This window comes from Paenibacillus phyllosphaerae (assembly GCF_014192105.1).
Lineage (GTDB): Bacteria > Bacillota > Bacilli > Paenibacillales > Paenibacillaceae > Paenibacillus_Z > Paenibacillus_Z phyllosphaerae.
The window spans coordinates 115,344-173,014 of the sequence record NZ_JACHXK010000004.1 but is presented as its reverse complement, the minus strand read 5'-3'; the positions used below and the strand labels follow the sequence as shown (position 1 = coordinate 173,014).

Here is a 57,671-nt window from a genome sequence, read left to right as displayed (position 1 = left end):
GACCTGCAGCCAAGCTTTCATGGTCCGCAGTGGACGGAATACGGCGCATTGTTCGCAGGGGAACTGATGGATTGGCGCGAATTCGAAGCCAATGACGAAGCGGAACAGGTGATGTTGTGGTGTCGGGAATCGGATATCGGGCCGATTGCTGAGATTGAGCGGAAGCTGATCGAGTTCGCATGAAGGGGGGCAGAACGATGACGAATATTTATGCACTGCCGGATCTTGAGCCGCGGCTTATCGAACATGGGGAGCTCAAGTTGATCGGAATACCATGTATCGGTCTGGACCAAATGGGAGCGAAATTCGAACTTGCCAAGCGAAGCTTGCTTGACCTGCACGACCATCTCACGCAGATCATACATCCCCGTATTCATTACGGAGTCTGGCCGCAGGCGGCCGGACAAGAACTTCCCGCTTCACACGCCTATTTGCTATGCGTGGAAGTGTCGACCTTTGACCAAGTGCCGGAGTGGTTCGTGCGAATCACGCTCCCGCCCCAACACTGCGTAGCGGCTGCCAGCATGGAAGGTGATTTCGACGCTGCGAGCCGGGTCATCGATGCTTACTTAAGCGAGCATGGCATTCGCACAGAGGGGCAAGATCGGCCGTATGTCATTTGCGAACGTTATCGCTACGATGCGGAAGGATTTGCGCGGTATTCGCTTCCGTTGCAAGATTCCGTGTAACAAGGCTTGTATCTGACCGCCCATGAACGCACCTGCCTAGCAAGCAGGTGTGTTTTTTTTTCTCCAGAAAACCCGGCACGATTCCTCATGTCAGGTTATGGAACATCATTTTTTAGAAAAATCGAAATGACCTCTTGCAATCTTTGAATTATATGTTATATTAACTAACATGAATATTTAACCAGTTCACACGCTTGCGAGAAAGCTTCACATACCAACTGCATAATCATTGTTTTCTAGGGTTCCGCAGCATCATTGATGCCGGTCAGGTCCGAGAGAAGACGCACGGTCAAGCGGCCGTGTCCACGGAGGGATAAAAGCCCGGGAGGATATGTTACATATCTTCCCGCGGCTTTTATTTTTTTGTCGACATTCCATAAAAAGCCGCTTGTTAGAGAGAGGGAGGAGAGTATGGGGATGAAACAAGAGGTAACGCTTCGCCAGTCGTTAACGCTAGTACAGGTGGTCGCGCTAGGTTTAGCCTGGATGACGCCAATGATCTATTTCTCGGTATTCGGCATAGCTTACGACGCTTCGCAAGGGATGATTACCGAGGCCTATTCGCTGTCGGTCGTCGCGATTTTCTTCACGGCTTACAGCTACAGCGTAATGGCCAAGATATTCCCGGGATCCGGTTCTTCCTACACGTATGTCAAACGCTCCATGCATCCGATCCCCGGATTTACGGTCGGATGGGCGATTCTGCTCGATTATCTGTTCTCGCCGATCATCGCATGCCTGACGTTCGGCATTTATCTGAATGCCCAATTCCCGTCCGTTCCCGCCTATGTCTGGATCATCCTGCTGAACATCGTGCTGGCGGTCGTCAATATTGCAGGCATCAAATTCTCCGCGAGCTTGAGCAAATTCTTCGTGCTTTTCCAAATTATCTTCATCGCGCTGTTCTGTACGTATTTGGTCAGAGGCTTCTCCGGCTTCGAAGGGATCGTGCAGCCATTCACGAATATGGGCGTCGGACTCCCGACGATACTTGCCGGCGCTTCGATCATCTGCTTCTCTTTCCTTGGTTTCGATACGGTATCCACCTTATCGGAGGAGACGATCAACGCGAAGAAAACGATTCCCCGTGCGATTATGCTGATTATCCTGATCGCCAGCATCCTGTACGTGGTGACGTCCTACCTCATTCAAATCACGTATCCGTCGCTTGTGTTCGTTAACCTGGATTCGGCAGGCTTTGAGCTGATGAAAATGGCGGGAGGCGCAACGTTAGGCGCGATCTTCACGACCGTCCTTATTTTTGCAATATTCACGCAAGGATTGACCTCGGTTACGAGCGTCTCGCGTCTGCTCTACGTACTGGGCCGCGATTCGATCTTGCCGAAGCGATTCTTCGGCTCGCTTCATCCGAAGTACCGCACGCCGGTGAACAATATCGTATTGGTCAGTATTATCTCGCTGCTTGCTTTAGTGATCAGCCTGGATATGGCGGTGAAATTCGTCAGCTTCGGCGCGCTGACCGCCTTTGCTTTCGTGAATCTGTCCGTCATCGCGGAATGTTACATCAAGCGCAGACAGCGGTCGTTCAAACAAACGTTCCAGTTCCTGATCTTCCCGCTGATCGGCGCTTCGTTCATCGTGTGGCTCATCACGCTGATGGACACCAGCGCCTTGCTGCTAGGCTGCATCTGGTTGGCGGCCGGCCTTGCTTATTACCTGTTCCGCACGAAGGTGTCCAAGGCGCTGCAAGGCGGGGCGAATCTGTTCGAGGGATCGGCAAGAGCGATCGAACCGGAATAAAAAATCATTTGTTAAGTATATTGACATCATGTGGGAATAAACTTATACTGAATGAAATGTTAGAAAATCTGACAATTGAATCAAGGTTCTTGCTCGAAAGATGCGTCAAGAACGACAATGCTGTCTAGGGTTCCGTTGATTCCTTGCCTGAATCAAGCCTGGTCCAAGAGACGGCGTATGGATGAGGACTCTGCTTGCAGCGAGCGGCAGCGGCCGTCCATAGACACGGAAGGATAAAAGCCTGGGAGATTACACTCCCACGGCTTTTTTTTTATTACCTGGAAGGGATGGGGATGAAAGATGATCTGGAATACCGTTATTGGCGCAGGGGGCAAATGGTCCGGTCGGATCAGCCGAGGGAAATTGCTGCGATTCACCGCACTGGAAGCGGGGGCCAATGTATCGCTGATGCTGTACAATGCGCTGGACTTGACCGAGCGCTACAATATGCCGGATTCGCTGAAAGCGCAGTACACGTCGCATCTGACCACCGGCCACACGCTTATGAGCGACAATGGCCGCGTCCTGGCCAGCATCGTGCAGGATGACCTTGGCTGGCACGATACGATCAGCGGCTATACGTCGCGTAAGCTAACCGATGCGAAGTACGGAAACACGACCTACCAGGAGCTGCGCAACGAATGGCTGCGGAGCGGCCAAGAGAATTTTGCCGTCGAGCTGACGCGTAACGGATTAAGCCTGCGGGATATGATGCCGAACGTCAATTTGTTCGCCAAAGTCTTCTGCGAAGAGAACGGAACGATGCATTACGCTCAGGATCATTGCCCGGCTGGGGCGACGGTTACGGTCCGCACCGAGATGGATGTGCTGCTCGTGCTCTCCAATACGCCGAATCCGCTTGATCCGCGTACCGATTATCCTTCGGTCCCCGTCCGCATCGAAGTGCTGCAAGCCGAGCCTGTCGACGAACAGGATATCTGTCTGAACCATCGCCCGGAGAACCGCCGAGCGTTCGAGAATACATGGAGCTACTACGCACTGATCTAATGAGGAGGAATAACGATGAGTGATTTCAATCGAGTCGAAAGCAGCCGCAAGCCGGAGGACGCGATCTATGACGCGATCATCCTGGCCGGTGACGGTTGGATGCATGATCTTGAGCCGGGCCAAGTGCTCCGCATTGTCGATCTGGAGGGCAATCAGGCGGCCGATACGTTATTCTACGATGCCGACCATCCGGAAGATCATTACTCCGCAGCGGCGACGGTGGCCGGGCAAGGCAATATCTATTTGACGACAGGGTCGGTGCTGCTGGCCGAATCCGGCAAAGAGCTGCTTACGATCGTAGCCGACACTTGCGGCCGGCATGATACGCTCGGCGGCTCCTGCTCGGCGCAGAGCAACACGGTCCGCTATGCGCACGAGAAGCTGCATATGCACAATTGCCGGGATACTTTCATGCTGCAATTAGCGCAGCGGGGCGGAGCCTACGGCAAGCGCGATCTGGCTCCGAACATTAACTTCTTCATGAATGTTCCGGTTACGCCGGAAGGCGGATTGAAATTCGATGACGGCGTATCTTCGCCGGGCGCATACGTTGAGCTGCAGTCGCATGGCCGCACGACCGCGCTGATCAGCAACTGTCCGCAGTTGAACAATCCGTGCAACGCCTACAATCCGACGCCGGTGCGCGTCTTGATCTGGAATCGCTAATTCATCATACGAACCACGGGATAGAGAAGGGGAGATCGCCATGTTTAAGAAAGTGCTAATTGCCAACCGGGGCGCCATTGCCGTCCGAATCGAACGTACCTTGCGCAAACTGGGGATTGCGTCGGTTGCGGTCTATACCAAAGCGGATCAAGACAGTCTTCATGTGGATCTGGCGGATGAAGCGGTGCTGATCGGCGAAGGACCGGCCAAGGAGAGCTATCTAGACGGAGAGCGGATTCTCAGCATCGCCCGTGAGCTTGGCGTCGAAGCGATCCATCCCGGATATGGCTTCCTGAGCGAGAACGCCGAATTCGCGAGAGCCTGCCAAGCGAGCGGCATTGCCTTCATCGGACCCGCTCCCGAGCAGATGGAGGCATTCGGCCTGAAGCATTCCGCTCGCGAACTGGCGATGCGTGCTCAGGTGCCGCTTCTGCCCGGAACGCCGCTCATCACGGAACTTGATGAAGCTGCCGCCCATGCAGCCGAGATCGGTTATCCCGTCATCTTGAAGAGTACCGCAGGCGGCGGGGGCATCGGGATGCGGGTATGCGACGATGAAGAAACTTTGCGCGCGGCGTTCGACAGCGTGCGGCATTTGGCCGAGGCGAACTTCAAGAACGGCGGCGTGTTCCTCGAGAAATACATTGCCAAAGCGCGTCATGTCGAGGTTCAAATCTTCGGCAACAAGTTCGGCGAAGTCATCGCGCTCGGAGAGCGGGATTGCTCGGTTCAGCGCCGCAATCAGAAGGTCGTCGAAGAAAGTCCGGCGCCGAGCTTCCCTGCGGAGGTTCGTGCTGAGATGCTGGCCAGCGCCAAACGGCTGGCTGCGGAGGCAGGTTACCGCAGCGCGGGCACCGTCGAATTTCTGTACGATCCGGACAGCCAGGCCTTCTACTTCCTAGAGGTGAATACGCGTCTTCAGGTGGAACATGGCGTGACGGAAGAGGTGCTGGGCATCGATCTGGTCGAATGGATGGTCCGTGAAGCGAGCGACGAACTGCGCGATCTGGATTCGCTTGTCAAGGCGCCTCAAGGCCACAGCATTCAGGCCCGCGTCTATGCGGAGGATTGCCTGATGCAATTCCGTCCGAGCGCCGGCCAGATCGACCGCGTTCAACTGTCCGATCAGGCGAGGAACGAGACTTGGGTGCGGGATGGCCTTACAGTCACGACGCTATACGATCCGATGCTGGCCAAAGTCATCGTGCACGGCGAGACCCGCGAAGAAGCGATCGGGAAGCTGAAGGAGGCGCTCGCGAACACGCGCTTCTATGGCCTCACGACGAATCTTCAATATGTGCAGGCGCTTCTGCAAGAGCCGGCTTTCCACAATGGAGACGTCTATACCCGGATGCTGAATGACTTCTCGCCTGCCGAATCGGCGCTTGAAGTCATCGACAGCGGCGTGCAGACGACGGTTCAGGATTGGCCGGGCCGCGTCGGGTATTGGGACGTTGGCGTGCCGCCTTGCGGACCGATGGACCCGCTTGCATTCCGTACCGGCAACAAGCTGCTCGGCAATCCCGATGATGCGAGCGGTCTGGAGCTTACGCTGCGGGGCGGCGCCTACAAATTCCGCGACAGCATGTGGTTCTGCGTCACCGGCGCGGACATGAAGCCGGATCTTGACGGTGAGCCGGTGGCCCTGTATCAGCCGATGCTGGCGGAGCGTGGTCAAGTGCTCTCGTTCGGAGAAGCGGCGGAAGGTCTGCGCACGTATCTGCTTATTGCCGGCGGATTCGATATGCCGCTGACGCTGGGCAGCGCGGCTACCTTCACGCTGGGCGGCTTCGGCGGACATGGCGGCCGGGCGCTTCGCCCTGGCGATGTGCTGGGCGTTAAGCCGAGCGAGGCACCTGTTCAATTGACTGGACTCGCAGCGGACGATCGCCCCGGCTTCCGGCGCGAATGGGAGATCGGCGTTATCCCGGGTCCGCATTGCACGGGCGAATTCCTTCAGCCGCAATACTTGCAGGAACTGGCATCAACGACTTTCGAGGTGCATTTCAACAGCTCCCGTACGGGGGTTCGTCTCATCGGTCCGGCACCGCTATGGGCGCGCGAAGACGGCGGCGAAGCAGGGCTGCATCCTTCCAACATTCACGATAACGCTTATGCCGTAGGGACGCTCGACTTGACTGGCGATATGCCGATTCTGCTCGGTCCGGACGGTCCGAGTCTAGGCGGCTTCGTATGCCCGGTGACGACAGCATCCGCGGAGTTCTGGAAGCTCGGTCAGCTGCATCCCGGGGACAAGGTGAATTTCAAGCTGCTCACGCTTGAGCAGGCGGAAGCGCTGAGGAGCGAACAAGAAGCTTGGCTTGAAGTTGTCGGTCAAGGCGAACGACAAGATCTGCCGAAGCCGGTTATCGTCCCGAACGCAAATGCGCAGCTTACTCCGGATTATCCAGTCTTGCACAGCGAATCGGGGAACCGCAATTTCCCGATTACGATCCGGTGCAGCGGCGATCAGAATTTGCTCGTGGAGTACGGCTCCCTGGAGCTGGATCTCTTGCTCCGCTTCCAGGTGCATGCGCTGATCGAAGCGATACGTTCCAGCAGCGTCATTCCGATACAAGATTTGACGCCGGGCGTTCGTTCGGTACAAGTGCATATCGATCCGAAGTTAATCACGGTGAAGCAGGCAGCGAAGCTGCTGCTTGAACTCGATGCCAGCCTGCCGCCGCTCGAATCGATTCAAGTTCCGTCCCGGATCGTGCGTCTGCCGCTCTCCTGGGATGATCCGGCGACGCAACTTGCGATCGAACGTTATCAGCAGAATGTGCGTCCGGATGCGCCATGGTGCCCGAGCAATCTGGAGTTTATCCGCCGCGTCAATGGACTCGATAGCATTGACGATGTTCAGCGGATTGTGTTCGATGCGAGTTATCTGGTGCTTGGACTCGGCGACGTATACTTGGGCGCGCCGCTCGCGACGCCGATCGATCCGCGCCATCGCCTCGTGACGACCAAATACAATCCGGCCCGGACGTGGACTCCTGAGAATGCGGTCGGCATCGGCGGCGCCTACATGTGCGTGTACGGCATGGAAGGGCCGGGAGGCTATCAATTCGTCGGCCGAACGATTCAGATGTGGAACAAATTGCGCTCGACCGCAAGCTTCGCGGCCGGCAAGCCATGGCTGCTGCGGTTCTTCGACCAAATTCAATTCTATCCGGTAAGCGCCGAAGAACTGCTCGTCATGCGCGAAGATTTCCTGCGCGGACGTTACGAGGCCGACATTACGGAGACGACCTTCGATCTTGGCGAATACTTGCGATTCTTGGAGTCGATCGAAGAAAGCGCCGATGAGTTCCGCAGCCGGCAGCAACAAGCGTTCCATGAGGAGCGTGAAGAATGGAAGCGCCTTGGCCTTGCCGAATACGTTTCCGAGCAGGAATCCGGCAAAGCGGCGAGCGATGAAGAGCTGCCGTCCGAGATCGATGCCATTCGTTGCTCCATGCCGGGAAGTATCTGGAAGGTGTTGGTGTCGCCAGGCGACCGGATCAAGAAGGGCGAGACGCTTATCATCGTCGAATCGATGAAGATGGAGTTCTCGCAAAATGCGCCGTTCGACGGAATTATCCATTCCGTCCATGTAACGCCGGGAGATGCCGTCAACGCGGGACAATTGATTATCGGAATTGCCAAAACGACGGAAAAGGAGCTGACCGCCGTATGAGCACGCCTAACTTCCCGACCAAGCTGACCATCGATTGGCTTACGGGTCAGTATGCCGAAGGCGCATTGACGCCGGAACAAGTGATAGAAGAAATTATCCGCCGAGCGGAAGCGGACGCGGCCATGAATATATGGATCGCGCCGCCGCAGCTGGAGCAGATACGCCCTTATCTGTCTCGTCTTCTGACACTCGATCCAGCGGTTGCTCCGTTATGGGGCATTCCATTCGCGGTGAAAGACAATATCGATGTAGCGGGTCTGCCTACTACATCAGGCTGTCCGGATTATGCTTACTCGCCGTCGGAGCATGCGACAGCGGTGCGGCGTTTGATCGAAGCAGGCGCGATTCCGGTCGGCAAAACGAATCTGGACCAGTTCGCGACCGGGCTTGTCGGCACAAGAAGTCCCTATGGGGAGACGCATAACGCACTGCGTCCGGAGCTAATCAGCGGCGGTTCCAGTTCGGGATCAGCGGTTGCCGTTGCCCGCGGGCAAGCAACGTTTGCGCTCGGCACGGATACGGCCGGCTCGGGCCGTGTGCCGGCAGCGCTCAACAATCTGGTCGGGTGGAAGGCTAGCCTTGGCGCTTGGCCGGTGAAGGGCGTCGTGCCTGCATGCGAAAGCCTGGATTGCGTAACGGTATTCGCAAGTGAAATGGCAGAAGTTCAGGCTGTGGATCAAGCGGTTCGCGGCGTTGATCTTAGCGACCCTTGGTCGCGCGATATTCCGTACCGGAACGAGTCGCGACTGCCTTCGAAGATCTATTTGCCGCAGGAGCCGCTTGAATTCTATGGCCCGTTCGCGGACGGATACCGACTGGCGTGGGAGAAGGCGCAGGGCTATGCGAAGCAGCTGGGAATCCCGGTAACTTATATCGAAACGGAGTTGTTCGCGGCGGCCGCGTCCCTGCTCTACGAAGGGCCGTGGGTCGCGGAACGATGGGCGGAGTTCGGCGAATTCGTCGAGTCGCATCCGGGCAGCGCATTCCCGGTGACGGAGCAGATTCTGCGTTCCGGCGCAGCACCGGTTCACCATGCCGCCGCCGTATTCCAGGCGATGCACAAGCTTCAAGGATATAAACTGCAAGCACGCCAATTGCTGCAAGATGGCGTGCTGATCATGCCGACGGCAGGCGGCACGTGGACGCGCGATCAGGTGCGCGAGGAGCCGATCGCCGCGAATCGCGCGATGGGATTGTACACGAATCATTGCAATCTGCTCGATCTGTGCGCCGTTGCGATTCCATCCGGTGAAGTTGATACGAACGTGCCATTCGGTATTACCTTGTTCGCGTTAGCAGGCTCAGAGGGGTTGATTGTAGAGGCTGCCGAACGTTACAAAGCCGTGCAGTCGAGGCCGACAACCCTTGTCGCGGTGTGCGGCTTGCATATGCGGGGCTTCCCGCTCGAGGCGCAGATGAAGTCGCATGAAGCAACGTTTATCCGTGAGGATGCGAGCGCTCCGAGTTACAAGCTGATCAAGCTGCCGACGGAACCGGCTAAACCGGGCATGATCAAATGCGCTTCCGGAGGCGCGTCTATCGCGGTCGAAGTGTGGGAGATGCCGCTTGAACGATTCGGATCCTTTGCTTCTCTGATCCCGGCGCCGCTGGGCATGGGCAAAGTGGAGTTGATCGATGGCAGCGTTGTGCCGGGCTTCATCTGCGAAGGCTACGCAGCCGAATCGGCCGAAGATATTACTTCGTTCGGCGGTTGGCGAGCGAGCGTGGCGGCAGCTGGCGCGGTTCGATAAAGCGTTATCCACCACTTGCGGCTAACTGACGCATGACCAAAAACCTCTTATTCGCCTAAACAGCGTGCTCACGCTGCTGGGCAGTAAGAGGTTTTTGGCTTGCGGTTTCAGTTCAGTTTTATTTTGAAGATGAGAAGAAGCCCCCACACGATCGGGACCGACAAGGCGTAGGCAACCAACGGCCGTTTGTGGTGGAGCACCAGCATCGGGAACATCATGAGATCGAACAACAAAGAGTGTAAGAGCCCCCAGTCATTCTTGTACGATATTCTGCCGGTTATCATCATGACCCACTCCATCCCCCCGTAGATGGCGATCCAGATGGCAAAGTGGCGCAATTGCTTGCCTAAAGTTGGAGGGAATGTCGAGAGAAAGAGAAGGACATTGAGCGGCATCGTCAAGACGGCATAGACCACGACGGTTACGGTGTGATTGTAGAGGAAGTCCGGATGGAACATCCACATCGTCTGATCTTTGGTCAGATATTCGTATAAGAATCCGCCGCACGTGATATACAGCATCGTAGGGTGATAAAGTTTCCAGTTCCGCCAGTCCGCCCAACGCCATGCGCAAAATATACTGAAAAGAGCCAATGCAACGTGCATAACGGTAGCCTCAATTCCTAGGTGGTTATCGCTTACTATTTCCTTGGATTTACCAGAATACTCTCGCCTTGCATGCGAGACGGGGAACTTTTCAATGTGCGGAAGGAAGTCTATACTGATTTTGATGCGCACGGACAAGGACGTAACTAAGCATCATGGTCAGGGGGGAGCCGGTTCATGGAATCCCGGTTATCGGAAGTACAGATATCGAGCGTTTGCAAATTAATCCATCACAACTTCGATCTGCCGGTGCACATGCTGGATGAACATGGACAGCTCAAAGTGTCGTTGCCGGCTGCAGGTACGATCGTTCATGACGAAATGCTCCGTACCATGCTGCGGTCTGAAGGTCCGTCAGACGTTCCGCTGCTGCATCTGACGAACAGGCTCGAAAGTTATATCGAGGTTCGGCTCGCTGATCAAGAAAACGGCTATTATTATGGCAGTATCGTCGTCGGGCCTTCGCTGTATGCGCGACTGAGCGACGAAGTATTCGAAGGGCTCGTCCAAGATAACGGCTGGCCGGATCGTCAAGGGTGGCGCACGTATTACGATGGATTGCCGGTAATCAGCAAGACGAAGCAGCTGCACCAGTGCCAGCTCATCTATTTTCTTCTCTATCGAAAGAACGTCGATCTGGCCGATATCTTGCGCGTCAATCAGGCGCTGGACCAACCGTTGCATGCCCAGGGGCATATCGATCTGGATATCTCTAACAGGCTGCATGACGTGAATCTTCACCAGGACACGATCCATGAGAAAAGGCTGCTCCAGATGATTCGGGAGGGGCGGCGCGATGAACTCGCCCGCGAATTCTCGATGTCGCTCCCGGCTGAAGGCGTCGGAACGCTGGCCAAGCGGAGCCTGCTGCGCAACCAGAAGAATCTCACCATCGTCGTCATTGCGCTTGCGACGCGGGCGGCGGTCGATGGAGGCTTGCATCCGGAGATCGCTTATACGATGAGCGATCTGTTCATCCAGCAGGCCGAGGAACTGACGGATGTGAGAGAAGTATCGAAGCTGATGCATGACGCCTTGTTCGAGTACGCGGACCGCGTCCGCGCGAGCCAGGCGGATCAAGTGTCGAACGTAATCGCCAAGTGCAAGCAGCATATGTTCAACCGTCTCTATGAAGGCGTGACGCTGGACGAGCTTGCCGAACTGACGAAGATGAATGCCAGCTATCTATCGCGGTTGTTCAAGAAGGAAGTCGGTTTGAACGTCAGCGAATATATGCAGCTCAAACGGATCGATGAAGCGAAGAAGCTGCTGACGCTCACGGACTACAGCTTGTCCGACATTTGCGCCAGGCTGAACTTTAATGACCAGAGCTATTTTACGAAAGTGTTCAAGAAGGTAACGGGCGTTACGCCAAGACAATACCGCAATGGAGAACGCTCGGATCAGTAGACGAACCGCTCTGTCGATCTTGGCGGCCAGAGGGTCAAAACAATACCGAAAAAGTAAAATGAACACAATAATTCGAAGGTGAACCTCCTTATAATGAGGGTAATGAAAGCGTTTTACATAACCCTACTTATGATGGAGGTTTTCTTATATGAGCCGTGATATCAACAACATTATTGCGCAGATGACGGTAGAGGAGAAGGCGGGGCTTTGCTCTGGGCTGGATTTCTGGCATCTGAAGGGCGTCGAGCGTCTCGGCATTCCTTCCATTATGGTGACGGATGGTCCGCATGGCCTGCGGAAGCAGAAGATGGGCGCCGATCATCTCGGGCTGTTCGATAGCGTGCCGGCTACTTGTTTTCCTTCGGCAGCGGGTCTTGCCAGCTCATGGGATACGGATCTGATCGGACAAGTCGGCGTCGCGCTCGGCGAAGAATGCCAAGCGGAAGATGTGGCGGTGCTGCTCGGACCGGGAGCTAACATCAAGCGTTCGCCGCTATGCGGAAGAAACTTCGAATATTTCTCCGAGGATCCGTATCTCTCCTCCGAGATGGCAGCGAGCCATATTGCGGGCGTGCAGAGCCAAGGGATCGGTACATCGCTGAAACATTTTGCGGTGAACAATCAGGAGCACCGCCGGATGTCGATCGATGCGATCGTCGACGAGCGGACGCTGCGCGAAATTTATTTGTCCAGCTTCGAAGGCGCGGTGAAGAAGGCGCAGCCGTGGACGGTCATGTGCTCGTACAATCAAGTGAACGGCGCGTTCGCCTCGGAGAATGTTAAGCTGTTGACCGATATTCTGAAGGACGAATGGGGCCACGAAGGCTTCGTCGTATCGGACTGGGGCGCGGTCAATGAGCGCGACGCGGCGCTTGCGGCAGGCCTTGAGCTCGAGATGCCGGCCAGCAACGGGCTTGGCGAGAAGAAGGTGCTCGATGCGCTGAAGAGCGGACGGTTGACGATCGAGGCGCTTGACCGCGCGGTCGCTAGACTGCTCCGCATCATCTTCATGGCCGTGGATCAGAAGAAGGAGAATGCAACGTACGACCAAGACGCTCACCATGCATTGGCGAGAAAAGTGGCCGGCGAGTGCATGGTACTGCTGAAGAATGACGGTCAGGTCCTTCCGATTGCCAAAGGCAGCCGCATCGCCGTTATCGGCGCCTTCGCGGAAGCGCCTCGTTACCAAGGCGGCGGCAGTTCGCACATCGTACCGACCCAGTTAGACAATCCGGTCGAAGAGCTGCGGAAGCTCGGCGGCGCAGACTCGATTACGTATGCGAAAGGTTTCGCGATTGAGACGGACGCGTCTGACGACGCGCTAACGGCAGCAGCCGTTGAAGCGGCGCGGAATGCCGAATTCGCCGTTATCTATGCGGGATTGCCGGATCGGATCGAGTCCGAAGCCTACGACCGTTCCCATCTCAGCCTGCCGGCGAATCAGAACGAGCTGATTGCGGCAGTCGCAGCGGTCCAGCCGAACACGATCGTCGTGCTGATGAACGGATCAGCGGTCGTCATGCCATGGATCGGCCAAGTCAAAGCGGTGCTCGAAGGCTATCTTGGCGGCCAGGCGACAGGCGGCGCGATCGCGGATCTGCTCTACGGCGATGCGAACCCATCCGGCAAGCTGGCCGAGACGTTCCCGCTGAAACTGAGCGACAACCCGTCGTTCCTGAATTTCCCGGGCGAAGGCGACCGCGTGGAATACCGCGAAGGCATCTTCGTCGGCTACCGTTATTACGACAAGAAAGAGCTGGCGACGTTGTTCCCGTTCGGCCACGGTCTGAGCTATACGACGTTCGAATATAGCAATCTGACGGTCAGCGCGCCATCCATCCAAGATACCGACACGGTGGAAGTTCAGGCAACCGTGACGAACACGGGCAGCCGTGCCGGCAAGGAGATCGTGCAGCTCTATGTCCAGGATGTGGAGAGCACCGTGATCCGTCCGCTTAAGGAGCTGAAGGGATTCGCCAAAGTCGAACTTGCGCCTGGAGAATCGAAGACGGTTACCTTCGTGCTGGATAAGCGTTCCTTCGCCTATTACAACGTGGACCTGAAGGACTGGCATGTCGAGACAGGCCTGTTCAAAGTACTAGTCGGGAAATCGTCAACCGAGATTATCCTCGAAGGGGAAGTCCAAGTCGAGTCGACCGTCCGTATCCGCTCAACGTACACGCTCAACTCGACGCTCGGCGATCTGCTGCGCGATCCGGACAGTGCGGCCGTCATCGGGCCGATCCTTCAGCAATTCCAGCAATCGAGCGGCTTCTCGAGCCTCGGCGAGGATGACTCGCACGCCGATATGATGCTCGCGATGATGCAATACATGCCGCTGCGCAGCCTGCTTGCCTTTGGCGGCGGGGCGTTAACCGACGAGATGCTGCGGGGCATGCTCGATCAGATCAATCGCGCTGAACAGTTGGCGTAACCTTACGGCGTCACGGGAGTTGTTCCCGTGGCGCCTATTTGGCATCGTTCATCGCTTTCTCCTCGTACAGAATGATTATAAACAGTAATTACCAAATGAAATGTGATATGCTTCTTCTGTAGGAAAGCGTTTACCAAAGCTTAACTAGGGGGAAGCATTGTGATGTTGAAATTGGCTGTCAATCACGCCGTCATATCCTCGCAGTCATTGATAACGGTATTAAATGAGCTGTACGCGATCGGAGAAGTGAAGGAATGCCGGTTTCTGGAGAACGGCCTGAATGATACTTACCTCGTCAAGACCGCGTCCGATCGCTACATTTTGCGCATCTACAAATTTCTTTGGCGCAGCCAAGCGGACGTTCAATTCGAAATCGAGCTTCTGAATTATTTGGCAGCACGCGGGATCTCGGTCTCTACGCCGCTGCGCGCGAACAACGACGACTATTTCTTCGTCATCGACGCGCCCGAAGGACCGCGCTACGCCGCACTGTTCACCTACGCGGAAGGCGTTGGCAGCGAAGAAGACCAGCATTGCGCGATCTTCGGCGAAGAGGTAGCCAACATGCATCTTGCGATGGATGATTTCCGGAGCACGCAAGCAAGGTTCGAGATCGATGCCGTTCATTTGTTGGATGAGCCGTTGCGGAAGATTCGTCCTTTTTTGTCGCATCGGCCGGACGACTTCGAGTATTTGACTACCTTGGCGGCGCAACTGCTGGGACGGATCGAGCAGGTGGCGTCAGAGCTCGATTGGGGGTGCTGTCATGGAGATCTCCATGGCTGGAACGTGCATTTCGACGGCAATCAACCCACGCAATTCGATTTTGACTGCGGAGGGCTTGGATGGAGGTCCTATGATGTCTCGGTCTTCTTATGGAGCAAGGTGTCGGGGAAGAAGCGCGATGAATTCGACGTGAAGAAGTGGACGATATTCATCGACGCGTATCAGAAGGTCAAGCCGCTAGCAGCAGCGGACCTGCAAGCGATCCCCGTGTTCGTCGCCATCCGCGATATATGGCTGATGGGCCTCCATACCGGCAATGCGCCGATATGGGGACATTGGCAGAATGACGCTTACTTTGACCGGCACCTTGCTTTCCTGCGGGATTGGTGCGCGCATCAGGGGATCGTGGACAAAGGTTAAAGTTAATCAGGTTAGACAACGAGGGCAGCCAAATCGGCTGCCCTTTCGACGTTTCGATGTCTTCTATAATCGCTTCTCTCGCTCCTGGAGCAGTTCTTCTAATAACCTGTCTTGCCGATTGCGGTGCAGCGCGTCAATCTCGTGGTCGATCTCGTGCAGGGTCGGCGGCGCTTCAAAATCGGTATAAGGCTCGTAGACGATTCGCGAGCCTCGCTTGCTTCGACTGTAGACGACGATTCTGCCGCTGAGCAGCAGTTTCATAATGAGCACGAGCAATAATGCCGAGAGCAGCATCGATAGGCCGGGCTGCCACGTCTCGGTAAAGCCGAGCACCAGGACGGAGAAGACGAAGGCAGGGCCGATGAAACAGATGGTGAACAGGATCAGGAATGTCCGGCTGATGATTTTCTGGATCGTTCGCATGCGTACAAGCTCCTTTCCCACCGAGCGAGTTAACATCATTTTATGCGCGGAGAGGTTATCCCTATTGTGAACAAATCGCAACGACGACAACGTGCGGACGGCATCCAAGCTGCGATGTGTAAGATACATAAGACTAACAAATATCTAACATTAATTGGAAAACAAGTTATGAAAGGCGGATTTCGCTAATATACATGCTCCAATACGTGAAAGAAGACAACCGGCTGGTGAATGAAGGAGGGATAATTGTGATTACCTTTCATCAGGTACATAAACATTTTGGCCGATTGCACGTATTGAAGGACATTAATCTGACGATCGGGCAAGGCGAGGTCGTCGTAGTCGTTGGTCCATCCGGTTCGGGCAAAAGCACGCTCTTGCGCTGCATCAACAAGCTGGAGACGATCTCGGAAGGCGAGCTGACCGCCTTGGGCGTCCGCTTAAGCGACAAGAAGGCCGATATCAACAAGCTGCGCCGGGATATCGGGATGGTGTTCCAGCATTTTCACCTGTATCCGCATATGACCGTTCTGGACAACATTACGCTTGCCCCGATCCAAGTGCTCGGCATGAAGAAGGCGGATGCGCAGGATGCCGCCCGCTATCTGCTGGCGAAGGTGGGCATTCCCGAGAAAGCCGAATCCTATCCGTCCCAGTTATCCGGCGGGCAGCAGCAACGGGTTGCGATAGCGCGCGGGCTTGCGATGAAGCCCAAGGTCATGCTGTTCGACGAACCGACGTCCGCGCTGGATCCCGAGATGATCGGCGAGGTGCTCGATGTCATGAAGACGCTAGCCCGCGAGGGGATGACGATGGTTGTCGTGACGCATGAGATGGGATTCGCCCGGGAGGTGGCCCATCGGATCATATTCATGGATGAGGGTCGGATCATCGAGGAGTCCGAGCCGGAGGCGTTCTTCACGAATCCGCGCGAGGCGCGGGCGAAGCTTTTCTTGAGCAGAGTTATTCAACATTAATGGAAGGCAACGTTTGCCACAAAGGGGGAGAACGGAACGATGAGAAGAACGAAAGCTTGGGCGGCTTGTACGGCATTGATCGCGCTTATGCTGGTGCTTGCCGGATGTGCCGGTAATAACGGCAACGGGAATAGCGGCGGCACGAACACGAACACCAACGCGGCCAGCGAGAGTTCCAATTCCGGTGGCGGCAGCAATACGGCGGTTGACGAAGGCGTGCTGGCCGACATTAAGGAGCGCGGCAAGCTGGTCGTCGGCGTCAAATTCGATACGAAGCTGTTCGGATTGAAGGATCCGGGCACGGGGAACGTGGAAGGGTTCGACGTGGACATTGCCAAGCAGATCGCGAAGGCCATTCTCGGCGACGAATCGAAGATCGAGCTGAAGGAGGTCACGTCCAAGACGCGTATTCCGATGCTGAACAACGGGGAGATCGATCTCATTGTCGCGACGATGACGATTACGGAAGAACGCCGGAAGGAAGTCGATTTCTCCGACGTGTATTTCAATGCCGGACAATCGCTCCTCGTGAAGAAAGGCAGCCCGATTACGGGGCTGGCAGACGTGACGAAGGATACGAAGGTGCTCGGCGTAAAAGGGGCGACCTCGATCAAAAATATCGAAGACAAAGTTCCGGGACTGAAGGTGCTGCAGTTCGAGAACTATCAAGAGGCGTTCACCGCGCTGCGCGCGGGCAAGGGCGATGCCTTGACGACGGACAACGCCATCTTGTACGGCATGACCAAGCAGGATGAGAGCTATGCGGTCGTAGGCGGCACGTTCACCGATGAACCTTACGGCATTGCGATCAAGAAGGGAGAGTCGGCGCTCGTGACGCAGGTGAACGAGACGCTTAAAGGACTCAAAGACAGCGGAGAGTACGACGCCCTGTACGAAAAGTGGATCGGCGAGAAGCCGGCTGCTGAATAAGGCAGGCGCCTATGCCCGATTTTACGATTATTACCGACCACTGGGAATCGTATCTGCTTGGGCTTCGCAACACGGTATTGGCCAGTCTGCTCGCCCTTGTCGGCAGCTTCGTTCTGGGCACGCTGATCGCGGTGTTCCGGATTGCCCCATGGCGTCTCACGCAGTTCGTGGGCGCAGCTTACGTCGAGGTGTTCCGGAACATCCCGCTTCTGCTCGTCGTATACGGCTTCTACCTGGGGCTTCCGGCATTCGGTATTCCGCTGAACGGCTTCGTCTCGGGGACGCTCGGCCTTATGGTCTATACGAGCGCCTTCATTGCTGAGGCGATCCGCGCGGGGATCATGGCGGTGCCGCAAGGGCAGACGGAGGCGGCTCGTTCCTCGGGCCTTACTTATGCGCAGACGATGCGGCTGATCATTCTGCCGCAGGCGATCAAGATCGTCATTCCGCCCATCACGAACCAGTTCTTGAATCTGGTCAAAAACTCATCGGTGCTCGGCGTCGTCGCCGGCCTCGACCTGATGTACTACGGCGATATCGTCAACTTGGAGACGTACAATACGACGGATACGTATTTCTTCGTCGCGCTGCTCTATCTTCTGCTGACGCTGCCGCTCGCTTACGCCTCACGGGTACTCGAGCGCAGATTGGCGCGCAGCGGATAAGGGGGGGAATCGGATGGATTTCGGCAAAGCCTATACGTCCGATAATTTGCAGTTTCTTATGGAAGGCTTCTTATATACGCTCAAGCTGGCCGCGGTTTCAATCCTGCTCAGCTTTATCTTCGGCGTATTGATCGGCACGCTCCGTTACGCGAGAATTCCCGTGCTGTCGCCGGCGCTTGGCTGGCTGGTCGAGATCATCCGGAACTTGCCGCTTCTGTTGATCATCTTCTTCATCCGGTTCGCCTTGCCTGAGCTCGGCATCCGATTCAGCCTGTTCGGCTCGGCCGTATTCGCGCTTACGCTGTTCGAGACGGCGATGATTGCGGAGGTCGTCCGAAGCGGGCTGCGTTCGGTCGACAAAGGGCTGGTGGAAGCCGCCCGGTCATCCGGCCTGAGCGCTTTTCGGACGCTGCGCCACATCGTGCTGCCGATCGGTCTTAAGCGAATGGTGCCGCCGCTCGTTAGCCAGTTCATCTCCCTCTTGAAAGATACGTCGTTAATGGTTATCATCAGTTTGCCAGAGCTAACGCACAACGCCAACATTGTCATGGGCCAACATATTGAGATCGTGTTCCCGACATTGCTGCTGGTTGCAGGACTCTACTTTGCCGTCAATTATGCGTTGTCGCTCGTCGCGCGGAGGCTGGAGTCCAGGCAAAGCTAAACGGCTATACTTCCATGCAGGCTGAAGGTGAACATCAAGGTGGACTTATCGATTGAAATGATTGTACTTATCGTGGCGGGCGGCTTCTTGGCCGCCTTCGTCGATTCTGTTGTGGGAGGGGGCGGTCTCATTGCCGTTCCCGTCCTGCTGGCGGCGGGTTTGCCGCCGCATCTAGCGCTTGGGACGAACAAGCTGGCCGGGACGATGTCGTCCTTGACCAGCATGATTACGTTCGCGCGCTCAGGCCATATCGATACTAAGCTCGTTAAGCGCCTATTCCCGATCACGGTCGTCGGCGCGTGCGGTGGCACGCTGCTGCTGCAGACGATTCCGTCGGATTTTCTGCGTCCGCTTATTACTGCGCTGCTGGTCGTAATTACCGCTTATACGCTGCTGCGCAAGAGCTGGGGCGAGCGCCAAACGTACAGCAAGCTGACACGCCGCACGGGGCTTGCGATGGCGATCGCCGCGCTTGGTTTAGGCGCCTATGACGGTTTCTTCGGACCGGGTACCGGTTCGTTCCTGATCTTCGTCTTCCTGCTGCTGGGATTCGACTTCGTGCGTGCGGCTGGCAATGCGAAGGTGCTGAACTTCGGCAGCAATATCGCCAGCCTTGTGACGTTCATGCTGTTAGGCAGCGTGGATTACCGGTTCGGCTTGCTCATGGGAGTCAGCATGGTGATCGGTTCGCTGGTCGGTTCACGCATGGCTATTCGCAAAGGCGCCAGCTATGTGCGTCCGCTGTTCCTGGTCGTCAGCTTGCTGCTGATTGGCAAGCAGGTATGGACGATGCTGTTCTAATGGAGCGCCCTAGCGGCGCTCTTTGACGTTTATGGGGTTGTTACGATAATCGGATGTATGATTTGGTCGCAACGTGAAAGTACATGTCGGTTGGCAGCGTGACGGGTTGGGACAAAAGGCGGTTTGTCTCTCATCCTTATTCTGGTAGACTAGCAGTAAGACTGGAGGAGGTGTGAGAATTGTCATATACGGTTGAACGCGTAACCGATCATGTCTACGCTTTGCTGCGATGGGATGAAACGTGGCAATCGTATAACAATAGCTATCTGATCCAGGATCGGGAGCAGTTCATCCTGATCGATGCCGGCAAGGCGGAGCATGCGCAGGAGCTGGGGGAGGCCTTGGCTCAAGTAGGCTGTCCGCTCGAGGCGATCGGCTTGTTTATCGCTACGCATGGGCATCGCGATCATATCGGCGGCGCGCTCGGGCTGCCGAATGCGGACAAATTCATTCACCCACTGGACTTAGATCTTCTTCAAGATGACTGGCGTGCGCAATTCCGCACGGACCTTACGGCTTCTTCGGTTACCAGGCATTTTGATGTGCACCATCTTGGCGACCACACATGGGGATCGATTGCGCTGTATCATCGCGCGAGCCGGATTCTATTCGTTGGCGACCATTACTGTTTCTTCGGCGATGAACTGCCTGACGAGCAAGTCGTCGCTTGCGCGGTGAGGATGGGGGATCTGCTGGAACCCTATCGGCCAGAAATGTCAGGCGAAGAGCAACGAACGACACGTTATGAATTAGCGGCGTTTAATCAGGAACTATCGGATATCGCGCGTATTCCAGCTGCATTCTTATGCACCGGCCATGGCGTCGTGCTGCACGGGGATATCCAATCTTTTCTTCAGCGAGGCGCATCCATGGACGACAATGAAGTTCTCTCATACGTTATGCGTTAAGGTCTATCGGAAGGTTACTATCATGGTATAGAATGGTGATATCTCTCCTTATATCGACGTATAATCGATGTACAGAGAAGGAGATATCATTATTTCGTTTATACAGGTAAGCGCTTACTTCTGCTGCCGCAGGAAACTAGTTCCGCCCATTAGGATAGAAAAGGATGTCATGGATAAGCGAGGAATCGATGATGAAGGCGACGATTTATGATATTGCAAGGGAAGCAGGCGTATCCATAGCAACCGTGTCGAAGGTGATCAACGGCAAAGGGAAGATTAGCGAGGAACGACGCAGGGAAGTGATGGCCATTATGGAGCGGTTGCAATATCAACCTAGCGTGATCGCATCCGCGCTGACGGGCAAGCATACCTATACGATCGGTCTGCTCCTGCCGGACCTGTCGAATCCGTTCTTCGCGGAAGTGGCGCGAGCCGTCGAAGACCGAGGGCACCAGCTGGGCTATAGCGTTGTCATGTGCAGCACGGACAATAAAGATGAACGGATCGAACGCTATCTGTCCCTGCTGAAGCAGCAAAGAGTGGACGGCATCATTCTCGCGACGGGGATCGGAAGTGCCGAACAGCTGAAGAAACTGAATCATGCGATGCCGGTTGTCGTCATTGGGCGCGAAGTACCGGAGTCGAACTTGCCGACCGTCGTCGCCGACGATTGGGGAGGCGGCAAAGCCGCTGCCGAGCATCTGCTCGCGCTCGGCCATCGGAGAATGGCGGTATTCGCAGAGAGACTGTCGATAACGAGCAGCCGGGAACGGCTGCGCGGGTTTCGCCAAGCGATTGAAGAAGCGGGCTTCACGCTAACCGATGAGGCTATCGTCATCTGCGATGACCGGATCGATGACGGCCGACGACAAGCATCCGCGCTGCTGCGCGGTTCCGACCGGCCGACGGCCGTATTCTGTTTCAACGACTTGCTTGCTGTCGGCGTGCTTCAGGCAGCCAAAGAAGCGGGGCTGTCAGTGCCCGCGCAATTGTCTATCGTAAGTTTCGATAACACGATTCTTGCTGAGGTCACGGATCCGCCGCTTACGGCCGTAGCGCAGCCGATGACCCATATCGGCGCCTCGGCAGTCGACTTGTTGTTGGAGGAGATAGGCAGCAAGCCTAAGATAAAAGCCAGAATCGCGCTGCCTACCGAGCTAGTGATCCGGCGGTCGACGGGCCGAATAGTAGAATAATTATAGTTTTTAATTATTATTTAGTATAAAATACCAAAACAAAGAGGCGTTTCAGATTTGGAGCGTCTCTTTTGTCTATTATCGACCCATTATTCTAGCAATCTCTGAAAAGAAATTGTCCACACTTCCATTTATTTCATGTAAAATAGTGGTGGTTGGAACATTAACTATGGAGGGTGAGATCGATCCATGACATTCAATGAGTTCCGTTATGAACGGCCGGATGTGAAGGCGCTGGAGCAGCAGTTCAAGGCCTATATCGCTGCATTCAATGAAGCAGCTACAGTAGAAGCCCAGCAAGAAGCGATGGAAGCTATCAATAAGCTTCGCATCGAATTCGTGACACAGAGCCAGTTGGTGGAGATCCGACACTCCATTGATACGAACGATGAATTTTATAAAGCCGAGCAAGACTATATGGACGAAGTGAAGCCGGTCGTGCAGGAGTTCGAGACCGATTACTACCGCGCGATCGTCGAGTCTCCTTTCCGCGAGCAACTGGAGGAGGTTTACGGCAGCCAGCTCTTCCGATTGGCGGAGTTGTCGCTCAAGACGTTCAAACCTGAGATTATCGAAGATCTGCAGAAGGAGAACAAGCTGGTGTCCGCATACGCCCAGCTGATCGCTTCGGCCAAAATCCCGTTCGAAGGCGAGGAACGGACGCTGCCGCAGCTTATTCCGTTCGAGCAGTCGCCTGACCGCGACATACGCCGCAGCGCTTCGGCTGCCCGCTATCAATTCATGGCCGAGCACGAGCAAGAGCTGGACCGCATCTTCGACGAGCTGGTGCAAGTTCGCACTCGCATCGCGCATGCGCTAGGTTACGATAACTTCATCCCGGTCGGTTACGCGCGCATGAGCCGCACCGACTATAATGAGGCCATGGTGGTCAACTTCCGGGAGCAAGTATTGGACTACATCGTTCCTGCCGCTACGCGTCTGAAGGAACGCCAGCGTGCCCGCATCGGCGTCGAGCAGCTGAACTTCTACGATGACAACTTCAGCTTCCCGTCCGGCAATCCGACGCCGAAGGGAGACCCCGAATGGATCGTTGAGGGCGGCTCTGAGATGTACAAGGAGATGTCGCCGGAGACCGATGCTTTCTTCACCTACATGCGCGAGAACGGCCTTATGGACCTGGTGAGCAAAAAAGGCAAGCAAGGCGGCGGCTATTGCACGTTCCTGCCGCAGTATCAGGCGCCGTTCATTTTCTCGAACTTTAACGGCACCTCGGACGATATCGACGTCTTGACGCACGAGGTCGGCCATGCGTTCCAAGTGTACGAGAGCCGTAATCTGGGCATTCCCGAGTATTTCTTCCCGACTTCCGAGGCGTGCGAGATCCATTCGATGAGCATGGAGTTTTTTGCCTGGCCGTGGATGGACCGGTTCTTCAAGGAGGATGCGGAGAAATACCGCTTTAACCACTTGGCCTCTTCCTTGCAGATCGTTGCCTATATCGTGGCCGTTGACGAATTCCAGCATTACGTCTACGGGAACCCGGGCGCGACGCCGGCGGAGCGCAAGACCGCTTGGCGCAGCATCGAGCGCAAGTACTTGCCGCATCGCAATTATGACGAGAACGAATACTTGGAGCGCGGCGGTTACTGGCAGCGCCAACTGCATATTTATCATTATCCGTTCTATTATATCGATTATGCGCTAGCGCAAATTTGCGCGTTCCAGTTCTGGAATCGGCTCCATGCGGATTACGGGACCGCCTGGACGGATTACGTGAAGCTGTGCCGCGAAGGCGGAAGCAAGTCGTTCCTCTCGCTCGTCGAAGCCGCCGGCCTTACGTCGCCGTTCGAAGACGGATGTGTCGAGTCCATCATCGGCGGGATTGAAGGATGGCTGAACAACGTGGACGATACGAAGCTGTAGGCGCGCAAGGATGATGATGGGCAGCGAGGCAGAGGTTATCGCGATTTCCGGCTACTGATCGAAAGCGCTACTATATAGGTACAGCTGTATTTTTTCAAATGTGAAAAAATTATATATTTACCTGGCTACATTTATTTGATAATATAATCCCAATATCAAATGCGACGACGAGACGAGTAAATAGATGAATTCTTTAACAGAGAGCTCCGGCAGCTGGGAAGGAGCAAAGAATCGTTTATTGAAGAAAGACTCCGAGCAGCGCATCGGAACCGCAATCAGCCGGGGATGGTGCGACAGGAGCTCCTGTTACAGAGCTAGAGTATAAGCTTGCATGCGCAATGCCGTACTCGAAGAGGTTAGCCGGGCGACCGGTTAGCGAATTTAGGGTGGTACCACGAGGATTATAATCTCGTCCCTGAGACCGTTAGAAGTCTTGGGGGTGGGATTTTTTTATTGCATAAATAGCGAACATCAAGCAGTTGCAACATACGATACAGCATCATCCCACACATTTTACCATACGGAAAGGGTTGAACACGTCATGTCAGATAAGTTGAAAGTCGGTATTGTTGGTGGTACAGGAATGGTGGGCCAGCGCTTCGTGCAGCTGCTGGATCAGCACCCTTGGTTTCAAGTAACAGCGATTGCGGCGAGCAGCAGCTCCGCGGGCAAGACCTATGAGGAATCCGTTAAAAACCGCTGGAAACTGGACACTCCGATTCCGGATGAAGTCAAGCATATCGTCGTTCAAGACGCTTCGAAGGTAGAAGAGGTCGCTGCAGGCGTTGATTTCGTATTCTGCGCGGTAGATATGAAGAAGGAAGAGATCAAAGCGCTGGAAGAAGCTTATGCGAAGACGGGCACGCCGGTCGTATCGAATAACTCCGCGCACCGCTGGACGGCTGACGTGCCGATGGTTATCCCTGAGATTAACCCGCAGCATCTGGAAGTGATCGCGGCACAGCGCAAACGCCTGGGCACTGAGACGGGTTTCATTGCGGTGAAGCCGAACTGCTCGATTCAAAGCTATGTGCCGGCGCTTCATGCCCTACAGGACTTCAAGCCGAAGCAAGTGGTCGCTTCGACGTATCAAGCGATCTCCGGTGCAGGCAAGAACTTCACCGACTGGCCGGATATGCTCGACAACGTAATTCCTTACATTGGCGGCGAAGAAGAGAAGAGCGAGCAAGAGCCGCTTCGTATCTGGGGCACGGTGTCTGGCGACGAGATCGTGAAGGCGAGCACGCCGCACATTACGACGCAATGTATCCGAGTTCCGGTAACGGACGGCCACCTGGCGACGGTATTCGTCTCGTTCGAGAACAAGCCATCGAAGGAAGAAATTCTCGAGCGTTGGGCACAGTATAAAGGACGTCCGCAAGAGCTCGGATTGCCAAGCGCGCCGAAACAATTCATCACGTACTTCGAAGAAGAGAACCGTCCGCAGACCAAGCTTGACCGCGACATCGAAGGCGGCATGGGCGTATCTGCAGGCCGTCTGCGCGAAGACTCGCTCTACGATTTCAAATTCGTCGGTCTGTCGCATAACACGCTGCGCGGCGCTGCCGGCGGCGCGGTTCTGATCGCGGAACTGCTTAAGGCAGAAGGCTATATTCAAGCGAAATAAGCCAATCAACATGCAATCGTCGGCCAGCCGACGATTGCAGTCAGAAGAGGTTCCGTAAGTCAAAGAACAGCCATAAAGAAGAGCCGTAGATGAACGTTACGTTCATTTACGGCTCTTTTCTTTGCGTTTTTTCTATACGCTTCGCACGCGTTCCAAGCACGCTCGGATCGTATCGATGACAAGCTTGGGCTCCGTCAATTGAGGGAAATGTCCGCTCTGCTCGGCAGCGATATGCGTACTGTCCGTGGACAAGGCGAGCAGCTCCAATTGATGGGATAGCCGCTCTTGCCGCACTTCTGGCGGTATCATTTTGTTTTCTTTGCCGCCGGTCAAGACAAATACGGGAACGTTCGGGAAGCGGCCGCTCGCTTCGATCTGTGCGATGGTCTGTTTTACGAAGCGGACTTCATCATACTGTTTGTGCGGGAAGAAGGTATCCGTTGCGGTAAGCAGCTTGTTCAGCAGTTTGACGAACGAACCTTGATGACGGTCGAGCGTAATATCTTTTGGCGTGCTCGCCTCCAGGAAGACGACCCCGGCGATTTCATCCGGGAACAACCGCGCATACAGATTGGCGTATAGCCCGCCTAACGAATGGCCGACAAGCAAGTAAGGGGGCTTCAGGTCTAGTCGGCCAAGCATTTCGTGCAGCATATTCACAATCGCCATTCCATCCTGAGGCAGTGAGGGCTTGTCGCTTGCACCGACGCCTAGCCGGTTATAGCCCATCACGGTTGACAGCTGAGTAAGTTCTGGAAGGACGCGCATCCAGCCTTCAATCGGACCCGAGCCGCCGTTGATGAGGACAATGGCAGGAGAGCCGCTGCCGCTGCAATGGTACTGCAAATTGCCTTGAGAAGTTTGCATCATTTGTTTGTCGATCCGCATTGCGGAAGCACCTCGCTCTATTCAACATCCACATAGCTGTGTTACGTTAGGGTTAGATCTGTAGTTCCAATTTTAGACAACTTGGTATTCAATTGATGATTGTTGTATTTACAACAAAATAATCGTCCGATATAATACGTGTAGACCTTGATGTTCATGATTGCGCGGACTTTGCTACATTGTTGTTGTGATCGTGGAAGAACCATGTTATTTTGAAACACAAAGGTCGAACTAAGCGGAGGATCGAGGATTATGTCAGGCGAAGCAAACCTATGGATAGAGGTACATAAATTTCGATGCTGCTGAGAAAACGCGTTGTCATTCGAGTGCTGCTGGCCGTCGTTATCCTCATGGCTGCTTATGTTTGTTACTCCGCCTACAACATCTGGTCTTTCAGCAGCCGCAATGAGCTGGTGAAATCGGACGCCGCGCTTGTATTAGGCGCCTCGGCATGGGGCGACGAGCCTTCGCCGGTCCTTCGGGAGCGCATCAATCATGCGATAGAACTGTATAAGCAAGGGGTTGTCGATAAGATCATCTTCACCGGCGGCAAAGGAAACGAGCATCAGATGTCCGAAGCCGAAGTATCCCGCAATTATGCGATTAAACAGCAGGTGCCGGCAGATGATATTTATATCGAGGAGAGTTCCAGAATTACGGAAGAGAATATGAGGTACGCAAAGGAAATCGCGCTGTCACACGGATTGAGCACCTTCCTTCTCGTGAGCGACCCGCTTCATATGAAGCGTGCCACGGAGATGGCGGACGACTTCGGATTGACGGTGCATTCCTCACCTACGCAGACCTCCGCCTACAAGTCGATCCGCAGCAAACTGCCTTTTTTCTTGCGCGAGCTGTTCTTCTATGTCGGGTATAAAGTTACGCTGCCGTTCCGTTATCCGTTCATGGAAGGCGTGGAATAGTTAGCGGAACGGCATGGATTTCAGATCGTCGACAAGCAGGCAGATGAGTTCTACGGGCATCGTACGACATTGTTGAAGTATCAGTTACAAGGTGAAGGGCATTCTATGAAGAGCGGAGAGATAGAGATGAAGATTCGAGTGGACGACCTTACCGGAAAGGCCATACAAGCGCTGATCCAAGAGCATATGCAAGGGATGCATGAGGATTCCCCGCCGGAGAGCGTTCACGCGCTTGACCTCGAAGGGCTGAAGAAGCCGGAGATTACATTCTGGAGCGCTTGGGAAGGCGACGAGCTGCTCGGTTGCGGCGCGATCAAAGAACTCGATAAGACGCACGGCGAGATCAAGTCGATGCGGACGGCCAAAGTCCACTTGCGTAAAGGCGTCGCCCGCAGCATTCTGGAGCATATGATCGCCGTTGCCAAGGAACGCGGGTATACGCGTCTAAGCCTGGAGACCGGATCGCCGGAATCATTCATCCCGGCGGTAAAGCTCTATGAAAGATTGGGATTCGCGCATTGCGGACCGTTCGCGGATTATACCGAGGATCCGTACAGCATTTTTATGACGAAAGAACTGTAGCATCATATACCGTGAGAGAAAGTCGCATGAAGATGCGGCTTTTTTGGCGATGGAAGGAGAGCGTTATCGGATGACAACTAAATTAATTCTCGTTGAAGGGCTTCCCGGATCAGGCAAATCGACTACGGCCCAGCTCGTGATGGACTGCGTGAAGGAGCTAGGCCGGGAGGGGCGATTGTTCATGGAGGGCGATGTCCTGCATCCCGCGGATTATGAGGGAACGGCATGTCTTACCGAGGCGCAATACGAACAGCTTCGGTCCTTATGCACAGGAGAAGAAGCGGACCTCGTAAGACGGCATGCAACGATTCACGATGGAGATTTCTTCTTGCCTTATCGGCAAATGGAAGAACAGCTCGGCGTCCGCTTAAGCGCTCTTGCTGCTGAATTTATACATAAGCACGATGTCTATGAGCTGCCGTTTACAAAGAACGAGCACGTCATTGCCGCGAAATGGCGCCGATTCGTAGAGGAGGCGGCTGACAGCCAGACGATCTACGTATTCGAATGCTGCTTCATCCAGAATCCGGTTACGGTCGGGATGATCAAGTATGATGCGCCATCTAATGATGTTATTGCGTATGTGCAGCAGCTCGATCGTATTATCGCTCCGCTAGATCCTCTGCTCCTGTATGTAAAACAGCCTGACCTCGCGCATTCATTCCGGAAAGCGGTCGAAGAGCGCCCGACAGATTGGCGGGACGGTTTCATTGACTATTATACGAAGCAGGGATACGGCGCAGCGCATGATTACCACGGGCTGGATGGCACGATCGAAGTGTTGAAGGCTCGCGCGCAACTGGAAGAGGAGATGCTCGGCCAGCTTGGCGTCACGATTGTAATCATCGATAATTCTACGTTCGATCGAGAGCTGCACAAGGAACGAATAGCCCGTATCGTAGCGGATTATCTAGCCGACTAGCCGAATCGAACGGAATAAGGGAGAAGCATCGGGTTCAGGCTCTTCACCTTCAAGGTCTTGCTCCGCAGCGGGGAGGTCCTGGGACTTCTCCACGAACTGCTCAACGTTCACCGTGGTGAGATTCATCTGCTCTACAATGGTCCTGATATCCAATGTCTTCTTCAAAATAAAAACCTCCTAATTGTTGTCGCATTTCATGATGTGGATATAGAAGTTTCTCCTGCTAAATGAGTCGGCTTACGCCGTTCTTGGATGGGTGCGCGTAATTGTACAAACAAAAAACCTCCTCCCAAATATGAGAGAAGGTCGGTTACACTAATAGCTCCGCCTATTCGAAGTGTCCAGTTGAAGAATAGGTTTCATAGCTCCCTTGTCACAACCAATTATAGGATGCGGGACTCGGGTTGTATACGGGAGTAAAATGACTTTTTTTGTCGAAAAGTGACTTATTACCCAGAGAAATTAGTAAATTCAACAGCTTGTTGAGTAACTTTGACGATTTCATGTATGAAAAAATCAGCGATGACAACAATCGTGCGCGCAGCTTAACCAGTCTACTGTACTTACTATAGTATTTTTCCGTACTTCCTAAATTCTCCCGTATTTCTTATAATGGCGACAAACCATTAGAGAGGAAGGAATGACTGACATGAAATATAGAAGACTTGGCGGAACGGGACTTAAGGTAAGCGAAATTGGATTGGGCAGCTGGCTTACGTACGGTACGGCAGCGGAACAAAAGGCCGCGGATGCTTGTGTCGCGCAGGCATTCGAAAGCGGTATCAATTTTTTCGATACGGCCAATGCCTACAACCGGGGCGAAGGCGAGAAGGCGATCGGCGCGGCTTTGAAAAGTTACGATCGGTCCAGCTATGTGCTCTCGACCAAGGTATTCTTCCCGATGGGAGACGGCCCGAATGACCGCGGCTTATCCCGCAAACATATTATGGAGCAGTGCGACGCCAGCTTGAAGCGGCTCGGCACGGATTATATCGACGTCTACTTCTGCCACCGTTTCGACAATGAGACGCCTGTGGAGGAAACGCTCCGCGCGCTCGACGATCTTGCCCGGCAAGGTAAAATCCTGTATGCCGCCGTCAGCGAATGGACCGCTGCTCAGTTGTCGGATGCAGCAGGGATCGCCAAACGGTTGAATCTGCGTCCGCTTGCCTCCAACCAGCCGATCTACAATATGTTCGAGCGTTACATCGAACGCGAAGTGCTGCCGGTATCCGTGCGCGAAGGAATCGGACAAGTGGTGTTCTCGCCGCTCGCGCAAGGGATACTGACGGGCAAATACAAACCGGGCGCGGAATTGCCGCCAAGCAGCCGTGCCGCGAACGACCAAGTGAATCACGTCATCAAGAGCTATCTGCAACCGAACGTGCTGCAATGCGTCGCCGATCTGAATGATCTGGCTGCCGGCCGAGGCATTACGCTGTCGCAGCTTGCGCTGGCATGGGTACTGCGCGAGCCGGGCGTCAGCTCTGCGATCATTGGCGCCAGTAAGCCGGAGCAGATCATCGAGAACGTGGCTGCTGTCGACGTCGCGCTCGATGAAGAGACGTTGGCGCAGATCGAGACGATCCTCAAGCAGGTTGAAGGGTTTGCTCCGATGCGTTAGTGAAGCGCAAGATTTGAATACCGCATTGGGAAGGATAAACAGAGCCGCCGTGGCTGCACGGCGGCTTTGTTGCGATTATAGGAACCGGAGTGAATTGCGCCTTCGCCATGAACTGCGGCGATTGCGGAGTCACCTTGATCTTCGGCATATTTTTCCAGAGAGTGGGGCAGTGCTATAGATAAACTAGGTGGGGCGGTGGTCGCGGATGAGGTGGGTTCAAGTCGCATTAGCAGCGCTAATAATGACTGCGGCAGTCCAGCCCGTTTATTCGGTACATGCCGCGCCAGGGCATAGACCCGTTCAGGCAAAAGTCGCGTTTTTCCGCGATGGGAATGTGTGGGTCGCTATGAAGGGCAAGGAAGTTCAGGTTTCTGCCTCGGGGTATGCAACGGATGCGGCATGGTCGGCAGATGGCAAGCTTCTGGCATACACGGAATTGGCGGGGGATCAGAGCCAAGCGCACATGCTTGAGGATTCTGAATCAGAGGCCTATCATCGTATCGAAATCTACGACCCCGATGCTGGTAAGACGATTCATACGATCGATTCCAGCGATGCGCCGCAATGGTCGCCTAAGGGTCACCGGCTTGCCTACAAGAGCGGCAGTGTCCTGAATCTAACGGATTGGGAGCATACGGCGAATGTGGCGATCGGCGTAGATCATTATAGCTGGCTTCCGGACGGGAGCGGGTTCATGCTGACCCATAGCGGCGAGCTTACGCCTGAAGGCTGGACCGGAGCAAGGCTCTATACGAAAAAGCTGCCGATGGACTGGGCAAGCTCGAACTACGCCGCGAATGTAAAGTCTTTCTATCCGCTTCCGAATGAACTGCCCTATGAAGGAAGCAACATGATAGCCGTCTATGCAAGCAGGTTGGCCTATTCGCCAAGCGGCCGATGGTTATCTATGGTCGTATCGCCCACAGCCTCTTGGTCGATGGATAGTAATCTGGTCTGCGCGATCGACGCTGACGGGGAACGTTTACAGGTGCTGGGGGAATTGATTCTGGATGTCGGACAGCCCAAGTGGGCGCCTGGCAAGGACACGCTCGCGTATATCGCTGGAGGGGGCCGGCTCGTATTCGGATTTAAGAACAAAGCGCTAAAGCGAAAGTCCTTCCCGGTCTTCCGCCCACTGACGCCTCCGCATTACGCCGACCTTGAATTCGACTGGATGGATGACCGGACGATCTATGCTTCCCGCGTGAGAGAAACGGCTTGGTCGAATGACCCGGATAAGCATCCGCTGCCGGTCCTCTATGCGGTCGATACGGATTCAGGCCAACAAACGCAGGTAACCGAACCTCCCGCAGGCAGCGGGGATTATGCTCCGATTGCGATACGGGGCAGTAACCAACTGCTTTGGGTAAGAATGGGGAGAGAAAACAAACAAGCTTCCATTTGGGTGGCCAATGCGGATGGGAGCGGGGCGCAAGAATGGCTGAAGAATGCGAATTCGCCCGTGGTGTACCAAGGGAATTCGGGTTGATGTGAACATGGCGAGCCATTCCATCGTGCGATATACCGAGATAGGCTGCTATTATTCAGGCCAAGCCGCCCATACGAATCTCATGCTAGCGAATAGAATATCGTAATCTATTCTATGGAAGGCTAGGTGCTTGCAATGAGTATTCGATCTGGCAGGACGGAGAATCAAGTATTCTCTACTCGTGTCGCCCGCGCAGAATTCGATGGCAATTGGACCACATCCATCTCGATTAGCGGGTATGTGATTTACGCTGCGACGAAGAACAAAGCCACGATAACCGTGCTGCTGACCAATGGCGAGCAGCGCCTCATTACGTTCCCCAAAGGCGGGAAGGTGTTCGTCGGTTCCGGCGGAGTCAGCCATTACAGCAAGCCGCATACGGTAAAGAATATTCAAGGATAAAACGATAAGGTTGGACAAAATACGTAGCGTGTCGCTGAGGCGAACGGTGCGTATTTTTTCGTTAGTCGCATGAAGGGAGAATGAGCCGCTTTGCGCTATTTGGTCAAGAATTTGGTCACGATGCTTATGCGTATATTATGAAGCTGTCGTTAACATAAAGGTTAGCGGCAGCTATTTGTTTTAAAGGCTAGGTGTAGGATGACTTCGAACTCACGGCAATAAGAAGGTTGAAAAATGCCTCGGCAGCGGGTATGATAATTCAAGGTAATTATTATGTTTATTAGTTAATGTTTATATTATTTTATTGCACCGGGGGATTACGCCATGAAACGTGAAGACCATCCACTTCATTTCCAACAACGTCTGATCGCACAGTATACATTCCAGGACGGCGAGCAGCCGGGCCGTGACATTTCGGGCAACGGGCTTGATGCCATCGCTGAAGGAGCGATTAAGCCGGAGATCGCGACGATTAAAGGCCGCTCCGCGTTGAAGCTGGCGGGAGGGCGTAATGGAAATTCGTATATGCAGCTGCCGGAAGGCTTGCTTCGTGAAGTGAGCGATTATACAGGCATTACCGTCACCACGTGGGTCTACTTGGAGAAAGGCTCGAACGTATGGGAGCGGGTATTCGATTTTGGCAAAGGACCGACAGGGCCCTATTTGTTCCTGACTCGGAACATTCGCGGAACATGCTTCGCGGAAGGGGATCTGGTTGCGGACGCAGGCAAGTCGTACCCGACTGGCGAATGGATGCATCTGGCCATGTCGGTGCGCGGCACGGAAGGCGGTACGCTGAGCAACGCCGGTCCGGTCATCTATGTGAACGGCGAGCCGGTCGCAGACGGCAGCATCTCGCAGACGTCCAGCGGCAATTATGCCAAGCTTCGCGCCTGGTTCAATACGTTCCAAGAACCAGCCAATTATGCGCGCAACTATATCGGCCGCTCGCAATATGAGGCGGATGCCGACTTCTGCGGGGCCGTATCCGACTTCCGCATTTATCAAGCGGGACTGACCGAGGATGAAATCATTGAAGTGATGTGCGAATCGTTGTCCGACGAGCAGATTGTGAGTCTCGCGAAAGACAAGTACTTGAGCTTCCCCGCTTCGATCATCTCGAGGGATATCGAGCTGCCTGCTGCGCTGATGGGCGGTAAAGTGAATGTGTCCTGGAAGTCGAGCCGTCAGGATGTTATCTCGAACCGCGGCGAACTGGCGCAAGTAGAAGCGCCGGCTGGCGTGACCTACACCGCTGCGCTGAACAAAGGCGCTTACACTGCGCTCAAGTATTTTGAGGCAACCGTGCTGCCGGATCAGCTGCCGGCGTATACGCTTACGATTCACGGCGGGCAAGAGACGACAAGCGTGAGCAAGACAATGTACGGTTTGTTCTATGAGGACATTAACAATGCGGCGGACGGCGGCATCTATGCGGAGCTCGTGCAGAATCGGTCGTTCGAGTCGTTCGAATTCGATACGTATTCGCATGCTTCAGGTACTTGCGGCTGCTCGACGGGCCGCAATCGGAAGCCGCTTCATGCGTGGTCAGGCGATCTCGAGCAGGTGACGGTCCGTCATGATGGCGGGTTGAACGACTATTTTGACCTGAAAGATAAGGACGTTAATTCGCACTATGTTACAGTTGCTGCAGGGGCAACGCTGCGCAATCGCGGCTTCTCGGATTCGAACGGGCATTGCTCGATGTTCATCCGCGAAGGCAGCGACTACTTGTTTACGGTATGGGCCAAAGCCGAGTCGGCCGGCTCGATCACGCTTCAACTCCAGAATGCAGGAGGCGAACCGATCAGTACGGTAGCCGTAGTCAACATAGAGGGCGGCAATCGCTGGAACAAATATGGCGTGGCGCTGCCGATTGCGTTGACCGGCACGGCTACGACATTGGGTCAATTGGCGCTTACGTTCGATCGTGAAATCTCCATCGACATGGTGTCGTTGATTCCGGCGGATGTGTGGGGCGCCACGGAAGAAGACCGTTCTTCCACTGCGCATGCCAACTATCTCGGCAACCCGAACTATCGGCTGCGCAAGGATCTGGTATTGGCGCTGCAGGATCTGCACCCGACCTTCCTCCGTTTCCCTGGCGGCTGCATCTCGGAAGGCTCGTTCATTTGGGACAATGTGTACGATTGGAAGGACTCCGTCGGCGATGTGGAGAAGCGGAAGGAGAACTTCAACGTCTGGGGCTACATGATGACGATGGGACTCGGCTATATGGAATACTTCCAATTGGCTGAAGACCTCAACGCGACCCCGCTGCCGGTTATGGCATGCGGCGTCCTCTGTCAGGCGCGTTCGGATTATGTCCACCCGGCAGGCGGCGCTCTGCGCGAATATTTCATCAAGAACTTCACCGACCTGATCGATTTTGCGATCAGCGTCGATTATGAGCATAACGAATGGGCAGCGTTGCGCAAGCAGATGGGCCACGCGGCTCCATTCGATCTACATTACTTAGGCGTGGGGAACGAGAACTGGGGCACGGAGTTTTTCGCCAGCTTCGAATACTTCAAGGTCGCGATCGACGAATACATGGAGCAGCATTACCCGGGCTATGAATTGCATATTATCTCCACGGTCGGCGCGCAGGCGGATGACGACGCGTTCCAGCAAGGCTGGAAGTTCCTGACCGGACAGATGCAAGGTTCGGCGACGGTTGCGTTCACGGATGGGCATTCGACTACCGAAGAGACGATCACCTGGTACGGCAAGCAGCCGAACTATATGGACACGATCGCTGACGAGCATTATTACCGGTCGAATGACTATTTGCTGCAGAATGCGGATCGCTACAACTATTATTATCGGGCATACAACGTGGATGGCAGCTTGAATGAACGCGAGACGTCCAAAGTATTCGTCGGGGAATACGCATCCACGGACAAGAATACATTGGCCGGCGCTATCGCGGAAGCCGCGATCATGACCGGCTTCGAGAACAATGCGGATGTCGTCCGCTTGGCTGCAACCGCGCCGCTCTTCAACAAGGTGCTAACCGACGGCACCTACCGTTGGACGCCGGACTGCATCTGGTTCGACGACGAGACGGTCTGGTATACGCCGAACTATTACGTGCAGCATATGTATGCGAAATATTTGGGCACCGAAGTACTGAAGACTTCCTTCGAGACTTATCGGAACGGAGCGCTCACTAAGCTTATTCCTCGCGGCGGCATTGAAATTGCTACTGGGGATGCGACGATTCAGGTGAAGCGCGTGAAAGTAACCTCCAACGCGGATGGTTCCGTTCTGCTCGAACAGGATTTCACTCAACCGTTGCATGAAGCGTGGGAGCTGATCCCAGGTGCTGCGGGATACTCGATCGATTCACAGCGAGGCCTTGTGCTGGAAGCGCAGCGTAATGGCCTGAACGGTCTGTATATTCGCAGCGACAGCTGGACGAATTACAAGGTGGAGGTAGAAGCGACCAAATTGTCCGGCGCCGAAGGCTTCTACATTGGCGTCGGCCTCATGGACCCGACCCCGGAGAAGAAGGACATGATCCAATACGCGATCGGTTATAACGGCAATGCGACCGGGGTCAAAGTATTCAAACAAGGCGTTGAAGGCTACACGCTTGGCGATTATTCCTCCAGTACGGCAGCCGGCAATCTGCGTGCATGCGGTTATGAAGAGCTCGCGGTGAACAGTCCGTATACGATCACCGTCAATTACGGCGGCGGATCGCGCGGCGATCGTCTCGTATGTCTGTACACGAACGGCACGAAGGTCAGCCACATCCATGACTATAAGCTGGAAGCCTACAATCGCGATCTCTACGCCACGGTATCGAAGGATGACCGGCATCTCTATGTGAAGCTCGTCAATGCGGACGGATTTGCGAAAACAACCCAGATCAACCTGGAAGGACTGACGGCTGCTCCGGTAGGCCGATTGATTACGCTAACCGGTGACGAGGCGCTCGTCCATGTGCCGAACGTCAATAAGAAGGGCGACGAGCAGGTCGTTCCGACGGAGCGTAACATCGCGCTGGACGGTGAGCATATTCAGGTGACTCTGCCTGCTCATTCGGTTAATATACTCATTCTTGATCTATAATCTTCCTCCTATTGAATGAATGATAGACCGCTTCGGTAAGCGATTGCCGAGGCGGTCTTTGTTGTTCATGAGAAGGTTCGAATCATTGCCTCAAATCGCTGTTGCTGTTGGCGGGGAGACGAAGGCAGAGCTGGTAGCTCGGGCACAGGCGGCCATGAATCGGATCATTGCTTGTAAAAGGAGATGGAGCTGAGGCGCAGCATTGCGCGTCGGTTTTTTTGTTTATCTCCGTGTCATCCATCCTTGTTTTTCCGATTTTATACTTTTTTAAGACTTTCCTTAGAGGGACTTTAGAGCTGGCGGATATTCTGTTAACAGCGGGCGGCAGTAACTTGAATGACTGTCTGAAGCAACCGAATATGAGGAGGCAGGAAGCAATGAAGAAGAAGATTATGATGGGTACAGGAATTGGGATCGGTGCGATTATGCTGTTGGCGAGCGGATTGTCGGCTAGTGCAGGAGGGTCAGGCTACGAAGTCTATAAGGCCGCTTGGAAGCAGACGCATACCGTTACGAGCATGGCCGGCGAAGCTTCGCTGCAACTGTCCGACAACGGCACATCGCTGCTGAATGCGAGCACGAGCTTTAAAGGCGACATCGCCAACCATGCAGCTAGTGCTTCCGTACAGTTTACGGCCGGTCAGGCAAGCAAGTCGCTGAACGTGTATCACCATGACGGGCAAACGGTCTTGAAGCATAGTGACCAGGAAGTCTACCAGGTCATCGAACATGAGGGCAACGAAGAGGAAATGGCCGAACACGGCGCCATGCATAATGGTAACCATGCCGAGCTCGTCGAGAATGTATTCGACACCTTGGTTGGCCAGCTGCGCCACCAAGTGACGCTGGCAGAAGACGAGAATGGCGGCCAACTCGTTTCCTTACATCTGAATAGCGCCCAAATATCGGCACCGGTTCAGGCGATTAGCTCGCTTCTCATCACCGCTGCGGCCGGCGAAGAGGAGTGGAAGCCGGAGGCAGGTCCGGCGGAAGGGATGGACATCGAGCTGCCTGATCTCGTAGAGGAAGTCCGGATTACGGCCATCAATCTAGATGCCGTCATCGACGAGGAGAATTATATCAGCAATCAGCGTGCGGCGATCGAGGTTACCGGCAAGGACGCGCAAGGTAAGACGCATGAGTTGGTGCTGGATCTGGAACTGGATCTCACGGACAGGGAGCATGTTGCGCCGGACACCGTCGATTTGACAGGCAAAAAGGTTGAGCTCGTGAATCCCGAAGAATTCGGCCACGAGGGCCCAAAGAAGTAAGAACGCAGCGCAAATAACGGATAGAACGGCGAAAGGAGCGATTTAAGACATGGAGCCGGTCATGGAGATCAGACAGGTCACCAAGCGATACCCGGGCGGCCGCGGCATTGCAGATATAAGCTTAAGCGTAAACAAGGGGGAAGTGTGGGGGCTGTTCGGACCGAATGGTGCGGGCAAGACGACGCTGCTGAAAATCCTGACCGGTCTAAGTCTTCCGGACGCCGGGCGCGTCAGCTTGTTCGGACATGATATTGCGCAGCAGTTCGCGGCGGCGATGTCCAAGGTCAGCTGCTTGATCGAGACAGCCGACGCCTACGGTTACATGAGCGCGTCCCGCAATCTGAAGCTGGCCGCCCGCTTCTACCCGGCGCTGCCCAAAGGCAGGATCGATGAAGTGCTGGAACTCGTTGGTTTGGCGGAATATCGGGAGGAGAAAGTCTCCCGTTATTCGCTTGGCATGAAGCAGCGGCTTGCGATTGCTGCGGCGCTGCTTGCTAAGCCGGAGCTCATCATTCTGGATGAGCCGACGAATGGGCTAGATATTGAAGGCATCGTCTGGCTGCGCGGCCTGATTGCCCGGCTCGCTAAGGAGGAGGGAACGACATTCCTCATCTCCAGCCATGGCATCCACGAGATGGAGCAAGTATGCACGCATGCCTGCATGATGTCAGCCGGTTCCGTGATCGGTCAGGGCTCGCTAGCTCAATTGACCGGCGGCGGCATGACGCTCGAGGCTGCTTATTTGTCCGCCATACAGCATCAAGAGAAAGGGGCATCGATCGTTCATGCATAGTTATACCGCGAACGTGCGCAATGAAATCGAGAAGTTGTTCGTCCAACGAAAAATCCTGCTGCTGCTTGTTCTCACGGGTATCGTCCCCGTATTGGCCGGATTCCTCCTGGGGAGCTTGAACAACGGAACCGGAATCAGCTTCATCGGATCAGGCGGGGCGGCCGGTCTGCCGCTGCTCATGCTGGACGCTCTGACCGTCCTGTGGTTGCCGCCGGTCTTGTTCCTGGTCGTAGCCGAAATGTTCGCAGGAGAGAAAGCGTCACGCACGATGAAAAATGTATTGACGAGGCCGATTGCCCGATCCGCCGTCTATGCTTCCAAAGTAACCGCCGTCGCCGTGCTGTGCTTGACGCTGCTCGGCGAGACATGGCTGATCTCCCTCTTGATGGAGTTCGTTATGGGTCTTGGCAGCGGTTCGTCCGCGCTTGGTGCCGTGCAAAGTCTAGGCATCTATTTGGCCGCATTCGTACCCATGGTCGCGCTAGCACTCATTGCGGTCTTCGTCGTACAATGGTTCGGGAGCAGCACAGGCGCGTTCCTGCTTCTCCTGTTCATTTACCTGGGCGCGAAGCTGCAGCCGTTCTTCTTCCCGGCGGCATCGACATGGAATATATTCGACCAGACGGACTGGTATCGTCTGTGGTTGGCAACCGCTCCGCCAATTAATCAGCTGGTCATCCTCTTCATGTTCATTCTGGCGCACGGTATAATGAGTTATGCCGCGGGTCTGTACCGGTTCGAGAAGCAGTCGTTCTAATTGCCCGCAAGGTTTGTCCCATACCTAAAGGAGTTGGTTGCCCATGTCGATCCGCCTGAAATTGCTTGTGTCTTATATTGCCATGATCCTGGTTCCCGTCATCTTGTTCCTTGCGTCGATGGCTGGGCTGGTCATGATGATATTCAGCGACGAGATCGGCGTCCGAATACCGTTCAATTTGAAGAGCATTCATGAGATTCACGAAGCACGCGTGATGGGAGAGGAACAGGATCGGCATTTTTCCGGGCTGACCTATCTGTTCGATTATGACCCATCGCTGCTGGAGAATCAGAATTATTTGCGCCAAGTCGGCGATCAGTTGAATGATGTACAGGCTGCGATGATCCTTATGAAAGGGGAACAGATGACGTATATCTCCCCCCTGCTTGCGGATGTGGGGCAGAACGAGTTGAGCCGGAAATTGGACTCCGTCTCGACCGATAAGTGGTCGGATCCGGAATTCGATCTGCTGGAGAGGACCTATTCATTCTCCGCGCATGCGGTATCGTTCGATGATGGAAGCGCCGGAGAGGTCTACTTCTTGTCGGATATTACGCAAACCAACGCGCTGATCCAAACGTTCTTCCCGATCGTCGCGTTCTCCATGATTGGCGTCGTCGTCCTGACGAACGGTCTGCTCACTTACTTCGTGTCGCGAAGCCTCATTCGTCCGATTAAGGCGATGAAGGCCGCCGCCGAGCATATTAAGGAAGGAAATCTGGATCAGCCGTTGAAGCTGAATAAGCGAAAGGATGAGCTGGGCCAGCTGGGAAGCGCGTTCGAAGAGATGCGCGTGAGACTCAAAGAATCGCTCCGGGTTCAGCTGCAGGTAGAGGAGAATCGCAAGGAACTGATCTCCAGCATTTCGCATGACCTCAAGACGCCGATTACAGCCATTGCAGGCTGCGCGGATAATATGCGTGACGGCATTGCGGATACGCCGGAGAAGCAGCTGAAATATATCAATATGATCCATAAGAAAGCGGCCGATATGGATCGCATGATCGAGGAATTGTTCTTGTTCTCCAAGCTCGATTTGAAGAAACTTCCGTTCCATTTTGCCCCGCTTAACTTGAACGCTTTCTTGCAGGATTGCGTCGAGGAACTACGGCTGCAGGCAGGCGAGGGCCGAGATTCGCTGCAGGTTGCACTTGATCAGGAGCCAGGCGCGCCGGTTATCGTGAATGCGGATCAGGAGAAGCTGGGCCGAGCGATCATGAACATTGTCGAGAATAGCCTGAAGCATATGGATAAGCCGACCAAAGAACTTCGCTTCACCATCACCACGAACACGGAGCCACAAGGCGACGGCACGGTAACCGTAAGGATCACGGATAACGGGAAGGGAATCGAGGCGTCGGCGCTGCCTCATATTTTTGAACGCTTCTACCGTGCCGATAAGGCGCGTACCTCCGAGCAAGGGGGGAGCGGACTAGGGCTTGCGATCGTAAGACAGATCATCGAAGAACATGACGGCGCTGTCTGGGCAGACAGTATAGCGGGGGCCGGGACGACTATCTCCATCGCGCTGCCCCTACAAAAGAACATGCCGAGGAGGTAGGCTGTGAAGAAGATACTAATTATTGAGGACGATTCGGTGATCGCCGAAGTTCAGAAGGATTATCTCGAAGCAAGCGGTTATGCGGTAGAGATTGCGGAGAACGGAGATATCGGACTGCAGCGGGCCATAGCCGGAGAGATCGACTTGATCCTGCTCGACCTAATGCTGCCTGGCATAGATGGATACGAAATTTGCAAGCAAGTGCGGCAAGTGAAGCCGATTCCGATTCTAATGGTTTCTGCCAAAAAAGAAGAGATCGATAAAATTCGCGGCCTCGGTCTTGGAGCAGACGATTTCATCAGCAAGCCGTTCAGCGTTGGCGAATTGGTCGCCCGCGTCAAGGCGCATCTCGCTCGATTCGAACGGCTGACGAGCGGCATGAACCCGAATGTCCTGCAGCCCAAAGACGAGCTGCGGCTGAACGGTCTTCTTATCGATAAGCTGGCTCGCAAAGTATTCGCGCACGGCTCCGAGGTCACTTTGACGACCAAAGAGTATGATCTGTTGCTCTACATGGCCTCGCATCCGAATCGCGTGTTTACGAAAGACGAGCTATTCGAGCGGATTTGGGGTTATGACGCAATCGGAGACAATGCCACCGTGACGGTGCACATCAGCAAGCTGAGAGAGAAAGTCGAGCGTACCCCGTCGAAGCCCGTTATGATCGAGACGATCTGGGGCGTGGGGTATCGCTTTAACGTATAGTTGGGCGCATGAAGGAGTGGGGGGCATGACAAAAGGGGCTGACTCAAAAGTCATCAAAAGATGGCCTTGGGACGCCCCTGGGTTTTAAAGACAATGTTTGTGTTACCGAATTCTCTGCGCGGACGCATATTCTTCCGATCTGGTTTACCCTATACCTTAAAGATGGAAACCGTATCATTCAGATCGTCTGCCATCTTGGACAACATGTTCGATCCGGCTGAAACTTCTTCCATCGATGCCATCGTTTCTTCCACGATCGATGCAACGGTTTGCGTACTTTTGGTTGCGCGCTGCGCGATTACGGCAATATCCTTCATTGCCTCTGCCATGGTGAGCGCATCTTCATTCACTGACTTTGTTTCATGGATTGCCTGCTCGGCTTCAGAACTAATGCCCTGAACGGATTCGACGATTTCTGAGAAGGATATTCCAGCCTCCTCCACGGATTCCATCCCAACCGCCAAAGCCTTTACACCTTCCTCAATAGACAGCATGACGTCATTCGTGCTTGAGATAACCTCGTCTACTAATTCCGTTATTTTTTTCGTTGCATGATCGGATTGTCCCGCGAGTTTCTGTACTTCAGCTGCCACAACGGCAAACCCTCTGCCATGTTCCCCTGCTCTAGCCGCTTCAATGGAAGCATTCAAGGACAGCAAGCTCGTTTGGGCTGCAATCTCCTTAATTAGGAGTGTGATTTGATTAATCTCCGCTGATTTGTTGTTCAGAATAGTGACTGAAGCCGCAGATTGCGTTACTTTACTTTGTACCTCTCTCATCTGCTCAAAGGTAGTGGTAATGACCTCATTGCCTTTCTCGGCTTTATCGAGAGACACGTCAATTAACGTTGAAACGGTGTTAAAGCTTCTGGTGATACTTGCGATCCGCTTAGAAACGCCATTGGCTGTATCCGATGTTTCCGAAAGCTGCCGCAGCTGTGATTCAGCACCTTCTGCCAGGTTAGCTGCGCTTACTGCAATCTGCTCCGTTGCTATGCTGGTTTGTTCCGCACTTGCTGTTAGCTGATCTGAGGTCGAAGCGACTAACAGTGCGTTTTCAACCACGGAAGACATCAGCGATCGCAGCGACTGGCTCATCTTATTAAAGTCCGTTGTGAGCTCGCCGATCTCATCCTTGCTTTTGGCTGCTAATGGAGCAACCATGAGGTTCCCATTGGTAACCTCTTTAATTTGTCGTACGATACGATTCAGTGGTTTTGTGATAGATTTAGCCATGAAGATACTGACCAATACCGCAATGACAATACTTAAGACGGCTGCAAATGCATGCGTAATCACACCCGCGTTTGACTGCTGTTCAGACTGGTCTAACAGAAGCTTTGCTTCGTTTACATTTGAGTCTTTTAATGCGCTGATCCCATTCAATGTAGCTTCATACAAATCTCCGATGTTACTTTGACCACCGCCATTGGATTTGGACGCAGCTTTTGAAATACCTGAGTTAGCAACCACTTGATCTCGATACGCTGTCCAAGAAGAATAGAAGGTGTTAAACAGTTCGGTTTCACTGCCAGCCTCTAGATAGTTATTCTGATAGGCTTCTATTTGTTTCTCCATATCAGCAACCGTATCTGTAATCGCTTGTGCTGTATCTCCTGAGATGTTCTCTTCGCCAGCTGAAGAATCTGGTGCATCTTTCGGACCAGCTTTCGGAGCATTTTTCGCAGACAAGGACGTCATTTGGCTCATAACATGAAGAACACTATTACGATCTAATCGATTCACTGCGCTTTCCATATTACCAAGGATAACAACCGATGGAAGACTACTCGATCCCATCGTTTTAATAGAATCAGACATATTTCGGATAATGAGATCTCCTATTACCGATGCTGCGGAACATAATATAACAATGGATAATGCCATACCGATTATTTTCTTCGAAACGGTTAATCTGAACATGAAAAAATGCCTCCTAAGAAGATGTCTCTGAGCTGCTTGAATTACGATACAAGAAGGGTCTTAAAGTTGATGGCTCCCCCTCAAAATGTAATGGGTCCATTGGTAATTTCTCCTGTTTATAGGTTAGACTATCCTACTATAAGTCTAAGTGCCTAAAACGTATATATGGCTTCCTCTTTTGGAGTCCAATTTTAAGTTTATATTCAGCTGGTATTCAAAAATTCGTGCGATATCTGGAATCCATTTACTCGAACTAGGCAAAGATGCAAGTTCGATCAGAACCATGTATAGTTATTCAAGTAACCTAAGTATGGGGTTACGATCAGAGAGAAACAAGGAGATTTGGATGATGGACAACAAGAAATGGTGGAAAGAAACCGTCGTGTATCAAATTTACCCGCGCAGCTTCCAAGACAGCAACGGTGATGGCATCGGTGACCTGAAAGGCATTCTGAATCGGCTCGATTACTTGGAGAAGCTCGGGATCGGCGCGATCTGGCTGTCTCCGGTCTGCAAATCGCCGCAGGATGACAACGGCTACGATATCTCGGATTACCAGGATATCGATCCGATGTTCGGTTCGCTTGCCGACATGGACGCGCTCATTCAAGAAGCGGCCAAACGCAACATTAAAATCGTTATGGATCTTGTATTGAACCACACGTCGGACGAGCATCCGTGGTTCGTCGAGGCGAAGAAGGGCAAAGACAATCCGTACTATGACTACTATGTATGGCGCGATGGGGAACCAGGCACGCCGCCGAATGAATTAGGCAGTATCTTCGGCGGATCGGCATGGGAGTATGTGCCGGAGCTTGGCCAATATTTCTTGCATCTTTTCTCGGTGAAACAACCTGACCTCAACTGGGCGAATCCCAAAGTCCGGGAAGAGATCTATCATATGATCAACTGGTGGATCGACCGCGGTGTCGGCGGTTTCCGTCTCGATGTCATCGATCTGATCGCCAAGGAGCCAGACCGGCTTATTACCGGCAATGGACCGAAGCTGCATGAATATATTCAAGAGCTTAGCCGGTTAACCTTCCGACGTGCGGATCTGCTTACGGTTGGCGAGACGTGGGGCGCAACGCCGGAGATCGCGAAGCTGTTCAGCAATCCGGACGGCTCCGAATTCTCGATGGTATTCCAATTCGAGCATATCGGACTGGATGAGCAGCCGGGCAAGAGCAAGTGGGATCTGGCGCCGCTGGATTTCATGAAGCTGAAGCATGTGTTATCCAAATGGCAGACGGAGCTCAAAGGCGAGGCTTGGAACAGCTTGTTCTGGAACAACCACGATTTGCCGAGAATCGTCTCCCGTTGGGGAAATGACGGCGAGTACCGAGTCGAGTCGGCGAAAATGCTCGCTACCTTGCTGCACGGCATGCAGGGCACGCCGTATGTGTACCAAGGCGAAGAACTCGGGATGACCAACGTGCAATATCCGATCGAAGAATACCGGGATATCGAGCTGCTCAACCTGCACAAGGAACGGACGGACCAAGGTTATCCGCAAGAGGAGATCATGGCCTCGATCTATACCAAAGGGCGAGATAACGCGCGTACGCCGATGCAGTGGGACGCAACGGCGGAAGCGGGTTTCACGACAGGTACGCCGTGGATTCGGGTGAATCCGAACTATACGAGCATCAATGCCGAGCAGGAGCTCACCGAGGCCGACTCCATCTTCTATCATTATCAAAAGCTGATCCAGCTTCGCAAGGAGCATGAGGTGATCATCTACGGGGATTACGAGCTGCTCTTCCCTGAAGACGCCCATATTTTTGCCTACACGCGCACGCTTGATGGAGAAACGATCATTGTGCTGTGTAATTTCTACGGAGAGCAAGTGCCGTATGCGCTTCCGGATTCGCTGACTGGCGAGAAAGAGCTGCTGATTGCGAACTACAAGGATGAGCTGCCGCAGTATTTGCTTCGCCCTTATGAAGCAAGAATGTATCGGTTGAAAGTCAACCCATAAGAAGCAGCCGTGAGGTTGCTGCTGAAGAGCTAGGCCAGATTCACCGGTCTGGCTTTTTTCCTTCTGTAATAGAAGAAAGTAATTTGTGGCGTACGTAAAAGTCTGGTTATAATGTTCGATAGATCCTCGTGGAAAGGATGATGTTCCATATGTTGCAGGATAGCCCCGGCATAATTCTCATTACCGGAATTATGGCCAGCGGCAAATCAACGGTAGCTCAGCTGCTCGCCGAACGTTTTCCGAAATCCGTGCATGTGCGTGGCGATCTTTTCCGAAGAATGATCGTCAATGACCGCAAAGAGGTTGAGCCCGATGCGGGAAGCGATGAATTGAATCAGCTGCGGCTGCGGTATCGGCTTGCCGCGCAATCCGCGGAGATGTATGTTCAAGCAGGGTTTACCGTTATTGTGCAAGATGTCGTCATCGGACCGATGTTGAACGATTTTATCTCGTACATCCGCAGCCGGCCTTTCTATATCGTCGCGTTATGTCCGAATACGGCAACGGTTGCGGCAAGAGAGGCTGGCCGTTCCAAACAAGGTTACGGGGCTTGGACCGTCGAAGCGCTGGATCGCGTACTCCGGGATGAAACGCCGCAAATAGGATTGTGGTTGGATTCATCGGAATTAACGGCGGAACAAACCGTCGATCTTATCGTTTCGAGATTGCAAGAAGGCGAGTTTTCTTGAAAGGTATGCCGTTAGAGAAACAGCGATGAAATAGAGAATCAGCATGATATCATCGCTGGTTCTCTAACGCTATAGGCGGGCAACAAACTTGGCCATCGTACGCTTCTCCAAAGCATCCCAAGCGAGTGTTGCCACATCGACTTGCTCTTTAAGCTTACGGAACGAATCGAGCAACGCGGCTATTTCATTGAACGAACCATCCACGAACTTCATGAACGATAACTTGTGGATGAACTTGAGCCCGTAGTAGAAGATTCGTCTATGCTTACGGGCTAGATTGCCTTGACTGGCAGGCGTAATAGTATAGTTCAACTTTTCCAATACTCGATGCCCGTCATCCATAGCCATAATAGCTTGCTTTAACAACCGGTTGTCCCTCGAGGCTTGATTCAGATCGCCATGATGTAGAAAACTGACCGCGTTCAAGGCAACGATCATGACGAGGTGGCTCATTAGCCAAGCGTCCATATCTTCATGATAGGTTAGTTTGTACTTCGCGTTCTTGAATGCTTGCTCCAGGAGCGGCTTGATCGTGATTCCGCCTTCTAAACTGCCTACTATCATTTGCCCGCCGCCGCGGATGCAGATGATGCGTCCGCTCTCCTCCCGAAGCCCGCCGCTAAGCTGAAACCCGAAGTTAACATTTTTCTTCGAGGAACTCTTTTCCTGCAGTTTTTGCTGCATCCCCCGCGCATCAGCATTATTACCCACGAGCACGATATTGGTAGATTGATTCTCCGCTAGTGTAGGCAGAACCGTCGGGAAATCATTGTACTTCATGACGACAAAGATCAGATCATAACGATCGTCAGGCGCAAGCTCGCGGATGACGTTAACTCGATCGACGGTGTTGCGGCGCTGAAAGTAGTGCCGTATGACAAGTCCATTCGACTTCAGCTGTTCGGCCCGCTTGCCTCTCGCCAGTATAGTTACCTCATTTCCGCCGCGCACCAACACATGAGCCAGATAGCTGCCGAGAACGCCTGCGCCGTAAACCAATATTCGCATTGCCTAATCTCCCTTAGTCAATATCTTTTGATTTTCAATGACGCATTGAATAGAATCAGGATAGCAACCTCTTAAGTAAGCGGCAATCGCTAGATCTATCGGTTTTGTCCGTTTTTCAACAGACTCCGATCAATTGTACAAAAAAGGAGCGCGCCTCATTGGACCGCAGAATCAAGAAAAACCAGGCCGCCATCATGCATGCATTCTTGCAGTTGATCGCCAAGAAGGACTTCGAGAAAATAACGATTAACGAAATCGCGGAGCTTGCCGATGTCAATCGAGGCACCGTCTACTCGCATTACGCGGTGTTGGACAAGTGCGTCGAGAACCAGCTGAACCATCTGATGGAATGCTGCTACTCCATAGACGCGGCAGGACCTTTTCCATCGAAAGCCCCGTTGCTCCGAACGATTCAAGAGATCGAGAACAATGCGCTATTGTATAAGACTTTGCTCGACATGAAAGACGTCCCTTCCTTCCGCACGCATCTGAGCCGAATGATTCACAACCAACTCATGGAGCATCTGAAAGCGGATAGCGCTGGCCTGGATGAGCTGGGCAAGTTAATATTCGCGCAATTCATGAGTTCAGCGATCGTCGGCGTCATCGAGTGGTGGTTCAACGCGTCCATGCCTTGTTCCGCGGAAGAATTGACCGAACGGTTATGGTCGCTTCTCGAGGCGAATCGGATGAACCTTTAGTCTGTTATTTTTTATACCCGTATAATCCAAACCTGTCTGACCGGATGCCGCCTTGGTAAGATGAGCTCGTAAATATCCGACCAGGGAGGTAGTCAAGATGAGATCGATCGTTATTGAACAGGCAGGCGGAGCCGAGGTGCTGCAAGTAAAGGAAATGCCGGATCTTACGCCAAGATACGGGGAAATGATCATCGACGTGGCGTATGCGGGCGTGGGGCTCGTGGACATATTGGCACGCAATGGCGCGTTCGCGGAGTTGTTCCCGTTCCCGATCATACCGGGACTCGAAGTGTCCGGTTATGTGCGGTCCATAGGCGATGGCGTGCACGGATACCGGGTCGGTCAGCCGGTCGCTGCCATGAAACTGCTGGAGCTTGGCGGATACGCGACCCAAGCAAGAGTGACGCCTGAGCTAACCGTCCCGCTTGACGAGCTGGATGGCCAAGTGGAAATGAGCGATGCCGCTGCTTCCATCGTCAACTTGACGACTGCTTATATGGCCGTCAAATACGTGAACCGAATGAGAGAAGGAGATACCATCCTCGTTCACGCAGCAGCAGGCGGATTGGGCAGCTTCCTCGGGCAAATCGCCAAGCGGTTCGGCGCAAGTAAGGTACTTGGAACGGTTGGTTCATCGGATAAAATCAAGCTCGCCGCCTCGCTGGGGTATGACGAATTGCTGTTGCGATCGGATTTTGTGGCGATTACGAAACAGCTGGTCCATGGGCGGGGAGTCGACGCCATTTTTGACCCGGTCGGCGGAGAGACGAGAGCGCGCAGCATGGAGCTTCTGAAGCCGCTGGGGCAGATGATCGCGCTCGGCAATGCGAGCGGCGGCGAACTGATGCATGCCACGAACGAGATTTGGCTGGGGAACCAGAACATTGCCGGGTTTAACTTAGGGGCCTATGCCGTATATGATCCGCAGTTAGTGGGACAGGCGGCAAGGGATGCGATGCAGCTGCTCGCAAACGGGAAGATCCGATCGGAAGTGTACGGCGTCTATCCGATGGAGCGGGCAAGCGAAGCGCACCGCCTGCTCGAGAGCCGGCAGGCCACGGGCAAGCTGGTGCTGCAGATGGCGTAAGTTATTGGTCGCGCTTTAGGGTATCGTTCATGATCATAAAACGAGAATGCGTGATCCTGCACAGCCTTTCGTCCGCCTGATCGCGGAAGAGAGGCTTTCTTTGGCCGCGATAGGGATGGTACGATGTACGAAGATGGCAATGGATGAAACGCGAACTCGGAGGTGCTGCTAGCATGACGCAAACCCGTAGCCTGCTCGGGGAATTCCTGAAATCGCGCAGGGAGAAGCTGCAACCGGCAGACGTCGGTATCGGCGGCGGATACGGCAGGAGGAGGACGCCAGGACTCCGCCGCGAGGAAGTGGCCGAAATCGCGAATGTCAGCACCACGTGGTACACCTGGCTGGAACAGGGAAGAGACGTGGCGGCATCCAGGGACGTGATGGCCAATATCGCCAGAGCGCTGCTCCTGTCCCCCGATGAGACGCTGCATGTCATGCGATTATCGGGATTCGGCGATGTGCCGGATCGGTCAGAAGTTACGCCAACCTCGCCGGTGGAGCCAGGCTTGCAGAAGATTATCGACCACCTGCCTTACCCTGCGATCATTGTCAATCGCCGGACCGAGATCATCGCTTGGAACCGCTTGGCGCCTCGACTCCTGTACGACTTTCTGGAAGATCCGGCGATGGGCCGCAACTTGGTGTGGTCCCTATTCATGAACCCGTATCTGCGCGAACGCGTCTTGAACTGGGAAGCGTTCGCCGAATATAGCGCGGCCATCCTTCGGTCGTATTATGGTCAGTCGAAAGGGGACGGGTGGTATGCGTCTTTTGCCAACAAGTTGTCCGCTCAAAGCGATGCATTCGCTGCGTTATGGGACCGCCTTGACGTGCAAGAGAAGAAGGCCCAGCCTTTTACGTTGAATCACCCGGAGCTTGGCGAGTTATGCTTCGAGATCCACACCTTCGGCCAGATCAATGGCAACGAGGATGTGCACTGCTGCGTGTATACGCCGATGGCGGGCAGCGGGACGGAAGAGAAGGTGTTGAACGGTCCGAGCGCCTAGCCGATCGATCCAGGCAATAGGCTCACAAAATGTTTGGCGGCAGACGAGAGCGGCACGCCTCGAAGCGTGGCGATTCCGACATGCCGGGTGGGAATTGCCGGCGTTAACGGAATTTCGACTAACTTGCCGGATTCGAGCTCCTCGGTTACGTATTCGCGTACGACAAAGGTAAGGCCGATGCCGCTGACGGCGAACTGAACGAGCAGATCGTGGCTGCCGAGCTCGAATTCGGGTTGAAGCTGGATCTGGTGTCCCTGTGCGAAAGCATCGATGTATTGCCTTGTGTTACTGCCGGACTCAAGCAGCATCAGCGGGTATTGATGTAACTGTTCAAGCGGCAAGGGACTGTTGGCCAGCTCAACATAATTCGCATTGCCGACCAGGCAATCCTGTTGGGGAGAGCTGAATCGGAAGTCGATTTTGGGATCCTCTACTGGCAGACTGACCAGGCCAAAATCGATTTTGCCCTCTTTCAGCAGCGAGATCGTCTCCGGCGTCGTCCTGTTGGTTACGCGAACCTTAATTTGGGGATATTGACGATGGAAATCCTCCAGATGGGGAAGCAAATAATGCTTGCATAATGTATCGCTTGCGCCGATTGTGATTTCTCCGTCGAGGAGATTTTGCATTTCGGCCATTTTTCGTTCGCCCAGTTCCAGCAGATGGATCGCTTTTTCGACAAACTGATACAGCACTTCGCCCTCCGCTGTTAAGTTAACCCCTTTGGCTGTACGAAAGAACAACGGCCCTCCGAAACGTTGCTCCAATTGTTTCAACGTATGGCTGATCGCCGGCTGCGTAATATGGAGTTTCTCGGCGGCCTTCGTCAAACTCCCTAGATTCGTCGTCCAATAAAAAACGCGATACCACTCGAGATTCACTTCCATTGTCATTACCTCATTTTATGGGGGATATTATGAATATCAATTTTACTGATGGGTCCTATGGAAATTATAATTTTCCTTGTAAAGGAAATCAAGTACAGGAGGTCGTTGAGATGAGCGTTACCGCGATCGTAGGGGCGAATTGGGGAGACGAAGGGAAAGGGAAAATGACGGATGTGCTTGCGGCAACATCCTCTTATGTCGTTCGATATCAGGGAGGAAGCAATGCGGGTCACACGATTATCAATGACTACGGCAAATTCGCGCTGCATATGCTGCCTTCCGGCGTGTTTAATCCGAACGTAACGAATGTGATCGGACCAGGAACTGCGCTTGATGTCGAAGTCCTGATGAAAGAAAGGGAAGAACTGCTTGATCGAGGCGTTCCTGAACCCCGTCTCTATGTATCGGATCGGGCTCAGATCGTGCTTCCCATCCACCGATTGTTAGATGAGCTGGAAGAAGAGCGGCTGGGCGTGAATAGCTTCGGGTCGACGAGACGCGGGATCGCGCCTTTCTATGCGGACAAATATATGAAGCTCGGCATTCAAGTGGCCGATCTGTATGACGAGGAACGACTGAAGCGGAGGCTGCAACATTCGTTGGAAGCCAAAAATGCGCTGCTCACCCATCTCTATGGAATCAGCCCTATTCAAGCCGATCAACTGCTGCCCGAGTTAATCGAGCATGCGGTGAAGCTCCGTCCCTATGTGGGGGATACTTCGAAGCTGCTTCATGAAGCCTATATTCAAGGCGAATCGATTCTCTTGGAAGGGCAGCTCGGCGTGCTTCGGGATCCAGACCATGGGATCTATCCCTATTCGACCTCTTCTTCCACGCTTGCCGGGTTTGCCCCAGTAGGAGCAGGGTTGCCGCCTTATGCGATCACTCGCGTCATGGCCGTTACCAAAACGTATTCCAGCTGTGTCGGCGCGGGACCTTTCGTGACGGAATTAGAAGGCGAGTCCGCGACAGAGCTGCGCCGCCGCGGCGGGGATGCTGGAGAATTCGGGGCGACTACCGGTCGTCCGCGCCGCGTAGGATGGTTCGATGCCGTGGCGACCCGGTACGGCTGCGCGATTCAAGGCGCGACCGAAGTGGCGTTGACCAATCTGGATGTGCTTGGATACTTGGACGAAATTCCGATCTGTACGGGCTACATACTTTCGGACGGCACACGGACGACGGATTTTCCGGTAAGCGCGCGGCTTGAGCATGCTAAGCCCGTATATGAACGGTTGAACGGCTGGAAATGCGATATCGCGCATGTCCGATCGTTCGAGGAACTTCCCGAAGCTGCGCAGAACTATGTGAATTTTATTGAATCGATGATCGACGCAAGGATCTCCTTCGTTTCGGTCGGTCCAAGACGCGACCAATTGATCGCTAGAGGTTAAAGCTCATCCGTACAGGGGGCGCGATCATGCGATCCAATTCGCTTCTAGTTGGCCCATGCTTTACGTTTGCGAGTTTCATAGAATGGTAGCGTGAGCCAGCGGATTGTCCGACGTTCATGCATGACACACGGACGGACGCTTTTGTTGAAGCTGCTATGGATTCTACGCATTCGCAGACAAAAAGGAGTGGGGACGTTATGGCCTGTGATTCACAAGCAATAGGCGCTTGTTCGGAAGCGGGAGGCAACAATACGATCGCTGCCGGGGCAGCTTCGCATGCGGAAGGGTACTTGACGCAAGCGGTCGGCCCTGCCTCTCATGCCGAAGGCGGAGGCGCGGTCGCGAGCGGGTTGTACTCGCATGCTGAAGGGCAAAGCACCATCGCGAGCGGCGAGAATGCGCATACGGAGGGTTTCGCCACACTGGCGAGCTCCGCATCCGCTCATGCGGAAGGGTATCTCTCGCAGGCGATCGGTCCAGCTGCCCATGCGGAGGGCGGTGCTTCAATCGCAAGCGGGGTTTACGCGCACGCCGAAGGCTGGGAGACGCGTGCCATCGGTAACCAATCCCATGCCGAGGGCATTTTCTCGCAAGCGCATGGAATCGGTGCCCATGCCGAGGGAGAACTTACGCAGGCGACGGGATTGGATTCGCACGCGGAAGGGATGGAGACGACGGCTTCCGGCCAGGCTTCGCATGCCGAGGGCGAGAACAATATTGCCAGCGGCCGAGCTTCGCATGTCGAAGGCAACTTGAATGAAGCGAGCGGGATTTTTGCCCATGCAGAAGGTCAGCGTACGCTGGCCAACGGAGATTTATCCCATGCGCAAGGCAGCCAGACGATCGCGAGCGGTCAATGCGCCCATGCGGAGGGAGCCATTACGACCGCGAGCGGGTTCGCGTCCCATACGCAAGGCGTGAATACGGTTGCCGATAGCTTCGTCTCGCATGCGCAAGGACAAGGGACGACGACGAATGAGTTGGAAGGCGTCCATATTATGGGGAAGTTCGGCGCGGCCGACGAGGCGTCGTACTCCTGGTACTTGGCGAACGGAACTAGCGATACCGAACCGGGACTAGCGGCCAAAATCTTAAGCAGCGGCGACGTGAAAATCGACGGAACGGTCAGCAGTCCGGCAGCCGACTATGCGGAGATGTTCGAGACCGAGGACGGTCTTCCAATCGAACCAGGCTATTTCGTGGCCTTGGCGGGCGAACGGGTTCGAATCGCGCAAGCGGAGGACCGGTATGTCATCGGCATTACGAGCGCCAAGCCGGCGTTTCTCTCGGACAGCGCAGATCTAAGATGGGCGCGGAAATTCGAGACCGACGAATGGGGTAGAACACGCTATCGGGAAGCGGAAGTTCCGGCACGGTCGGATTCGAATGGGAACCTTATCGTACCGGCGCATATGGAACGGCAGCCGATTCTCAATCCGCAGTGGGATCCGCAGCAAGTCTATATCCCGCGTTCGAGAAGACCCGAATGGGTCGCGGTGGGGCTAGTCGGCAAGCTGTTGGTCCGAGACGATGGCACATGCGCGGCTGGCGGATTATGCATATGCAACGATCAAGGGATCGCCACCGCTGCGGAGCAAGGGTACTATGTGTTGAAGCGTACCGGCGTTAATCAGATTCTGGTGTTGATGGGTAGAAAATTCTGAAGCCTGTGACAAGTCGCCGTGATGGCGGCTTGTTCACTTATGGGCTTTGTTATTGCTTCGTGAATGCCAGTTCGTCTTAAAAATAATCACCGATAAATTGCTTGAATCATGGCGGCTGGCGACAGGAATCGTCCCTTGATCAGTGCGATGCCGATATTGCCCTCGCAGTGGGGCTCATCGAGCCGGATCTGCGCGACTTCGCGATTGCCAAGTCCTTTGTAACCGGGCTTCATGGCGATGAAAGGTTCGTCTGCAATGTCGTTCTACGTGAGACTTTCCGCTTACGCCAACCACGCTTGTTATAGCTGTCTTAATGCCGACCGGGCAAGCCGGATGCTGTGAGGCTTAGCAACAGTACCGATCGTAATCGGAGCATTGAACGATAGAGGGAGTATGAGGGATAGCAGCTTAGAAAAGATGCCATGCGCGCATTATTTTTGGGATAATTTGGTGGTATAATCGAAGAGGCTTATTGAAGCGGGATTGCAGCCAAACTTAGAGAGTCGGAGGGTTCTTTGTGAAGAGGATGAGAAAAATCCTACTAAGCGCAGTTCTGCTCGTCGTCTTAGGCGTTGCGCTTCTTGGCTTTCGATTCGGAAGCGCGTTGTTCCAAGAGGGAAATCCTCTGCCTATACTTTCTTCCATAGCTGAACTTGAATGGACGAACAGCAGTTATGAATCTTATTCCCGCACGGACAAGACCACCAAATACATATCGAGGAACACAGGCGAATCTAGATATGATGTGATCAAGGCTATGATGAAGAATGAGGGGTGGGACTTTATTGAACAGATGGGTGCTGGCCTTGTCTTCGAGAACAACGGTCAGACCAAAGTGGTAGAGACTCGACAATATTCAAGACATTATATTCTGTCGGAGATCCCCAATGATGTTAGGGACTGATTTCAATTCGAATTCATGGAGTGAGATGCGGTAATGAACATTTTGTTTATTTGTACGGATAACTACACCCGTAGCGTCATAGCTGAATTGTGCATGAACCATTACTTGAATGAGATCGGAAATACGTCCGTAACGGTAGAGTCGGCCGGGATACGGGCTAACAGCGATATTAGCCGATACTCGGATGTTCATTTCGGGATTATGAAGGAGTTGGGCATCGACACATCTGGATTCAAGAGGAAGCCATTCAACGAGTCGTGTTTCGAGAAATACAATCAAATAATCGGGATGAGCGAACTTCACCGGGAGTATGTCAAACAGCATTATGATCGGGAGATCATGCTCTTCAATGAAGTATACCAGGGTCAAACGGTAGCCGTCCAAATTGGAGCTCCCGATAGCGCCAACTTCGTAGAGGAGATGAAGCAGTTAGTTATATTCTTCCTAGAAGCTATGCCGGATGTTCTGCGCAACTGCCTTAAGATCCATGAAGGAGCAGCAGAGGAAGCGTGATACGTATCCTTGATACACTGACTTATTGGTGCACAAACTGCACGGTATTCCGTGATTATCTACGATAAGATTGATCCCGAAGGGAGGGGATTCGATGGATTGGCTGAGTAGGATGAATAACGCGATGGAATATATCGAGACAAACCTGGCAGAGGAGATCTCGTATGATGAGATCGCGCAGAGAGCCTGTTGCTCGACGTATCATTTTCAACGCATGTTTCCGTTTATTACTGGCGTGTCATTATCGGAGTACATTCGGCGGCGAAGGTTGACTTTGGCGGCATTCGAACTGCAGACAACGGACGCAAAGGTCATTCACGTAGCGATGAAATACGGCTATGATTCGCCAGAAGCGTTTGCGCGGGCGTTTAAGAATCTTCATGGGATCATGCCGATCGCTGCGCGCGACAAAGGCGTTTCTCTAAAGGCCTATCCTCGAATGTCCTTTCATTCTTCAATCAAAGGGGATATCGAGATGAATTACCGAATCGAACAAAAAGGGTCGTTCGAGATGTTTGGCGTGTATGGTCTGATTCATTCGGACAGGAAAACGGCTTTCGTTGAGGTCCCTGAATTCCGGGAGAAATGTGACCAAGACGGCAGCGTTGCGCTTATGAACGAATTGCTGGGGCGCTTTAGCAACACGATATTGCACGCTGCCCTATATGATCAGGGCGGGGAATTGTTCAAGTACATGATCTGCTATCATTTGCCCAAAGGGCTTAAGGTTCCAGAGCGGTTTACCAAGCTTTCTGTCCCGGCATTAACGTGGGCTATCTTCCCGGAACCGCAATGTGATCTGCAAAAACTGTGGGAACGAATCTATACGGAGTGGTTCCCGACATCCGGTTACGAACAGGTCGAAGCTCCTAGTTTCGAAATGTATTATGGTATGGTCGGACATACCACAGGGGAGATTTGGATACCTGTAAAGAAAAAATAGAAGGGGTATATTTGACCTCAGTATATCGATAGTACGCCTGGAAACCGTGCGCTGCGCGGTTTTTTTGTTATGGAAGCACATAAGATTGAGGTTGCTCATCCCCTTGACAATGAACCTTGTATGAGTTAATTTATATGCTATAGCATATAACGAAGAGGGAGGAGCGTTTTCCGCCAAAGGGAACGTATAGTCTACAGATCATTTCAATTGGAGAGATGTATGGAACTGAATAACATTACAGGTTTTCTGATCCATCGTACGGATGTGAAGATGACCAACTACTTTACCAAGCAGCTGAAGCCCTATGAGATGACGCCAGAGCAATGGAGTATTCTCAGCGTATTGGACGGGGACCGCGCAACGACGCAAAAAGAACTTGCGGAAGCAATCGACCGCGATCAGAGCACGGTCGTTCGAATGATCCACTCGCTCGAGAAGAAGGGAATCGTCAAACGGATTGTCAACGATACGGACAAACGATCGCATAACTTATATCTGAGTCCTAAAGGAATCGCGCTTAAATCAGAACTCCTGCCCGTTGTCGCCGAAGCACACAATCACGTGACAAGGTATTTGAGCGAAAACGAAGTTCGGCAATTGAAGGTTATTCTTGAAAAATTGTACGCAAGCGTTAAGGAAGACAGCTAGATCATGATTAAGAAAAGAGGTGCACGTCGGTGATTAAATCCGAACAGCAATATTTTGAAGAAGGAAAGACGATTCAAGCGTATATGGATGAAATGAACACGCTTAAAGACGAAAGCTTCTTCGTATTCAATCACTTTAAGATCCCGGATCCTGATTGTATACAGAAGCTTGAGGCTTCCTCGCTTCATTGGTTGGTCATTACAGAGGACTGGTGCGGCGATGCCATGATGATCAATCCTATCCTGCGCAAAGTAGCCGAGGCTGCTAAAGTGGAGATGCGTGTAGTCTTGCGGGATTCGAACGTCGAATTAATGGATCGGTATCTGACGAATGGAGGCCGTGCAATCCCGATCGTACTCATTCTCAATGCCGAAGGAGAGGTCGTAGGCAAATGGGGACCACGCGCACCTAAAGTCCAGGAGATCGTCGATCAACTTCGTTCCACGTTACCGGATAAGGAGGATCCTTCTTTCGCAGATAAACAAAAAGAAATGTACGGATCGTTGAGATCTCGGTATGCCCAGGATCCAACGTTATGGTCTTACGTATACGCCAGTTTTAAAGAGACGATTATGGCGATCGAAGAAAAATAAATTTTTTTCAAATAAACATGCTATAGCATATAAATTTAACTCAGAGAAATGAGGAACCATCTTGGTGATTCTTATTTTGCAAGTTATTGTCGGCTTATTCTTTCTGTTTACGGGAAGCAAGATCATTTCCGGCAAGATGGCAGATGAATTCAAGCGTTTCGGCATGCCTTCCATCTTTAACTTTTTGACGGGATTGATTGAAATTACGTCCGCTATCGGTTTAATCGTAGGCATTTGGTATCCGTTAGCCGCAGTCCTGGCGGGGCTTCTACTGGCTGCTACGATGTTGGTCGCAGCATTTGTCCTCCTTGTCCTTGCGAAGGATTCCTTCTCGAAAGCGATACCGGCTATCGTGCTTTGCCTTTTGTCCGTCATGATCAGCATGACTCATTTGATCTAATATGCAAAATAGGAGAGCCGGATACATCATGTGTCCGGCTCTTCTTGCGCTTATGCTTATGCAAAAGTTCGATCGCCGCTAGTATCAAGAATCCGTAAGTGCTTGC

General features: G+C 53.6%; 53 protein-coding genes, 3 riboswitches and 1 other annotated feature (2 of these 57 cut by a window edge). Of the genes, 44 read left to right on the top strand and 9 right to left on the bottom strand.

The window, feature by feature from the left end; all coding sequences use genetic code 11:
- The 7 genes from FHS18_RS11010 to atzF all read left to right on the top strand — a co-directional run.
- A protein-coding gene (locus FHS18_RS11010; protein WP_183599980.1) for an NUDIX domain-containing protein crosses the window boundary here: on the top strand, window positions 1-183 show its end. 288 nt of this gene lie to the left of the window's left edge; the window shows 183 of its 471 coding nt (coding positions 289-471); the start codon falls outside the window, past its left edge; it ends in the stop codon at window positions 181-183.
- A 14-nt stretch (window positions 184-197) separates the two neighbouring features.
- Entirely contained in the window at window positions 198-689 is a 492-nt protein-coding gene (locus FHS18_RS11005) for an effector binding domain-containing protein (protein WP_183599978.1), read from the top strand.
- A 225-nt stretch (window positions 690-914) separates the two neighbouring features.
- A riboswitch (guanidine-I (ykkC/yxkD leader) is annotated at window positions 915-1,019 on the top strand.
- 87 nt (window positions 1,020-1,106) lie between these two features.
- Window positions 1,107-2,450 carry an APC family permease gene (locus FHS18_RS11000; protein WP_183599976.1) on the top strand — a complete coding sequence of 448 codons (1,344 nt, stop codon included), beginning with the start codon at window positions 1,107-1,109 and terminating at the stop codon, window positions 2,448-2,450.
- Window positions 2,451-2,563: 113 nt separating this feature from the next.
- Window positions 2,564-2,700, top strand: a riboswitch (guanidine-I (ykkC/yxkD leader).
- A 50-nt stretch (window positions 2,701-2,750) separates the two neighbouring features.
- Complete coding sequence (locus FHS18_RS10995; protein WP_183599974.1) at window positions 2,751-3,458, top strand: urea amidolyase associated protein UAAP1; 708 nt, start codon at window positions 2,751-2,753, stop codon at window positions 3,456-3,458.
- A gap of 15 nt (window positions 3,459-3,473) precedes the next feature.
- Window positions 3,474-4,124: an urea amidolyase associated protein UAAP2 gene (locus FHS18_RS10990; RefSeq protein ID WP_183599972.1), complete on the top strand. Its 651-nt coding sequence runs from the start codon at window positions 3,474-3,476 to the stop codon at window positions 4,122-4,124.
- Between the two features lie 40 nt (window positions 4,125-4,164).
- The gene (uca, locus tag FHS18_RS10985; protein ID WP_183599970.1) at window positions 4,165-7,806 is read left to right on the top strand and encodes an urea carboxylase; all 3,642 of its coding nucleotides are present in this window, start codon (window positions 4,165-4,167) and stop codon (window positions 7,804-7,806) included.
- Window positions 7,803-9,557 carry an allophanate hydrolase gene (gene atzF / locus FHS18_RS10980; RefSeq protein WP_183599968.1) on the top strand — a complete coding sequence of 585 codons (1,755 nt, stop codon included), beginning with the start codon at window positions 7,803-7,805 and terminating at the stop codon, window positions 9,555-9,557. The genes uca and atzF overlap by 4 nt, the downstream gene beginning before the upstream one ends.
- Before the next feature lie 107 nt (window positions 9,558-9,664).
- Here the strand turns inward: atzF and FHS18_RS10975 are convergent, their stop codons facing one another.
- Entirely contained in the window at window positions 9,665-10,162 is a 498-nt protein-coding gene (locus FHS18_RS10975) for a CBO0543 family protein (protein ID WP_183599966.1), read from the bottom strand.
- A gap of 177 nt (window positions 10,163-10,339) precedes the next feature.
- On the opposite strand from FHS18_RS10975, the gene FHS18_RS10970 reads away from it, so the two are divergent.
- From FHS18_RS10970 to FHS18_RS10960, 3 genes are all read left to right on the top strand, one after another.
- Window positions 10,340-11,572, top strand: a complete 1,233-nt coding sequence (locus tag FHS18_RS10970; protein WP_183599964.1) for a helix-turn-helix domain-containing protein — start codon at window positions 10,340-10,342, stop codon at window positions 11,570-11,572.
- Window positions 11,573-11,720: 148 nt separating this feature from the next.
- A complete protein-coding gene (locus tag FHS18_RS10965) occupies window positions 11,721-14,006 on the top strand; it encodes a beta-glucosidase (RefSeq protein WP_183599962.1) in 2,286 nt (761 codons plus the stop codon).
- 162 nt (window positions 14,007-14,168) lie between these two features.
- Complete coding sequence (locus FHS18_RS10960; RefSeq protein WP_183599960.1) at window positions 14,169-15,152, top strand: phosphotransferase enzyme family protein; 984 nt, start codon at window positions 14,169-14,171, stop codon at window positions 15,150-15,152.
- A 63-nt stretch (window positions 15,153-15,215) separates the two neighbouring features.
- Here FHS18_RS10960 and FHS18_RS10955 read toward each other — a convergent pair whose 3' ends face one another.
- Window positions 15,216-15,575, bottom strand: coding sequence for a hypothetical protein (locus FHS18_RS10955; RefSeq protein ID WP_183599958.1), 360 nt, complete (start codon window positions 15,573-15,575; stop codon window positions 15,216-15,218).
- 248 nt (window positions 15,576-15,823) lie between these two features.
- Here FHS18_RS10955 and FHS18_RS10950 point away from each other — a divergent pair, with 248 nt between their 5' ends.
- The 9 genes from FHS18_RS10950 to asd all read left to right on the top strand — a co-directional run bounded on the left by FHS18_RS10950 (window position 15,824) and on the right by asd (window position 25,227).
- Window positions 15,824-16,552: an amino acid ABC transporter ATP-binding protein gene (locus tag FHS18_RS10950; protein WP_343060495.1), complete on the top strand. Its 729-nt coding sequence runs from the start codon at window positions 15,824-15,826 to the stop codon at window positions 16,550-16,552.
- A gap of 39 nt (window positions 16,553-16,591) precedes the next feature.
- Complete coding sequence (locus FHS18_RS10945; protein WP_183599954.1) at window positions 16,592-17,482, top strand: transporter substrate-binding domain-containing protein; 891 nt, start codon at window positions 16,592-16,594, stop codon at window positions 17,480-17,482.
- 11 nt (window positions 17,483-17,493) lie between these two features.
- Entirely contained in the window at window positions 17,494-18,147 is a 654-nt protein-coding gene (locus FHS18_RS10940; protein WP_183599952.1) for an amino acid ABC transporter permease, read from the top strand.
- A gap of 13 nt (window positions 18,148-18,160) precedes the next feature.
- Window positions 18,161-18,811, top strand: coding sequence for an amino acid ABC transporter permease (locus FHS18_RS10935; protein WP_183599950.1), 651 nt, complete (start codon window positions 18,161-18,163; stop codon window positions 18,809-18,811).
- A 57-nt stretch (window positions 18,812-18,868) separates the two neighbouring features.
- Window positions 18,869-19,612: a TSUP family transporter gene (locus FHS18_RS10930; RefSeq protein WP_221401288.1), complete on the top strand. Its 744-nt coding sequence runs from the start codon at window positions 18,869-18,871 to the stop codon at window positions 19,610-19,612.
- Window positions 19,613-19,791: 179 nt separating this feature from the next.
- On the top strand, window positions 19,792-20,520 hold the full coding sequence (locus tag FHS18_RS10925) for an MBL fold metallo-hydrolase (RefSeq protein ID WP_183599946.1): 729 nt from the start codon (window positions 19,792-19,794) through the stop codon (window positions 20,518-20,520).
- Between the two features lie 191 nt (window positions 20,521-20,711).
- Entirely contained in the window at window positions 20,712-21,716 is a 1,005-nt protein-coding gene (locus FHS18_RS10920; RefSeq protein WP_183600379.1) for a LacI family DNA-binding transcriptional regulator, read from the top strand.
- A gap of 189 nt (window positions 21,717-21,905) precedes the next feature.
- The gene (locus FHS18_RS10915; protein ID WP_183599944.1) at window positions 21,906-23,600 is read left to right on the top strand and encodes a M3 family oligoendopeptidase; all 1,695 of its coding nucleotides are present in this window, start codon (window positions 21,906-21,908) and stop codon (window positions 23,598-23,600) included.
- A 155-nt stretch (window positions 23,601-23,755) separates the two neighbouring features.
- Window positions 23,756-24,020: a binding site (T-box leader), on the top strand.
- A 121-nt stretch (window positions 24,021-24,141) separates the two neighbouring features.
- Window positions 24,142-25,227 carry an aspartate-semialdehyde dehydrogenase gene (asd, locus tag FHS18_RS10910; protein ID WP_183599942.1) on the top strand — a complete coding sequence of 362 codons (1,086 nt, stop codon included), beginning with the start codon at window positions 24,142-24,144 and terminating at the stop codon, window positions 25,225-25,227.
- Between the two features lie 132 nt (window positions 25,228-25,359).
- Here the strand turns inward: asd and FHS18_RS10905 are convergent, their stop codons facing one another.
- Window positions 25,360-26,115: an alpha/beta fold hydrolase gene (locus tag FHS18_RS10905; protein ID WP_183599940.1), complete on the bottom strand. Its 756-nt coding sequence runs from the start codon at window positions 26,113-26,115 to the stop codon at window positions 25,360-25,362.
- Between the two features lie 296 nt (window positions 26,116-26,411).
- On the opposite strand from FHS18_RS10905, the gene FHS18_RS10900 reads away from it, so the two are divergent.
- The 3 genes from FHS18_RS10900 to FHS18_RS10890 all read left to right on the top strand — a co-directional run bounded on the left by FHS18_RS10900 (window position 26,412) and on the right by FHS18_RS10890 (window position 28,542).
- Complete coding sequence (locus tag FHS18_RS10900; RefSeq protein WP_183599938.1) at window positions 26,412-27,038, top strand: YdcF family protein; 627 nt, start codon at window positions 26,412-26,414, stop codon at window positions 27,036-27,038.
- Between the two features lie 126 nt (window positions 27,039-27,164).
- Window positions 27,165-27,620 (top strand): GNAT family N-acetyltransferase, encoded by a 456-nt coding sequence (locus tag FHS18_RS10895; protein WP_183599936.1) that lies wholly within the window; start codon window positions 27,165-27,167, stop codon window positions 27,618-27,620.
- Between the two features lie 70 nt (window positions 27,621-27,690).
- Window positions 27,691-28,542: a P-loop NTPase family protein gene (locus FHS18_RS10890; protein ID WP_183599934.1), complete on the top strand. Its 852-nt coding sequence runs from the start codon at window positions 27,691-27,693 to the stop codon at window positions 28,540-28,542.
- On the opposite strand, the gene FHS18_RS10885 is transcribed toward FHS18_RS10890, so the two are convergent.
- Window positions 28,531-28,707, bottom strand: a complete 177-nt coding sequence (locus FHS18_RS10885) for a hypothetical protein (protein ID WP_183599932.1) — start codon at window positions 28,705-28,707, stop codon at window positions 28,531-28,533. The genes FHS18_RS10890 and FHS18_RS10885 overlap by 12 nt on opposite strands.
- Window positions 28,708-28,837: 130 nt before the next feature.
- Window positions 28,838-28,921, bottom strand: a riboswitch (cyclic di-GMP riboswitch).
- Between the two features lie 270 nt (window positions 28,922-29,191).
- On the opposite strand from FHS18_RS10885, the gene FHS18_RS10880 reads away from it, so the two are divergent.
- The 9 genes from FHS18_RS10880 (at window position 29,192) to FHS18_RS10840 (ending at window position 41,224) form a co-directional block, all read left to right on the top strand.
- A complete protein-coding gene (locus tag FHS18_RS10880; protein WP_183599930.1) occupies window positions 29,192-30,166 on the top strand; it encodes an aldo/keto reductase family protein in 975 nt (324 codons plus the stop codon).
- 241 nt (window positions 30,167-30,407) lie between these two features.
- A complete protein-coding gene (locus tag FHS18_RS10875) occupies window positions 30,408-31,655 on the top strand; it encodes a TolB-like translocation protein (RefSeq protein ID WP_183599928.1) in 1,248 nt (415 codons plus the stop codon).
- A 135-nt stretch (window positions 31,656-31,790) separates the two neighbouring features.
- Window positions 31,791-32,057 carry a hypothetical protein gene (locus FHS18_RS10870; RefSeq protein ID WP_183599926.1) on the top strand — a complete coding sequence of 89 codons (267 nt, stop codon included), beginning with the start codon at window positions 31,791-31,793 and terminating at the stop codon, window positions 32,055-32,057.
- A gap of 324 nt (window positions 32,058-32,381) precedes the next feature.
- On the top strand, window positions 32,382-36,137 hold the full coding sequence (locus FHS18_RS10865; protein WP_183599924.1) for an alpha-L-arabinofuranosidase C-terminal domain-containing protein: 3,756 nt from the start codon (window positions 32,382-32,384) through the stop codon (window positions 36,135-36,137).
- 377 nt (window positions 36,138-36,514) lie between these two features.
- On the top strand, window positions 36,515-37,408 hold the full coding sequence (locus tag FHS18_RS10860; protein ID WP_183599922.1) for a hypothetical protein: 894 nt from the start codon (window positions 36,515-36,517) through the stop codon (window positions 37,406-37,408).
- A gap of 49 nt (window positions 37,409-37,457) precedes the next feature.
- Window positions 37,458-38,201 carry an ABC transporter ATP-binding protein gene (locus FHS18_RS10855; RefSeq protein ID WP_183599920.1) on the top strand — a complete coding sequence of 248 codons (744 nt, stop codon included), beginning with the start codon at window positions 37,458-37,460 and terminating at the stop codon, window positions 38,199-38,201.
- A complete protein-coding gene (locus tag FHS18_RS10850) occupies window positions 38,194-38,958 on the top strand; it encodes an ABC transporter permease (RefSeq protein WP_183599918.1) in 765 nt (254 codons plus the stop codon). Before FHS18_RS10855 ends, FHS18_RS10850 begins: the two co-directional genes overlap by 8 nt.
- Before the next feature lie 43 nt (window positions 38,959-39,001).
- The gene (locus FHS18_RS10845) at window positions 39,002-40,519 is read left to right on the top strand and encodes a sensor histidine kinase (protein WP_246427586.1); all 1,518 of its coding nucleotides are present in this window, start codon (window positions 39,002-39,004) and stop codon (window positions 40,517-40,519) included.
- Between the two features lie 3 nt (window positions 40,520-40,522).
- On the top strand, window positions 40,523-41,224 hold the full coding sequence (locus FHS18_RS10840; RefSeq protein ID WP_183599916.1) for a response regulator: 702 nt from the start codon (window positions 40,523-40,525) through the stop codon (window positions 41,222-41,224).
- A 149-nt stretch (window positions 41,225-41,373) separates the two neighbouring features.
- Here FHS18_RS10840 and FHS18_RS10835 read toward each other — a convergent pair whose 3' ends face one another.
- Window positions 41,374-43,146 (bottom strand): methyl-accepting chemotaxis protein, encoded by a 1,773-nt coding sequence (locus tag FHS18_RS10835; RefSeq protein ID WP_183599914.1) that lies wholly within the window; start codon window positions 43,144-43,146, stop codon window positions 41,374-41,376.
- Window positions 43,147-43,495: 349 nt separating this feature from the next.
- Here FHS18_RS10835 and FHS18_RS10830 point away from each other — a divergent pair, with 349 nt between their 5' ends.
- Together FHS18_RS10830 and FHS18_RS10825 are read left to right on the top strand one after the other, a co-directional pair.
- Window positions 43,496-45,127, top strand: coding sequence for a glycoside hydrolase family 13 protein (locus tag FHS18_RS10830; RefSeq protein ID WP_183600377.1), 1,632 nt, complete (start codon window positions 43,496-43,498; stop codon window positions 45,125-45,127).
- A gap of 149 nt (window positions 45,128-45,276) precedes the next feature.
- Window positions 45,277-45,816 carry an AAA family ATPase gene (locus FHS18_RS10825; RefSeq protein ID WP_183599912.1) on the top strand — a complete coding sequence of 180 codons (540 nt, stop codon included), beginning with the start codon at window positions 45,277-45,279 and terminating at the stop codon, window positions 45,814-45,816.
- A 69-nt stretch (window positions 45,817-45,885) separates the two neighbouring features.
- On the opposite strand, the gene FHS18_RS10820 is transcribed toward FHS18_RS10825, so the two are convergent.
- A complete protein-coding gene (locus FHS18_RS10820; protein WP_183599910.1) occupies window positions 45,886-46,824 on the bottom strand; it encodes a ketopantoate reductase family protein in 939 nt (312 codons plus the stop codon).
- Window positions 46,825-46,982: 158 nt separating this feature from the next.
- Between FHS18_RS10820 and FHS18_RS10815 the strand changes: the two genes are divergently transcribed.
- The 3 genes from FHS18_RS10815 (at window position 46,983) to FHS18_RS10805 (ending at window position 49,619) form a co-directional block, all read left to right on the top strand.
- The gene (locus FHS18_RS10815; RefSeq protein WP_183599908.1) at window positions 46,983-47,525 is read left to right on the top strand and encodes a TetR/AcrR family transcriptional regulator; all 543 of its coding nucleotides are present in this window, start codon (window positions 46,983-46,985) and stop codon (window positions 47,523-47,525) included.
- 97 nt (window positions 47,526-47,622) lie between these two features.
- Window positions 47,623-48,612, top strand: a complete 990-nt coding sequence (locus FHS18_RS10810) for a quinone oxidoreductase family protein (RefSeq protein ID WP_183599906.1) — start codon at window positions 47,623-47,625, stop codon at window positions 48,610-48,612.
- Window positions 48,613-48,785: 173 nt separating this feature from the next.
- A complete protein-coding gene (locus FHS18_RS10805; RefSeq protein WP_246427585.1) occupies window positions 48,786-49,619 on the top strand; it encodes a helix-turn-helix transcriptional regulator in 834 nt (277 codons plus the stop codon).
- On the opposite strand, the gene FHS18_RS10800 is transcribed toward FHS18_RS10805, so the two are convergent.
- Entirely contained in the window at window positions 49,616-50,506 is an 891-nt protein-coding gene (locus FHS18_RS10800) for a LysR family transcriptional regulator (protein WP_183599902.1), read from the bottom strand. The two genes, FHS18_RS10805 and FHS18_RS10800, sit on opposite strands and share 4 nt — an antisense overlap.
- Before the next feature lie 110 nt (window positions 50,507-50,616).
- Here FHS18_RS10800 and FHS18_RS10795 point away from each other — a divergent pair, with 110 nt between their 5' ends.
- Both FHS18_RS10795 and FHS18_RS10790 read left to right on the top strand, forming a co-directional pair.
- On the top strand, window positions 50,617-51,900 hold the full coding sequence (locus FHS18_RS10795) for an adenylosuccinate synthase (protein WP_183599900.1): 1,284 nt from the start codon (window positions 50,617-50,619) through the stop codon (window positions 51,898-51,900).
- A gap of 197 nt (window positions 51,901-52,097) precedes the next feature.
- Window positions 52,098-53,564, top strand: coding sequence for a peptidase G2 autoproteolytic cleavage domain-containing protein (locus FHS18_RS10790; protein ID WP_183599898.1), 1,467 nt, complete (start codon window positions 52,098-52,100; stop codon window positions 53,562-53,564).
- Window positions 53,565-53,650: 86 nt separating this feature from the next.
- Here the strand turns inward: FHS18_RS10790 and FHS18_RS10785 are convergent, their stop codons facing one another.
- On the bottom strand, window positions 53,651-53,797 hold the full coding sequence (locus FHS18_RS10785; RefSeq protein WP_183599896.1) for a hypothetical protein: 147 nt from the start codon (window positions 53,795-53,797) through the stop codon (window positions 53,651-53,653).
- Window positions 53,798-54,090: 293 nt separating this feature from the next.
- On the opposite strand from FHS18_RS10785, the gene FHS18_RS10780 reads away from it, so the two are divergent.
- The 6 genes from FHS18_RS10780 to FHS18_RS10755 all read left to right on the top strand — a co-directional run bounded on the left by FHS18_RS10780 (window position 54,091) and on the right by FHS18_RS10755 (window position 57,565).
- Window positions 54,091-54,468, top strand: coding sequence for a hypothetical protein (locus FHS18_RS10780; RefSeq protein ID WP_183600376.1), 378 nt, complete (start codon window positions 54,091-54,093; stop codon window positions 54,466-54,468).
- A 33-nt stretch (window positions 54,469-54,501) separates the two neighbouring features.
- On the top strand, window positions 54,502-54,981 hold the full coding sequence (locus FHS18_RS10775; protein ID WP_183599894.1) for an arsenate reductase/protein-tyrosine-phosphatase family protein: 480 nt from the start codon (window positions 54,502-54,504) through the stop codon (window positions 54,979-54,981).
- A 94-nt stretch (window positions 54,982-55,075) separates the two neighbouring features.
- Window positions 55,076-55,924: an AraC family transcriptional regulator gene (locus FHS18_RS10770; RefSeq protein ID WP_183599892.1), complete on the top strand. Its 849-nt coding sequence runs from the start codon at window positions 55,076-55,078 to the stop codon at window positions 55,922-55,924.
- Window positions 55,925-56,143: 219 nt separating this feature from the next.
- Entirely contained in the window at window positions 56,144-56,572 is a 429-nt protein-coding gene (locus FHS18_RS10765) for a MarR family winged helix-turn-helix transcriptional regulator (protein WP_183599890.1), read from the top strand.
- Window positions 56,573-56,604: 32 nt separating this feature from the next.
- Window positions 56,605-57,165, top strand: coding sequence for a thioredoxin family protein (locus FHS18_RS10760; RefSeq protein ID WP_183600375.1), 561 nt, complete (start codon window positions 56,605-56,607; stop codon window positions 57,163-57,165).
- Window positions 57,166-57,226: 61 nt separating this feature from the next.
- On the top strand, window positions 57,227-57,565 hold the full coding sequence (locus tag FHS18_RS10755) for a DoxX family protein (protein ID WP_183599888.1): 339 nt from the start codon (window positions 57,227-57,229) through the stop codon (window positions 57,563-57,565).
- 84 nt (window positions 57,566-57,649) lie between these two features.
- On the opposite strand, the gene FHS18_RS10750 is transcribed toward FHS18_RS10755, so the two are convergent.
- A protein-coding gene (locus tag FHS18_RS10750) for an MFS transporter (RefSeq protein ID WP_183599886.1) crosses the window boundary here: on the bottom strand, window positions 57,650-57,671 show its 3' portion. It continues 1,385 nt past the right edge of the window; 22 of the gene's 1,407 nt are visible here — the last part of the coding sequence; its start codon lies beyond the right edge, outside the window; its stop codon occupies window positions 57,650-57,652.

Coding starts and splice junctions, on each gene's coding strand:
- FHS18_RS11005 (WP_183599978.1), top strand. CDS start 198: ATGACGAATATTTATGCACTGCCGGATCTTGAGCCGCGGCTTATCGAA.
- FHS18_RS11000 (WP_183599976.1), top strand. CDS start 1,107: ATGAAACAAGAGGTAACGCTTCGCCAGTCGTTAACGCTAGTACAGGTG.
- FHS18_RS10995 (WP_183599974.1), top strand. CDS start 2,751: ATGATCTGGAATACCGTTATTGGCGCAGGGGGCAAATGGTCCGGTCGG.
- FHS18_RS10990 (WP_183599972.1), top strand. CDS start 3,474: ATGAGTGATTTCAATCGAGTCGAAAGCAGCCGCAAGCCGGAGGACGCG.
- uca (WP_183599970.1), top strand. CDS start 4,165: ATGTTTAAGAAAGTGCTAATTGCCAACCGGGGCGCCATTGCCGTCCGA.
- atzF (WP_183599968.1), top strand. CDS start 7,803: ATGAGCACGCCTAACTTCCCGACCAAGCTGACCATCGATTGGCTTACG.
- FHS18_RS10975 (WP_183599966.1), bottom strand. CDS start 10,162: ATGCACGTTGCATTGGCTCTTTTCAGTATATTTTGCGCATGGCGTTGG.
- FHS18_RS10970 (WP_183599964.1), top strand. CDS start 10,340: ATGGAATCCCGGTTATCGGAAGTACAGATATCGAGCGTTTGCAAATTA.
- FHS18_RS10965 (WP_183599962.1), top strand. CDS start 11,721: ATGAGCCGTGATATCAACAACATTATTGCGCAGATGACGGTAGAGGAG.
- FHS18_RS10960 (WP_183599960.1), top strand. CDS start 14,169: ATGTTGAAATTGGCTGTCAATCACGCCGTCATATCCTCGCAGTCATTG.
- FHS18_RS10955 (WP_183599958.1), bottom strand. CDS start 15,575: ATGCGAACGATCCAGAAAATCATCAGCCGGACATTCCTGATCCTGTTC.
- FHS18_RS10945 (WP_183599954.1), top strand. CDS start 16,592: ATGAGAAGAACGAAAGCTTGGGCGGCTTGTACGGCATTGATCGCGCTT.
- FHS18_RS10940 (WP_183599952.1), top strand. CDS start 17,494: ATGCCCGATTTTACGATTATTACCGACCACTGGGAATCGTATCTGCTT.
- FHS18_RS10935 (WP_183599950.1), top strand. CDS start 18,161: ATGGATTTCGGCAAAGCCTATACGTCCGATAATTTGCAGTTTCTTATG.
- FHS18_RS10930 (WP_221401288.1), top strand. CDS start 18,869: ATGATTGTACTTATCGTGGCGGGCGGCTTCTTGGCCGCCTTCGTCGAT.
- FHS18_RS10920 (WP_183600379.1), top strand. CDS start 20,712: ATGAAGGCGACGATTTATGATATTGCAAGGGAAGCAGGCGTATCCATA.
- FHS18_RS10915 (WP_183599944.1), top strand. CDS start 21,906: ATGACATTCAATGAGTTCCGTTATGAACGGCCGGATGTGAAGGCGCTG.
- asd (WP_183599942.1), top strand. CDS start 24,142: ATGTCAGATAAGTTGAAAGTCGGTATTGTTGGTGGTACAGGAATGGTG.
- FHS18_RS10905 (WP_183599940.1), bottom strand. CDS start 26,115: ATGCGGATCGACAAACAAATGATGCAAACTTCTCAAGGCAATTTGCAG.
- FHS18_RS10900 (WP_183599938.1), top strand. CDS start 26,412: ATGCTGCTGAGAAAACGCGTTGTCATTCGAGTGCTGCTGGCCGTCGTT.
- FHS18_RS10895 (WP_183599936.1), top strand. CDS start 27,165: ATGAAGATTCGAGTGGACGACCTTACCGGAAAGGCCATACAAGCGCTG.
- FHS18_RS10890 (WP_183599934.1), top strand. CDS start 27,691: ATGACAACTAAATTAATTCTCGTTGAAGGGCTTCCCGGATCAGGCAAA.
- FHS18_RS10880 (WP_183599930.1), top strand. CDS start 29,192: ATGAAATATAGAAGACTTGGCGGAACGGGACTTAAGGTAAGCGAAATT.
- FHS18_RS10875 (WP_183599928.1), top strand. CDS start 30,408: ATGACTGCGGCAGTCCAGCCCGTTTATTCGGTACATGCCGCGCCAGGG.
- FHS18_RS10870 (WP_183599926.1), top strand. CDS start 31,791: ATGAGTATTCGATCTGGCAGGACGGAGAATCAAGTATTCTCTACTCGT.
- FHS18_RS10865 (WP_183599924.1), top strand. CDS start 32,382: ATGAAACGTGAAGACCATCCACTTCATTTCCAACAACGTCTGATCGCA.
- FHS18_RS10860 (WP_183599922.1), top strand. CDS start 36,515: ATGAAGAAGAAGATTATGATGGGTACAGGAATTGGGATCGGTGCGATT.
- FHS18_RS10855 (WP_183599920.1), top strand. CDS start 37,458: ATGGAGCCGGTCATGGAGATCAGACAGGTCACCAAGCGATACCCGGGC.
- FHS18_RS10850 (WP_183599918.1), top strand. CDS start 38,194: ATGCATAGTTATACCGCGAACGTGCGCAATGAAATCGAGAAGTTGTTC.
- FHS18_RS10845 (WP_246427586.1), top strand. CDS start 39,002: ATGTCGATCCGCCTGAAATTGCTTGTGTCTTATATTGCCATGATCCTG.
- FHS18_RS10835 (WP_183599914.1), bottom strand. CDS start 43,146: ATGTTCAGATTAACCGTTTCGAAGAAAATAATCGGTATGGCATTATCC.
- FHS18_RS10830 (WP_183600377.1), top strand. CDS start 43,496: ATGGACAACAAGAAATGGTGGAAAGAAACCGTCGTGTATCAAATTTAC.
- FHS18_RS10825 (WP_183599912.1), top strand. CDS start 45,277: ATGTTGCAGGATAGCCCCGGCATAATTCTCATTACCGGAATTATGGCC.
- FHS18_RS10820 (WP_183599910.1), bottom strand. CDS start 46,824: ATGCGAATATTGGTTTACGGCGCAGGCGTTCTCGGCAGCTATCTGGCT.
- FHS18_RS10810 (WP_183599906.1), top strand. CDS start 47,623: ATGAGATCGATCGTTATTGAACAGGCAGGCGGAGCCGAGGTGCTGCAA.
- FHS18_RS10805 (WP_246427585.1), top strand. CDS start 48,786: ATGACGCAAACCCGTAGCCTGCTCGGGGAATTCCTGAAATCGCGCAGG.
- FHS18_RS10800 (WP_183599902.1), bottom strand. CDS start 50,506: ATGGAAGTGAATCTCGAGTGGTATCGCGTTTTTTATTGGACGACGAAT.
- FHS18_RS10795 (WP_183599900.1), top strand. CDS start 50,617: ATGAGCGTTACCGCGATCGTAGGGGCGAATTGGGGAGACGAAGGGAAA.
- FHS18_RS10790 (WP_183599898.1), top strand. CDS start 52,098: ATGGCCTGTGATTCACAAGCAATAGGCGCTTGTTCGGAAGCGGGAGGC.
- FHS18_RS10785 (WP_183599896.1), bottom strand. CDS start 53,797: ATGAAGCCCGGTTACAAAGGACTTGGCAATCGCGAAGTCGCGCAGATC.
- FHS18_RS10780 (WP_183600376.1), top strand. CDS start 54,091: ATGAGAAAAATCCTACTAAGCGCAGTTCTGCTCGTCGTCTTAGGCGTT.
- FHS18_RS10775 (WP_183599894.1), top strand. CDS start 54,502: ATGAACATTTTGTTTATTTGTACGGATAACTACACCCGTAGCGTCATA.
- FHS18_RS10770 (WP_183599892.1), top strand. CDS start 55,076: ATGGATTGGCTGAGTAGGATGAATAACGCGATGGAATATATCGAGACA.
- FHS18_RS10765 (WP_183599890.1), top strand. CDS start 56,144: ATGGAACTGAATAACATTACAGGTTTTCTGATCCATCGTACGGATGTG.